The following is a 43,141-nucleotide window of genomic DNA, read 5'->3' as shown; positions in this document are numbered from 1 at the left end:
GTAGGAGCGAGGCTTGCCCGCGATTTCGTTTTTGAGCCCTCAAAATAAACATCAGGAATACGCATTTATCATAAGAATTAAATTACATATTTTTATAATTAACTTATAACTATTCAGACTTTTACACGGCGTATTTATACAAATACTGTTACATCCAGCACCGACCACCCGACCAGGTGGAGGCCCACGGAACTGCATTTTTTCCGGCCGACACCACTCCACGGTCAATTGCGCCACCCGAACCTGAAAAACCGGCCCAAGCCCCCCGCCGTCATGGCTTTCCCAGCATGGCCCCGGCGCAGCCTTGCCCGAAAAAAAACAACGCCAACCTACACACCTGGGGTTCACCATGCAGCACTTCACCGCACACCGCCTGACGCTGGCCGTATCGCTCAGCGCGGGCGTCTCGCTGAACCTGGCCGGGTTGTCGGCCCACGCCGCAGAGGGCGCCGACAAGGCCGCCCTGCCAGTGGTCACCGTCACCGCCGAGCACCATGCCGAGGACCTGCAAAAGGCCCCGCTGGCGATCTCCGCGTTCGATGAAAAAGCCCTGGAAGACAAGCAGATCAAGAGCATTCGCGATCTCTCCGGGCAGGTGCCGAACCTCAGCCTCAGCCGCCAGTCGATCTCCTACAGCGCGCAGACCTACGGCATCCGTGGCATCGGCGAGACCGATCCGATCCAGGAAGCGGCCGTGGCGGTCTACGCCGACGACCTGTACATCCCGCGGGCGATTTCCTCGATGCTCGATTTCAACGACGTCGAACGCGTCGAGGTGCTGCGCGGCCCCCAGGGCACCCTGTACGGACGCAACAGCAGCGCCGGGGCGATCCGCGTGATCACCCGCGACCCGACCCAGGAAACCCGCGGTTTCCTCGAACTCGGCGCCGGCAACTACGACGACCGCAACGGCCGCCTGCTGATCAGCGGGCCGCTGGTGGACAACACCCTGTTCGGCAGCTTTTCGGCGATCCGCCTGAGCCGCGACGGCACCGTCTCCAACCCCACCCGCGGCAAGGACGTGAACAACGTCGATATCCAGTCGTACCGCGGCAAGCTGCGCTACAAGCCGGACGACTCACCCTGGGATGTGCAACTGACCCTGGCCGGCACCTTCGACCGCGGCGACACCACCAGCTACACGCCCTTCGATGCCAACGGCCGCTTCGACAAGTTCAAGAGCTACAGCAGCCTCGATCCGAAAAACCGCCTCGACCAGGGCAGCTCGGTGCTGCGGGCGATCTACGCGATCGACGAGCACCTGAACCTCAAGTCGGTGACCGCCTACTCGGCCTTCCACCAGCCGGTGGACTACGACAACTCGGGCCAGGCGGCGCTGATCCAGAACAACCTGATCCTCTACAAGCAGGACTACGCCACCCAGGAATTCCAGCTCAACGGCGACTACGACGACTTCAGCTTCAGCACCGGCCTGTACCTGTACCGCGAGCAGTTCGACGCCGAGCGCGACAACCTCACCTACTCGGTGGCGCGCAACCGGGTGATCGGCCAGGGCCAGTACAGCACCACCCACACCGAGAGCTACGCGCTCTATGGCCAGGGCAGCTACAAGATCACCCCGCAGCTGTCGCTGATCGCCGGGCTGCGCTTTACCCGCGAGCACAAGAATTTCGAGTACGACAACTACGCGATTACCACCAACCGGCAAATCACCGGTACCAACTTCAGCGCCGATTCGAGCAAGTCCTGGCAGTCCACCAGCCCGAAACTCGGCTTCGAATACGCCTGGACCCCGCACCTGAACCAGTACGCCTACGTGGCCAAGGGCTTCAAGGCCGGTGGCTACGACAACCGCGCGCCGACCCGCGCCGCCGCCGAGCAGGCGTTTTCCCCGGAAGACGTGACCACCTGGGAAACCGGCTTCAAGGGCGACTTCTTCGACCGTCGCCTGCGGGCCAACCTGGCGCTGTTCTACAACGACTACAAGGACCTGCAGACCAATGCCTACGACCCGGCGCTGGGCGTCAGCCTGCGCACCAACGTCGGCCAGGCCCACACCTACGGGGTCGAGCTGGAAACCCTCAGCGCCCTGACCAACGACTTGCAGCTGACCTTCAACCTCGGCTACCTGCAAAGCCAGTACGACGACTTCGAGAATGCCAGCGGCGCCGGGGTCGATGCCAACGGCAAGCAACTGGTGTTCTCGCCGCGCTGGAACACCAGTGTCGGCCTTAATTACACCCTCCCCGCCGGCCTGCCCGGCACCTGGCTGGCCGGCACCGATGCGCAGTTCCAGACCAGGTCCTACGCCAACGCGCTGAACGACGACATCCAGGAAATCCCCCGGCAGACCTTCTGGAATGCCAACACCCGCTACATCTCCGGCGACGGCCACTGGACCACCACCCTGGCGGTGAAAAACCTGCTCGACCGCGCCTACCCGCAGTCGGTCGGCTACGTGCCGTCCAGTGGTGCCCGCTACTACGCCGTCAACGACCCGCGAACCCTCTTGCTGTCCGTGCGCTACGACCTCTGACCCCCTCATCGGCAAACACGCCAAGGAGTACTTTATGGCTTTTACCCGCAGGCAACTGATTTCCCGTATCGCCGCCGTCGGTGGTTATTCCGCCGCCGTCGGCGCCCTCGATGCCCTGGGGCTCGCGCCCAAGGCCGTGGCGGCGGCTTTCGACCCGCTGCAACTGGGCAGCAGCGGCAAAGGCAAGCATGTGGTGGTGGTCGGCGCCGGCATTTCCGGGCTGGTCAGCGCCTATGAACTGCGCAAGGCCGGTTTCAGCGTGACCATCCTCGAGGCCCGCGAGCGGGTCGGCGGACGTAACTGGACCCTGCGCCGCGGCAGCAAGGTGGAGTTCGACGACGGCGTCAGCCAGACCGTGGACTTCGATGAGGGCCAATTCTTCAACGCCGGCCCGGCGCGCATTCCCAGCCATCACCAGACCCTCCTCGGCTACTGCCGCGAGCTGGGTGTCGAGCTGCAAGTGCTGGTCAACAGCAGCCGCAATGCCCTGGCCTTGCCGGACGCCCGGCAGCCGGCGTTCCAGTTGCGCCAGGCGGTCAACGACAGCCGTGGCCAACTGTCCGAACTGCTGGCACGCAGCGTCAGCCGCAAGGCCCTGGACCAGGACCTCAGCGCCGACGACCGCCAGGCACTGCTGAACTTCCTCAAGGTCTATGGCGACCTCAACGCCGACTTCAAATACCAGGGCTCGGTGCGCTCGGGCTACACCCGCCTGCCCGGCGCCGGCGACCAGACCGGCATCACCCGCGCGCCGCTGCAGTTGCAGACCCTGCTCAATCCCAAGCTGTGGGGCGCACTGGTGTTCGATGAAATCCCCGAGTTTTCCTCGACCATGTTCCAGCCGGTGGGCGGCATGGACCGCATCCCCCTGGCGTTCTACGACAAGCTCAAGGACGCGGTGCGCTTCCACGCCGAAGTCAGCGACATCCAGACCTCCGAGCAAGGCAGCCGCATCACCTACAAGGACCGCCAGACCGGCAAGAGCCAGACCCTGAGCGCCGACTACGCCATCGTCACCGTGCCCCTGCCGCTGCTGGCCAGGCTGCCGAACAACTTCAGCACGCCGTTCAAGCAGGCGATCCTCAGCGCCCAGAGTGACCAGGCGAACAAGGTGGCCTGGCAGTCGCCGCGCTTCTGGGAAACCGACTTCAACATCTTTGGCGGGCTGTCCTACCTGGACCATGAAGTCAAAGGCCTGTGGTACCCCAGCGACCGGCTGAACAGCGCCCAGGGCATCCTCGTCGCCGCCTACAACACCAGCGAAGCGGCCCAGGCCTTCAGCCGCAAATCCCTGGCCGAGCAGTTCGCGTCCTCGCGCCAGGCCGTCGAACTGCTGCACCCCGGGCACAGCGCCAAGCTGCAAAAACCGGTGGCCATCAACTGGTCCAAGGTGCCCTTCAGCAAAGGCCCGTGGATCGTCAACGACGAGGTCGGCGAGCAGGCCTACCACATCCTCAACCAGCCCCAGGGCCGCACCTACCTGGCCAGCGACGCCCTGGCCCATGGCGGCGTCGGCATCTGGCAGAACAGCGCCGCCGATTCCGCGCGGCGCATCGTCAGCCTGATCGGCCGCCATGCCGAACGCCAGCAACCGGGTGTGGCTGCCTGATTCCCCCCCATTTTCCCCAAGACAGAAGGACCGACCGATGAAAACCACCACGCTGCTCGCAGGACTGCTCATGACCGCCACCGCCTTCACCAGCCTCAGCCACGCCGATGAGATCAAGCGCATCGCCCTGCCCAACTCCAACTTCCCGATTTCCCTGGCGGTGGCGGTGCCGGCGCAGACCGAGCTGCTGTTCGTCAGCGGCCTGCTCGCCGACCTGCACGACCCGCAAGCGCCGAAGGATTCCTTTGCCGCCTACGGCGACACCGCGACCCAGACCACCTCGATCCTCAACAAGCTCAAGAGCGTGCTGCGCAGCCAGGGCCTCGACCTGGGGGACGTGATCCAGCTGCGGGTGTTCCTGGTGGGCGACCCGGCCAAGGGCGGCAAGCTGGATTTCGCCGGGTTGCAGCAAGGCTATACGCCGTTCTTCGGCAGCGCCGAGCAGCCGCACAAGCCGGCGCGCACCGCGGTGCAGGTGGTCGCCCTGCCACTGCCGGGCGGCCTGGTGGAAATCGAAGCCGTCGCCGCGCGCAAGAAGTGACCCGGACCTAGCCGATATTCAGGAGCCCCCTCTCATGCTCAAGCGCTCAACTGCCCGACGTACTGCAACGGTCTATCGCCCGTTGTTGCTGCCGCTGTCGATTGCCTGCGGCCTGGCTTCATCCAACCTGGGGGCCGCCGAAAGCGCCTCGCCGACCCTCGACACGGTGGTGGTCACGGGCAACCGTGGCGCCACCGAACGCACCGTGACCACCAGCCCGACGCCGATCGACGTGGTCACCGGCGAACAACTGCGGGCGGTGGGCAAACCCAGCCTGCTGGAGGCGCTGAGCAAGTTCATCCCGTCCTTCAACCTGCCCGACCGCGCCGGCTGGGACGCCAGCGGCGTGGTGCGCTCGGCCACCCTGCGCGGGCTTACCGCCTCCCATGTACTGGTGCTGGTCAACGGCAAGCGCCGGCACACCAGCGCCACTTTGAACATCAACGGCATCAACAGCGGCGCGGCGCCCAGCGACCTCGACCTGATCCCGGTGGCGTCCATCGACCATATCGAGGTGCTGCGCGACGGCGCGGCGGCGCAGTACGGCTCGGACGCGATTTCCGGGGTGATCAATATCATCCTCAAGCAGACCACCGGCGGCAGTTCCGATACCACCCTCGGCCAGGGCTACGACGGCAAGCGCGGCACCGCCCAGGAGGCGCTCAACTACGGTTTCCAGGTCGGCGAGGCCGGGGTCCTGAATGTCTCCCTCGACACCCGTTACCAGGAGCGCGACAACAAGGCTGGCAGCAACGGCTACAGCAGCCATTACTACCCGCTGGCCGACGGCTCGCCCGACCCGCGCGAGGCCGGCGCCAGCCACCACACCTACAAGGGCTACGGCCTGCCCCGCAGCCAGCTGGCCGATGTCGGCTACAACCTCGACCTGCCGCTGAACGACGCCGTGACCCTGTATTCGTTCTCCACCCTGGCCACCCGGGAGAACAACGACGGGCAGAACTTCCGCCTGCCCAACGGCCGCAACACCATCACCACCGGCCCCAATGGCTACCCCAACGGCTACAGCCCTTATTGGCTGGTCAACGAAACCGACTTCCAGTCGGCGTTCGGCGCCAAGGGCGGGGACTTCGGCGGCTGGGCCTGGGACCTGAGCAGCACCTACGGGCGCAACTACGCCAAGCAACGCACCTACGACAACCAGAACCCGTCGCTGGGGGAAAACACCCCGAACAAATTCACCTCCGGCATCTACATCGCCGACCAGTTGACCAGCAACCTGGACCTGAAACACAGCTACGAGATCGGCCTGGCCAAGCCGCTGGACGTGGCTTTCGGCTTCGAGCACCGGCGCGAAAGCTACGAGACCCGCGCCGGCTCCGAAGCCTCCTATCTCGATGGCGGCTATGTGTTTCCCGCCGGCCACCCGCGCGCCGGGCAACGCCCCGACCCGGGGGCCCAGGTGACCAATGGCATCAGCCCCGAGGATGAGCAGAAGATCAGCCGCAACAGCGTTGCCAGCTATATCGACCTGGGTTTCTACCCCGTGGAGCAGTGGTATGTCGGCGTCGCCGCGCGCTACGAGCACTACAACGAAGGCGTGGGCGCCACCCGCAGCGGCAAGCTCAGCACCCGCTATGAGTTCAACCCGGTGTTTGCGCTGCGCGGCACCCTCAGCAACGGTTTTCGTGCGCCGTCCCTGGCCAACCAGATCTTCACCGCGCGCTCGACCGGCTTCGACACCATCAATGGCGTCTACCAGTCCTACAACTACGTGATCCTGCCGGTGGACTCGGCCGGCGCCCAGGCGCTGGGCGCGCAGTCCCTGAAGCCGGAGCGCTCGACCAACTTCAGCCTGGGGTTTGCCCTGACCCCCAGCGACGACCTGAGCCTGACCGTGGATGGCTACGTGATCAACCTGCGCGACCGCCTGGTGCTCAGCGAACGCTTCCAGGGCCCCGGCGTCGCCGCCCTGCTCGACAGCATCGGCGTACCCGCCACCGCCGGCGCGCAGTACTTCACCAACGGCGCCAACACCCGCACCTCCGGGGTCGATGTGGTGGGCAATTACCGGCAGAACCTGGCCCGCTACGGCTCGGTGAAATGGACCGCGGCGCTGAACTACAACCACACGCAAATCCTCAGCGTCAGCGACACCCCCGCGCAACTGAGCGCCCTGGGCAGCAACTTCCAGCTGCTGGGACGGCAGTCGCGGGCGCTGCTCACCAAGACCTCGCCCAGCAGCAAGATGATCTTCTCCGCCGATTGGGCGATCCGCGACTTCGACGTCAACCTGCGGCTGACCCGCTACGGCACCTACACCGAGGTCAACAGCTCGAGCAACCCGGACCTGGACCGCGAGTACTCGGCCAAGTGGATCACCGACCTGGACGTGGCCTATGCCTTCGACAAACAACTGACGGTGGCGGTCGGCGCGCAGAACCTGTTCGACAAGTACCCCGACCCTATCGGCGTGAGCAACTCGTCGTTCGGCGACAACTGGGGCAGCTATTCGCCCTTCGGCTTCACCGGCGGTTACTACTACACTCGGGTGCAATATGCCTTCTGAGGTGCCCCGCGGCAGAGGTAATGCCGCGGGCGCCGGGCTTCATCGCGACGCTGGGTTCCTGTGCCAGGCGTCGCCCTTTTTGACTGCGAGCGTAGCTGCCCATGACTGACGTGTTCGCCAAGGTGGCCCTGGGGCCGCTGTTACTCGCCCAGGGCCTTTACACCCGCTGGGTCACACCCAAGTTGCCGGAGGCCGAGGGCCCGCGCCAGGGCGGGCATGCCGACGGCAACGGGCCGGCCCTGCGCCTGTTGATCCTCGGCGACTCCGCGGCGGCGGGTGTCGGCGCCGGCACCCAGGACGAGGCGATTGCCGGCCGGCTGGTGGCCGGGTTGGCCGACGACTTCCAGCTGTCATGGCAACTACGGGCACAATCCGGGCTGGACTCCCGGCAGTTGTTCCAGCTGTTGGACGCTGGCCCGGCCGAGCCCTTCGATGTGGCCCTGGTGTCCATCGGCGTCAACGACGTCACCAGCACCATCGCCGCGGCCGAATGGCAGGCGCGGATCTCGCGCCTGATCGAGCTCTTGAGCGAGCGCTTCGAGGCCAGGCACATCGTTTTCCTGCCCGTGCCGCCCATGCACCTGTTCCCCGCCCTGCCCCAGCCGCTGCGCTGGTACCTGGGCCTCAGGGCCCGGCGCTTCAACAGCCTGCTGGTCGAGCTGCTGGACGGCCTGGAGCACTGCACATTACTGGCCACCCGCTTCCAGCCGGCGGCCAGCCTGATGGCCGGCGACGGCTTCCATCCCTCCCCGGTGCTCTACCAGATCCTTGCGGATGAAGCGGCGCAGGTGATTCGCCAGCGCTGCGGTCGTTAAGCCACTCCCGGTCCTCACACCAGCCCCAGCCCTGGACGCCGGCCAACAAACCCCGGGGTTTCGCGCATGGTGCCGGCCAGCCTGCCCGATATCATTGGCTGGCCGGTTCGCTGCCAGCCTGTCAGCCCTGAACCGGCGCCCTGACGCTCACCTCGATCCCCAACGGACCCGATACCTTATGCCCGCATCCACACTTGCCGGTGGACGGCGTTCGAGCTGCTTTTTGTTTTGCCTGGCGCTGTCCTTGATGGTGCCCCTGATGAACAGCAGTGCTCCGACCCCGCTCTACCCCTTCTACAAAGAGCAGTTCGACCTGAGCGCGCTGGACCTGACGCTGATTTTCGGCGCCTATGGCATCGGCGTGCTGATCGCCCTGGTGGCCATGGCGCGGATCGCCGGCAACGTCAGCGACCTGCGCCGCCTGTTCGTCCCCGCCAGCCTGCTGGTGCTGGTCGGTGCCGCGGCTTTTGCCCACGGCACGTCCCTGGGCCCACTGTGCGCGGCGCGATTGCTGGCCGGCCTCGGCTCGGGGGTGATGACCGCGGCGGTGAATGTGGCGCTGGTGCGTTTCAACCCGGGGCACAACGACAAGTTGCCGGCCCTGGTGGCGACCCTGGCGATGGTCTCGGGCCTGGCCCTGGGGCCGCTGGTCAGCGGCGCGGCGTTGCAGCTGGAGCTGCGTCCCCTGGCATCGCCCTTCTGGCTGATCGCCGCGCTCGGCCTGGCGTCGGCGGTCGCGACCCTGATCCTCTGGCCATCCCGGGCGGCCAGCGATGCGGCGGCGCCCAATCAGGAGAACACTCGCCCGGCCAGCCTCAGGCAAGCCTTGCGTGGCATCGGCCTGCCCTTTCACCTCTGCGCCTGGAGTGTGTTCTTCAGCTGGTCGTTCGCCGCCTGTGTGTTCGTGATCGGCCCGCAGGTGGCGCAGCAGGTGTTTGGCCTGGAGGACCGCGGGGTCTTTGGTTATGTGATCTGCGCCTACCTGCTGATCGCCGGCCTGAGCCAGCTCTACTGCCAGCGCATGGACGCCCGCCAGGCGCTGCTCAGTGGCTGGTTGTGCCAATGCCTGACGCTGGTGATCCTGCTCCTGGCCTGCTACAGCCAGGCCCTGTACCTCGCCCTGCCGGGGTTGGCGATCGGCGGTTATGCCTATGGCGCGCTGTTCGTCGGCAATGCCCGCCTGGTCAATCAGCTGGCGCCCCGGCACAGCCACGGCAAATTGATTGCCTATTTTTACGCCACCGTCTACCTGTTCAACGCCACCCCGGTGCCCTTGGGGCTGTTGGTGGACGCCTGCGGCATCGTCACTGCCAGCAACGTCGCGCTGGGGCTGTTCCTGGTCATTGGCCTGGGCTTGTTCGCCTTGGCTCGCCGTACGCGTTTTGCGGCTCGCTGAGTCGTCCCGGACGCGCTGGCCGGCAGCGGCCCGCGCCCGCATACCGCGAGCCTTCAACGCCTGACCTTCACTACCGCCATCAGCAGCGCCGAAGACAGCACACCGAGGGTCATGAACACATAGGCCGCCCCGGGATTGCCGGTGAGACCGATCAGGTAGCCGACGATCCACGAACCGACGAAGGCGCCCAGCGCGCCGCAGGCGTTGATCAGGCCAATCGCTCCGCCGAACACATTGGCCGGGAGCACTTCCGGGATCAGTGCGAAAAACGGTCCATAGGGCGCGTAGAGCGCGGCGCCGGCGACGGTCAGCAAGGCGAACGACAGCCAGAAGTGCGAAGGCCCCAGCAAGTACGAGCAGAAGAACGCCAGCGCGCCCAACCCGAGCAGCGGCCAGACCAGCGATTGGCGCCGCCCGGAGCGGTCCGATACCCAGGACACCACGAGCATGGCGGCGACGGCAGCCACATAAGGCACCGCGCTCAGCCAGCCGACCGTGACGATATCCGTGGCAGCCGCCTGCTTGATGATGGTCGGCAGCCACATGATGAAACCGTAGACGCCGATGCTCCATAAGGCATGCACGGCACAGAGCTGGATCACCACCGGGCTGGTGAAGGCCTGGCGATAGTTGCGCACCGCCTTGAGGCCCTGCTGTTCCTCGGCAAGGGTGGCGGCCAAGCGGTTTTTTTCCTGCCGGCTCAGCCAGTCGACCTGCTCGGGCTTGTCCCGTGCCAGGCGCCACCAGACAAACGCCCACAACACCGCCGGCGCGCCTTCGATGACAAACATCTCGCGCCAGCCCCAGGCATGAATCAGGTAGCCCGAGACCACCGACATCCACAGCACCGTGATCGGGTTGCCCAGCACCAGGAAGGTATTGGCTCGCGAGCGCTCCTGGCGGGTGAACCAGTTGCTGATGAAGATCAGCATCGCCGGCATCACCGCAGCCTCGACTATGCCCAGCGACACCCTGATCACCATCAGCATCGGGATATTGGTCACCAGGCCGGTGGCCATCGCACACAAGCCCCACAGGATCAGGCTGCAGAACACCAGTTTGCGCACGCTGTAGCGTTGCGCGTAGATGGCGCCGGGCACCTGGAAGAAAAAGTAGCCAAGGAAGAACAAGGCGCCGATCAGTGACGAGGTGCTCTTGCTGATGCCCAGGTCCTGCTCGATGCCCGCCGCGCTGGCGAAGCCATAGTTGGCCCGGTCCAGATACGCCAGGCTGTAGGTGATGAAGATCAGCGGGATCAGGTACAGCCAGCGCTTGGGCGCGAAGGCCGTGGCGGTCGTTGACGGATGTCGCGCCGGGTCGCGGGTATGCGGCGGCAGTGCCGGTTCTTCGAGAGGGCTCATGGGTGTCTCCTGTTTGTTGTTGTTTTTCAGGTCCGGGTACTGGGCTCAAACGACGCTGGTCAGTCCTCCGTCGACAAAGATCGTCTGGCCATTGATGAAGTCCGAGGCCGCCGAGGCGAGGAACACCGCGCTGCCGCACAGCTCCTCGACCCGCCCCCAGCGCCCCGCCGGCGTGCGTTTGCACAGCCATTGGGAAAACGCCTGATCGTCGATCAGCGCCCGGTTCATCTCGGTCGCGAAATAGCCCGGGGCCAGGCCGTTGGCCTGGATGCCATGGCGCGCCCATTCGGCGCACATGCCTTGGGTAAGCATCTTCACCGCGCCCTTGGACGCCGCGTAGGGGGCGATGCTCGGCCGGGCCAGCTGGCTCTGCACCGAGCAGATGTTGATGATCTTGCCGCGGCGCCGGCCGATCATGTGCCGCGCCACGGCCTGGGACACATGGAACACCCCGTCCAGGTTGACCCGCATCAGGGCATGCCAGTCGTCGGCGGCGAAATCCTCCAGCGGTGCGCGGCGCTGGATGCCGGCGTTGTTCACCAGGATGTCGATAGCGCCGACCCGCGTCTCGAAGGTGTCGATGGCCTCGAACAGCCCGGCGCGATCGGTGACGTCGAACACCGCGATCTCCGCGCCGATGCCCTCGTCGCGCAACTGCCGGGCAACGGCCTGTGCCTTGTCCCTATTACGATCGTTGATCACCACCTTGGCGCCGGCGGCGCCCAGGCCCCGAGCCAGTTCCAGGCCAATGCCCTTGCCTGAACCGGTGACCAGGGCCCTTCTCCCATCCAGCTGGAAACTACCGGGATTGAATGACATGCTTTCCTCCGCGAGACGGCCGCTGTTTTTGGAATGGGCCTTGCGGGCACTTCAGCGCAGCTGGCGGGCACTGTCCAATCGTCATTGCTGATCTGGTAATCAATCTTCGTGATTACCATCTCGAAGCGTTTTCAACCCTGGAGTCGGTCGATGGAAATCAAACACCTGCGCTCGTTCGTAACCCTGGCCCAGGAGCTGCATTTCGGCCGCGCGGCGCAACGGCTGGCTATCGTCCAGCCGGCCTTGAGCATGCAGATCAAGCTGCTGGAGGAGGAATTGGGCGTGCGCCTGTTCGAACGCAACCACCACGCCGTGGCGCTGACCGAGGTCGGAGCGATCTTCCTGCCCGAGGCCCGCGCGACCCTGCACCAGGCGGCCCATGCGATGGACGTGGCCAGGGCTTCGGGACGTGGGGAGATCGGCCGGGTGCGCCTGGGCTTCGTGTCTTCGGTACTGCCGGAGTTCCTGCCGGCGCTGATCCGCGCCCTGCATGAGCGTTTCCCGCGCATCGAGCTGGAACTCAAGGACATGCCGGGGCCGGACCAGGCCGCGGCGTTGAAAAACGGCCAGCTGGATTTCGGCCTGATGCGCCTGCCGGCGATCATTCCCGGCATCCAGACCCGGGAGGTGCTGCGGGAGAGTTTCATGGTTGCGCTCCCCGACGATCATCCGTTGGCCTGGAGTGCAACCCTGCAACCGGCGGCGCTGGCGCGACTGCCGGTGTTGATCCTGGCCAGGCGCTACGCCCCGGGCTTTCACGATCAACTGATGCAAGAGCTGAACCGCCAGGGCGCGCAACTGGAAGTCGCCGCGGAACTGGGCGAGTTCACCACCATGCTCGCCCTGGTGTCCGCCGGGCTCGGCATTGGCTTGCTGCCCGCCCACGCCGGGCGCGCGTTACCCGCCAACGTGGTCGCCCGCCCCCTGGAACTCGGGGACTACCAGGCGACCACCGGCCTGGCCTGGGTGGAACTGGATAATGCCCTGAAGAGCACCGTGTTCGGGGTGATCAGCGACGTGTTCCTTGAGGGCCACGGGCAATGATAATCAGCGACAACCCAGGACCGAGGATTTCCTCCTGGCAGCCCCATTCCAGGACTATCGGCATGCTAAAGTCGGCTTAATTTTGCCAATCGTCCAGAAAAGGTGCCCCCATGGATCCGCTTTCCGGTGTCCTTTCGCTGCTGAGAATCCGTAACTACCATTCGGCGGCCTTGAAGCTGGGCGGCGACTGGGCCTTCGACTTTCCCAGCCGGGCCGGCATCAAGTTCACGGCCGTGGTCAAGGGCAGTTGCTGGGTGAAGGTCAGTGGCGAGCCGACGCCGCAACGCCTCCAGCAAGGCGACTGCTTCCTGATGACTCGCGGTGTGCCCTTTACCTTGTCCAGCGACCTGGGGCTGCCGGCCATGGATTCCGAAGGGCTGTTTCAAACCCCGGCCCCGGACGAAATCACCCTCGATTACGGCGGCGACGATGTGCAACTGGTCGGCGGGCGCTTCGATTTCAGCGGCGTCCCCACCCAGTTCCTGCTCAGCGCCCTGCCCTCGCTGGTGCATGTGCAGGGCAACTCGCCCCAGGCGTCGATCCTGCGCTGGGCGCTGGATCGCTTTACCGCCGAGCTGCAACAACAGCGCCCCGGCCGCTCGCTGATGAACGAGCACCTGGCGCACATCATGCTGGTCGAGGTGCTGCGGGCTCACCTGGCGGCCCTGGAACCTAGCAGCCTGGCCAGCGAGGGCATGGGCTGGTTCTTCGGCCTGGCGGACCGCAACCTCAGCGTCGCCCTGAGCGCCCTGCACGCCAACCCGGCGCGACGCTGGACAGTCGAGGAACTGGCGCGGCTGGCGGCCATGTCGCGCTCGGCCTTCGCCCTGCGCTTCAAGCAGATAGTCGGCGCCGCGCCAATGGAATACCTGACCCACTGGCGCATGCTGCTGGCCGGCGATCGCCTGAGAAACTCCGGCGACTCGGTGGCGTCCATCGCCTTTTCCCTGGGCTATGAATCGGAGAGCGCCTTCAGCACCGCCTTCAAGCGAGTCATGTCGCACTCGCCACGCCAGTACCAGCGCGAGCAGGCGGCCGCCGTCGAGGCTTAGGTCGAGGCTGACGTCAAGGCCGCCTTCAAGGCTGCCTTCAAGGCTGCCTTCAAGGTTTAGTGCAGACCGCCGCCGATCACCAGGATCTCGCCGGTGATCCATCCGGCGTCACTGGACGCGAGGAACGCCACCGCGGGGGCGATATCCTCGGGTTTGCCGATACGTCCCAGGGGCGTGATGGCTTCGATCTTCTGGCGGAAGGCGTCTTCGAAGAAGCCGCTGGCATGCACGCCCTCAGTGACCACCAGCCCCGGGTTGACCGAGTTGACGCGGATGTTCTTTGGCCCCAGTTCGTTGGCCAGGGTCCGGGTGATGGCGTCCACCGCGCCTTTGGAGGCGGTGTAGACCGTCGAGTTGGCCGGGGTGAACGAGGTGACGCTGGAGCTGATATTGACGATGCTGCCGCCCTCGGGGTTGAACACGCCGACCGCTTCGCGGGTGCACTGGATCAGGCCCAGGACATTGAGGTTGAACTGGCGGTGGAACTCCTGTTCTTCGATCTCGGCCAGGGCCGCGGTGGAGTAGACGCCGGCGTTGTTCACCAGGATATCGAGATGGCCGTGCTCATGGACGATGGCCTTGAACAGCGCCTTCACTTCCAGGGCATTGCCAACATCCGCCTGGACGGCATGGGCGCGGCCGCCCGCCTGCAGGATCTCTTCGACCACCCGGTCGGCCTCCTCGCGACCGCGGCTGTAGTTGACGATCACCGTGGCGCCGTCCTTGGCCAGTTGCTTGGCAATGGCCGCGCCGATGCCCTTGGACGAGCCGGTGACCAGGGCGATTTTCTTGTGCAGTCTTTTCATTTCGTAGGCTTCTCTTCCAGGTTCAGAAACGCTGACCAGGCCTTGAACAATCGGCCTCTGATCAACGAACCCAGCTTATGAGCCACACCCCGGACGGGTAATAGCTGGTCCTCCAAAATAGCTTCGCCATCGTCCAGAGGTGTGGCGACCCTTTGCCCCACCGCTTCTTCGATGGCCCGCTCATAAGCGGCTAGCCACTCGTCGTGCGCCGTCGAACAAATTTCAACTTTTTAAAAAAATCGACACTCCCAATTAATGCTTGCTGCCATTGCGAGCGACATTCGAGCGACAGCATTGCCGGACCCAGCGCGCAAGGGCGTCTGCCCTTGCCTTTCATGCCTGGCCGCAAGGCCCGGCCCTTCGAGGAGAACCCTGATGAAGATCTCTGAAGTCATGACCCGTAACGTACAGACCGCACGTCCCGAGCAGACGCTGCGGGAAGTCGCCAACATGATGGCCAGCATCGACAGCGGCGCCATCCTGGTGAACAACGAGGACCGGCTGGTCGGCATGATCACCGACCGTGACATCGTCATTCGTGCCGTGGCCAAGGGCCAAAGCTGCGATATGCCGATCAGCAGCGTGATGAGCAGCGACATCCGCTATTGCTTCGACGACCAGGAGGTCGACGAAGTGGCCCGCAACATGGCCGATATCCAGCTGCGGCGCCTGCCGGTGGTCAATCGGCAGAAACGCCTGGTGGGCGTGGTGTCCCTGGGCAATATCGTCAAGGCCCACGATCGCGATGCCAACAGCACCGTGCTCCAGGGCGTGGCCAAGGCCCATTGATATCCTGGCCCCAGACGGCTGTGGCCGAGCGGCCACGGCCGGTATTTACCCGGTGGGCTGGTAGCCGTCGGCCCCGGGTTTTCCCGCGCATTCGTCCTCTGCGCGGTACAGACCGGAAAAATCCGCGTTCAAACCTCTTATGGCCTGGATGAGCCTGTGCCAGCCTGATCGTGCACACCGTCGTGGCAGCCAGTCATTCAGCCGCTTTCCGAGCTGGATGTGGCGCAACGTCGAGGTGTGCGACTTCACCCGTTGGCTGCACCGCTACAACCGGACCCTGCCCGCGGACCAGCGCATCGAGTTTCGCGGGCTCGATGTCTATAGCTTGCGCAATTCCATCGGCGAAGTACTGGCCTACCTCGATAGCACCGACCCGCAGCTGGCGCGTGAAGCGCGCCGGCGTTATGGCTGCCTGACGCCCTGGCAGGACGACCCTGTATGGCATTCCGTCGAGCGCGGCCATGAGGCTTTCTGCGAAGAACACCCCGAGCCAGCGGATCCTCGCGACGAGGAGGAGCAGCGCCATGACCTCGATGACGACACGCCAGACCCTGCGAAAGGCAACGAGCAGGAAGCCGAGGACATCGCCAGGAAAATCGCCGAGATAGAAAGGAAGGTCGCGGACCGCAACTGAGCTCGTCAGCAGCGGCGAGGTCCACTGATCGTGGAGGGGGCGCCGCGCCCGCCATCAGTGCCGCCCCCTCGCCGCCCGCCTGGTTTGTGCTCAGCGCTCCTGGGGCTCTTCGAGCATGCGCTTGGGGTGCATGCCATTGACCATGCCCATGAACGGCGCGTGGATCGAGTACCCCAGCATGCGCTGGATATGTTCACTGCACTGCCGGGCGACGTGGCGCGGGGTCGACAGGATGAAGTTCTCCTGCTGGCGCGCCCAGGGTTCGCAGTACTGCGCCGTCAGCGCCAGGCGTGGCGCGTCGGTGGTGTTGGCGCCGCCGCCATGCCAGAGGGTGCCGAGGAACAACACCACCGAGCCCTTGGGCATGACCACCGGCAGCACGGCGGCCTGTTCGGCGGCGGTGGGCAGGCGCCCGTCCCAGAGATGGCTGCCGGGAATCACCACGGTGGCGCCGTTGTCGCCGGTGAAGTCGTCGAGGGCCATGATCGTCGCCGCGCCATAGGGCGGCCGTGGGCGCGCCATGGGGTAAAAGGCATCGTCGTAATGCAGGTGCTGGGCACACTCGCCCGGCAGGATATTGATCGCCTGCAGTTGGGACAGCAGGTAGTTGGGCGCGAGGAGCCGGTCCAGCAGGCCGAGGATCAGCGGATGCTCCACCAGCGCATCGCAGACCCGGGTTTTCGCAATCACCGCATACAACCGCTGGGTACGCGCGCCCTCGAACGAGTTGCGCCCGGTATGGGAAAAACGGCCGAGCAGGTCCTCGCGCATGCGGCTAACCTGCTGGTCATCGAACAGCCGTTCGAGCACCACGAAACCGTCGCGCTGCAGCTGGCCCATCAGTTCATCGAGCTGCGCGGCGGGCACGGCGGGCTGGGTACCGGCGGTCGATCGATAGGTCCTGGCGCATCCGCTGCTCATGTAGTCGTGCCGCTCGGGCAAGGTTGTGGTTGTCATCGATTGGCTCCTGGGAGTGAGTCGCATCAATCTGCAGGACGCCGGAGTGGCCGCCAATGACGCTTTGTCTCAACTGACATGACCCGCCCCTACCCGCACTGGATCGTCGCCCCGACCATTCCCGCGCGTTTTGTGCGCGAGATGCTGGGGCAGCTGCACCTCGATGCCAGCGCACGCGCGGCGCTGCTGGAGCGCTGCGACTTGCCGATAGAAGCCCTGCGCGACGGCTATCGTGTCGCGCCACTCAACTACCGCGCCTTGAGCCGCCTGAGCGTTGGCCTCGGCGCCGACGAAGCCTTCGGTTTTTTCACCCGCCCGGTGCCCCTGGGCAGCTTCGAGCAATTGCTGCGCCTGCTGGTGCACCTGCCGACCCTGGCCGATGCCTTCGACGAAGCCGCGCGCTTCTACAAACTGTTCGATGGTTCCGCGCCCTGGCGCCTGGAAACCGAAGGCAAGATCGCCCGCCTGCGGCTGACGCCCCGGCCCGGGGCCCAGACCGATTCGGTGCTGTGGCCGCATATGCTGCTGTTGTCGCTCTGGCATACCGGGAGCTGGCTCGCCGGCGAAACCCTGCCGCTGCGGCGGATCGTCCTGCCCCGACAGCTCACCGGCTTCACCGCGCAAACCCGTTTTCTGTTCGGGCGCCAACCCGCCTTTGGCGCGGGCGCATGGCTGGAGCTGCCCGCCGTGAACCTGCAAGCACCGCTGATGCGCCGGCCGGCGGAAGTTGCGCGCTTCGCTCGCCAACTGCTGCCGGCGGTGATCGCCCCCGGCCCGCTGGCCACTTTCGAAGCCCACCTGCGTGCCTTGCTGTGCGCCGCCGAACCCTTTGCCGGGCTGTCGGAAATCCAGGCGGCCAAGGCCCTGGGCATTTCCCGCCAGACCCTGGCCCGCCGCCTGGCCGCCCTGGGCGTGACCTTCCTCGGCGTGCGCGACGAATTGCGCCGCGACCTGGCCTGCACCCTGCTGGCGCGCGGCTCGGTGAGTGTCGCCGAGCTGGCGGAACGCCTCGGCTACTCGGAACCCAGCGCCTTCCAGCGCGCGTTCAAACAATGGACCGGACTGCCGCCGGGGGCTTATCGCGGGGGTCGGCGCTGAGCAAGCAGCTCCTCTCAGTGTATTTTTTCACCGCCACCCCGTTCTCCAACGCCGCGTAAACCGGCATGCTGCGCCACCCTGATCGCCAGGGCAGCAGGCCGCCCACCGGGGAATTTATGCCGGGATGGCGCGGTCTATGCTCGTCAGGGCTGGTGAACAGCAAAAGAGGACATGACAGATGCGGCGAGTGAGACAGAACCGCTGGGGGATGGGGCTGTTGGCCCTGTTGCTGTGTATTGCGCTGCCGGCCTTCGCGGCCCCGGCGCCCGGGCCGCAGAGTGTCGCCCGCAACCAGCTGCCGTTGCTGGCCGAGGGCGCAGATCTCGAGCAGCTCAACGACCGGCTCGAACTGATCCGCCAGAGCGTGTCGGCGAGCGGCAACGACGACCTGCTGTCAGACCTGCGCCAGGCCGCGCTGCAGGTGCAGAAGCAGGCCGACAGCCTGATCGCCCTGCGCGCCACCGACATCGAGCGCCTGGACGACCAGCTCAAGGTCCTGGGCCCGCCGCTGCCCGACGAAGCGCCCAGCCTGACCAGCCAGCGCCAGGTGCTGAGCGCGCAGAAAGACACCCTGCTCGACGAAGAACGCCAGGCCAATCTGCTCAGCCAGTCCGGCCGCGACCTTGCCGCGCAGATCATCAACCTGCGACGCAGCCTGTTCAATTCGCAGATCAGCACCCGCTCGGCGAGCCCGCTCAGCCCGGCCTTCTGGTCCACGCTGATCCGCCCGACCGAGGATGACCTCGGGCGCCTGAACCGTCTTTCCGACGACGTCTGGACCGCGTTCGAGACCGCGCTGGCCCCCGGCAATCGCGGGCTGTTCATCACCACGCTGGTCATCGCGGCGCTGATCTGGGTGGTCGGCCGGCGCCTGCTGGAACGCCTGGCGATCTGGTCGATGATCCGCTGGCTGCCCGAAGGCCGCCTGCGCCGCAGCGCCCTGGCGCTGACGGTCGGGCTGGCGACCATCGTCACCATCAACGCCGCCGCCTCGCTGTTGCGCTGGGGCCTGGTCAACAGCGCGACGCTGAGCGCCGATGTGCTCAACCTGATCGGCCAGTGGCTGACCCTGCTGATTTTCTGCTCCTTTATCGTCGGCCTCGGCCGGGCCATGTTGATGCTGTCGCGCCCGTCCTGGCGCCTGCCGCCGATTCCCGACCAGATCGCCACGGCCCTGGGGCCGTTCCCGCTGATCCTGGCGCTGGCCCTGCTGCTCACCGCCGGCGAGGAACGGATCAACAGCGTGATCGCCAGCAGCCTGGCCCTGACCGTGGCGGTCAACGGCCTGACGGCGCTGGTTACCGCGCTGATCTTTTTCTTCGCCCTGCTGCGCCATCGCCGCACCCGCCGGCGCTTCGAGCTGGAGCGCCCCGACGGCATCGCCGGGCTGCTGCCCTTCGTGGTGGCGGTGTGGGTGGCGGTGATCCTGCTGTCGCTGCTCAGCGGCTACCTGAGCCTGGCGTACTTCCTCACCGTCAAGCTGCTGTGGATCAGCGTGGTGACCACCAGCGCCTACCTGCTGATCGCCTGCTTTGGCGACCTCTGCGAAACCCTGCTGTCGCCCAAGCAGCCCGGCGGCCTGGCGCTGGCGGCGGCCCTGGGCCTGTCGCCGCGCCACCAGGCCCAGGCCACCACCGTGTTGGCCGGCATCGGCCGGACCCTGCTGCTGTTCACCGCGGCGCTGCTGGCCTTCATGCCGTCCGGGTCGAGCCCGGGGGAACTGCTGGAGGGCTTTACCCAGCTGGATGTCAGCGGCAAATCCCTGGGCAACCTCAACATCGTGCCCCAGGACCTGCTGCTGGCGGCGGCGTTCCTGGTCGGCGGCATGTTCGCCGTGCGGGTGCTCAAGCGCTGGCTGAGCGAGCGACTGCTGCCGGAAACCAACATGGACGCCGGCATGCGCGCCTCGCTGGTGACCCTGGTCGGCTACATCGGTTTTGTCCTGCTGGCGATCGTGGTGATGTCGACCCTGCGGATCAACCTGACCAACCTGACCTGGGTGGTCAGCGCCCTGTCGGTGGGTATCGGTTTCGGCCTGCAGGCCATCGTGCAGAACTTCATTTCCGGGCTGATCCTGCTCACCGAGCGGCCGGTCAAGGTCGGCGACTGGGTCAGCCTGGCCGGGGTCGAGGGCGATATCCGGCGGATCAATGTGCGCGCCACGGAAATCCAGATGTCCGACCGCTCCACGGTGATCGTGCCGAACTCGCAGTTCATCTCGCAGAACGTACGCAACGTGACCATGGACAACGCCCTGGGCGTGGTCGGTATCACCCTGACCCTGCCCCTGGAAACCGATGTGCTGCAGGTGCGCGAGCTGTTGTTGCAGGCCTATGCCGAACATGAGGCGATCCTCAAGGCGCCGGCGACCTCGGTGTCGTTCAAGGACCTGACCAGCAACGGCCTGATCATCAGCGTCAGCGGCTACGTCGGTAGCCCGCGCTCGGTGTCCGGCGCCCGCAGCGACCTGCTGTTCACCATCCTCGGGCGCTTGCGCGAAGTGGGCATCGCCCTGTCGTCGCCACAGAACCTGATGCTGATCAGCGACAGCCAGGACAAGGCGACGGGCGAACCACCGGCCGCGAACCCTTGAGTCCTGGGCTATCGTGACTGGATTCTGGCGACTTTTTTCAACCCGAACGACCGCTGTCATCGAGGATCCTGACGACAGCCCTGTTTCACTCCAGGCACGATAAGGAACATTGTGGACGCAAACCCCGACAGCAGCACCGAGGACGTTGCCCTGGAGTCGAAACGACTTCCCGTACTGGCGGTCACCATCGCCTTCCTGATGGTGGTCGCGGTTTCGATCCTCGGCATCTATGGCATCCAGGTCGTCAACAGCAAGGCCCATGAACTGGCGCAAGCCCGGCTGGTCTCCGGCAACCTGGCCTTGTCCATGGCCCAACAGGCGACCGATACCTTCGATGAAGCCAACCTGATCCTCGAAGAGCTGATCGAGCGCATCGACGACCTGTCGCCCCAGGCCCTGGAAAAAACCCAGAAGCTGATGAAAAAGCGCGTGTTCACCACCGAGCAGTTGCACGGCCTGTTCTTCTATGACCGGGAAGGCAACTGGGTGCTCACCTCGTTCGACTACAGGCCGCCAAAGGCGAACAACTCGGACCGCGACTACTTCAAGTTCCACCGCGAGAATGTAACCCTGTCCCCCAGGGTCGGAGCGGCCGTGCGCAGCAAGACCACGGGCGACTGGGTGATCCCGTTCTCGCGCCGGGTCAACGACGCCCAGGGCAACTTCAAGGGCGTGGTGCTGGCGACCATCAAGATGGACTACTTCGACACCTTCTTCGATCGCTTCAACATCGACGACAAGGGCGCGATCTTTCTCGCCCTGCCCCAGGGCACGATCATCGCCAGGCGGCCGTTCGACGAGAAGCTCATCGGTGCGTCCCTGGCCCGGGGCGAAATCTTCTCCGTGCATATACCCCGTGCCCCCGCCGACACGGTGATGGTCAAGTCGATCATCGACGGCGTCGACCGCCTGTTCGGCTACCGGGTGCTGTACAAGTACCCGCTGGTGGTGGCGGCGGCCAATTCCCAGGAGTCCATTCTCAGCAGCTGGCGCGCCGACACCTACAAGCTGACCGCCATGATCGCCGTGGTGCTGGCGATCAACCTGCTGATCGGCATCCTGCTGTTCAAGCAGGTGCGCAAGGGCCTGTTGGTGGAAAAGCACTTGAAGAAAGCCCGCCCGGTGCTGGAGACCCTGGTGTTGCAGGACGGCCTGACCGGCCTGGCCAACCGCCGCCACCTGGAGCGCAACCTGGAACTGGAGTGGCGGCGGGCGGCCCGGCAGCGCTCGTCGATCAGCCTGATCATGCTCGACATCGACCATTTCAAGAGCTTCAACGACCGCTATGGCCATGTGGCGGGCGACCATTGCATCTGCGCCGTCAGCCGGGCCATCAGCCAACACGTACGCCGGCCCTCGGACCTGGCGGTGCGCTACGGCGGCGAAGAGTTCGCGATCCTGCTGCCGGACACCGAACCTGGCGGTGCCTACGTGCTGGCCGAGAGCATCCGCCTGGCGGTACAGGAACTGGCGATCGAGCATGTCGACAACCCCGGCGGCGTCGTCACCATCAGCCTCGGCGTCTACACCTGCGTGCCCGCCTCCTCCGACTTCAAGAGCCTGTTGATGCAGGCCGATTCGGCGCTGTACATGGCCAAGCGCGCGGGACGCAACCAGACCGTACCAACCTCGTGAGGAGCTGCAAGCTACAAGCTGCAAGCTCTAAGCTTGCGGCTTGCAGCTTGTAGCTTGTAGCTGCCTCTCCCCCAGCAAGCGCACGAAGTGGGTCAGGCTGCGCGAGACCGTGCCGCGGCGCCAGATCAGCCAGGTCTGCAGGAAACGGAACGGCTGCGCCAGCTGCCAGATGCTCACCGTGCCGCAGCCCGGCATGCTTTCGAGCATGCTGCGCGGCATCAGCGCCAGGCCGGCGCCGGCACTGACGCAGGCCAGCATGCCGTGGTAGGACTCCATCTCGTGGATCTTGCCGGGTACCGCGGCATCCTCGCTGAACCAGCGCTCGAAGTGATGGCGGTACGAGCAATTGGCGCGAAAGGCGTAGATGCTCTCGCCGTTGACGTCGCGCCCGCGGGTGATGGGCGCATGCCCCAGCGGCGCGATGATGACCATTTCCTCGTCGAACACCGGCACCCCTTCCAGGCTCGGGTGCAGCACCGGGCCATCGACGAAGGCCGCCGTCAGGCGCCCGGACAGCACGCCATCGATCATGGTCCCGGAGGGGCCGGTGGACAGGTCCAGCTCGACCTTGACGTGCTTCTGGTTGTAGGCCGCCAGCAATGCCGGAATCCGCACCGCCGCCGTGCTCTCCAGGGAGCCCAGGGAAAACGGTCCCTGGGGTTCTTCCCCGGCCACCGTCAGCCGCGCTTCCTGCACCAGGTCGAGAATCCGCCGGGCGTAGTCGAGGAAACTCCAGCCGGCCGGCGACAGGCGCAGGCGGCTTTTCTCGCGGATAAACAGCTCCACGCCCAGGTCCTGCTCCAGCTGCTTGATCCGCGTGGTCAGGTTGGAAGGCACCCGGTGGATGAGTTGCGCCGCCGCACTGATGCTGCCTTGCTCGGCCACCGCCTTGAAGATTTCCAGCTGCACCAGATCCATTTCATTCTCCAAGCGTGAAAGATGTGCTCTTTATTATTCAGTTTTCATAAGCCCTGTACCAGCCTAACCTGCAGCCATTCCTCAGCCCACAGGACGCTGCCATGACCACGGTTTCCAGCCAGACCCACGCCCTTTCGATCAACCCCGCCACGGGCGAGCAGATCGCTCATTACCGCTATGAATCCGCCGAGGCGCTGGACGCCGCCCTCGCCCGCGCCGCCACTGCCGCCGCCCAATGGCGCCGCAGCAGCCTGGAACAGCGCTCGACCCTGCTGCTCGCCCTGGCCAAGGCCCTGCGCGACAACGGCGAGAACCTGGCCCGCAGCATCACCCTGGAAATGGGCAAGCCGATTGCCCAGGCCCGCGGCGAGATCGAGAAGTGCGCGCAGCTCTGCGAGTGGTACGCCGCCGAAGGCCCGGCGATGCTCGCCCCCGAGCCGGCCCCGGTGCCGAGCGGCAAGGCGCGCATCGAATACCGGCCGCTGGGCCCGATCCTCGCGGTGATGCCGTGGAACTTCCCGATCTGGCAGGTGCTGCGCGGCGCGGTGCCGGCGCTGATCGCCGGCAACACCTATGTGCTCAAGCATGCGCCGAACGTCATGGGCAGCGCCTACCTGCTGCTGGAAGCCTTCCAGCGCGCCGGTTTCCCGCAAGGCGTGTTCGAGGTGATCAACGTCACCCCGGACGGCGTCTCCCGGGCCATCGCCGACCCCCGGATCGCCGCCGTGACCCTTACCGGCAGCGTGCGCGCCGGCATCGCCATCGGCGCCCAGGCCGGCGCGGCCCTGAAGAAATGCGTGCTCGAACTGGGCGGTTCCGACCCCTTTATCGTGCTCAACGACGCCGACCTGGATGCCGCCGTGCAAGCCGCGGTCATTGGCCGCTACCAGAACACCGGGCAGGTCTGCGCCGCCGCCAAGCGCCTGATCGTCGAGCAAGGGGTGGTCGAAGCCTTTACCGAGAAGTTCGTCGCCGCCACTCGCCAGTTGCAGGTGGGCGATCCGCTGGCCAATGACACCTATATCGGCCCGATGGCGCGTTTCGACCTGCGCGACGAGCTGGACGAGCAGGTGCAGGCCACCTTGAGCGAAGGCGCGACCCTGCTGCTGGGCGGCGCCAAGGCCGAGGGCCCGGGCAACTTCTATCAGCCTACGGTGCTGGCTGGTGTCACCGACCGGATGACCTCGTTCACGCAGGAGCTGTTCGGCCCGGTGGCCTCGATCATTACCGCCCGGGATGCGCAACACGCCCTGGAACTGGCCAACGACAGCGAGTTCGGCCTGGCCTCGACCATCTATACCCAGGACCTGGCCCTGGCCGAGCGCCTGACCGCCGAGCTGGAAACCGGCGGCGTGTTCATCAACGGCTATTGCGCCAGCGATCCACGGGTGACCTTCGGCGGCGTGAAGAAAAGCGGCTTCGGCCGCGAGCTGTCGCACTTCGGCGTCCGCGAATTCTGCAACGCGCAGACGGTGTGGCTGGACCGCAACTGATCCTCCCCCTTCCCACTGTAGGAGCGAGCTTGCTCGCGATGGTCGTGAACGATTCCGCGTGTTGCCTGGATAAACGCGGCGTTCTTACGTCCATCGCGAGCAAGCTCGCTCCTACAGTCGATCTCCTGTTCTGCCTCGGTCTGCGCAACGTCTCAGCGGCGGTCATCGGACAGTGGCGTCGGCTCGTTCGGTGCCGGCAGGTCGGGGTCCATCGGCCGCTCCCTGTCATCGTCACGCCGCTTATCGCGTTCAGCATCGCCGTTGACGTTGGGGTCGATCACCGGGTCGTGCCGGCGGGCGGGTTGCAGTGGGTCGGGTTCAGGCGTACGGGGCTCGCTGGGGTCATGCATCGACGGGTTCATGGTGCACCTCACGGCAGGCCCGGTGAATCCGGGCCTTACTCCGTTAGGCACTGGACCGGACCATCGGGTGCGAGGCAATGGATGAGCGGTCGCCCGGCCTCCTGGCCAGGCATGCGCTCGGCGAAACTTTCGCCGCCGCCCGGGCTCAATCGTAGAGCCAGGTCACGCACCGTGGCCAAGACTGGGAGGCCGTCCGATGACCGAGCACATCGTGCATTTTCACTGCCAGATCGACCAGGGCACCACCGAACGCTTTCGCGACAGTTGCCTGGAAGCCATCGAGCAAGGCGCCACCTCGCTGCTGCTGAATCTGTCCACCACCGGTGGCAGCACCAACTTCGGCTTCACCCTCTACACCTTTCTCAAATCGCTGCCGGTGCCGCTGTGCGCGATCAACGCGGGCAACATCGAGTCGATGGGCATTATCATGTTTCTCGCCGCCAACCGACGCATCACCACGCCGCATTCGCGCTTTCTGATCCACCCGATGAACTGGTACTTCAGCCAGAGTTCGGTGGATCACCAGCGCCTGCGCGAATACCTCTCCAGCCTGGACAACGACCTGGCGCGCTACGTGAAAATCTACGAGCTGGAAACCGCCGACGCGGCGACCCAGCTGGACATCTTCAAATGCCTGTCCGCCGAAGAAAAGGTCATTGCCGCCCATGAGTCGCTGGCCTACGGCATCGCCCACGAGGTGCGCCAGGTGGTGTTCGCCGACGACGTCAAGCACTGGAAAGTCTCGGGCGGCTGACCCGGTTGCCCCGGGCGCCAAGGCCGCGCCGTCGCGGCGCGAGCCACGGTCTCAAGCGGTCTTTTCGTTGTCCTGTTCCGGGTTTCGTTGCCCGGTTCGGTGGCGCCCGGTTCGGGCTCGGGGCGATTGGCCGGGCCCTTGGCGGGCTTTTTCTCATCCGCGGTCGCGGCCCGCCCGGGGTAGCCGGGCAACCCGTGGGCGTCCTGCGGTTCCAGCGGTTCGGGGGCACGCGTGCGATCGTTCTGCGGATCGTCGCGCGGATCAACGGGCTGGCGAGTCATAAGCACCTCCGTATCGCTCCGGGCGATATTGCCCTGTCCTTGTTCGATAGCGCCGCGGGCCGCGGGTGCGAAGCAATGGACGAATGGCCACGGCACCTGCCGTACGGCTCCCCGACGGAACGTCCGGGCCTGGCGGGCGTCTTCAGCTTGAGGGCCCGCTGCTGCGAGCTGGCGAGCGTTCCTGCCTTGTACGTCCGCGCTCATGAGGATCTGTCCATGCCTGTCGTCCCGAGCCCGTTCATGATCGCCGCGCCGCTGGCCGGGCCTGCCCACACTCGAGGCAGCCTCGCTGCGCGCGACCCGAGGCAAGCATGACCTTCATTGCCTGGGTCGCGGTCCTGGGCGCGGTGCTGCTGATCCTCGCGCTGACCTCCTCCTACCTGCGCTGGATGCCCGTGACCACCTCGGTGGTCTGCCTGGCGCTGGGGATCGCCATCGGTCCCGCCGGCCTCGGCCTGCTGCAACTGGACATCCACCAGGCCGCGGGCTGGATGGAACACCTGACCGAAGTGGCGGTGCTGTTCTCACTGTTCGTCAGCGGCCTCAAGCTCAGGCTGCCGCTCAGCAGCCGCAGCTGGCGCATCGCCTTTGGCCTGGCCGGGCCGGTGATGCTGCTGTCGATCGCCGGGGTCGGCCTGCTGCTGCACTACGGTTTGCACATGCCCTGGGGGCCGTCGCTGCTGATCGGCGCGATCCTCGCCCCGACCGACCCGGTGCTGGCGACCCTGGTCCAGGTCAGCGACGCCAAGGACTACGACCGGGTGCGCTTCGGCCTGTCCGGCGAGGCCGGGCTGAACGACGGCGTGGCGTTTCCCTTCGTGATCCTCGGCCTGCTGCTGACCCGCCAGGGCGACGACCCCGGCGCCTGGCTCGGCGACTGGGTGGTGGTCAGCCTGCTCTGGGCGGTGCCCGCGGGGCTGCTCAGCGGCTACTGGATGGGCCGCGGCCTCGGCCACCTGACCCTGCACCAGCGGATCAAGTACGCCGACAGCACGGTCTCGCCGAACGACTACCTGACCTTCGCCCTGATCGCCCTGGCCTACGTGGTGGCGGAACTGATCCAGGGCTACGGCTTTCTCGCGGTGTTCGCCGCCGCCCTGGGTTTGCGCCAGGCCGAGGTGCATTCCAGCGACCATGCCCGGGCGCCGGCCGAACACCTGGTACAGCCGGTGGTCGGCCACCAGCATGTCGATCCGGCGCAGGCGGTGCATGGCGACGTCGAGGCCCTGCAGGAAAGCCAGGTCGCGGCAGGCATCATGCTCGGCGACATGCTGGCCTTCGGCGGCCTGGTGGAACGGGCCATGGAAGTGTTCCTGGTGACCCTGCTCGGCGTGGTGCTGATCGCCCATTGGGACTGGCATGCGCTGACCGTCGGCGCCCTGCTGTTCCTGCTGATCCGCCCGCTGAGCGTATTGCTGATCCCCTGGGGCCGCCTGCTCGACGGTCGCCAGCGCCTGCTGCTGGGCTGGTTCGGCATCCGCGGCATCGGCAGCCTCTATTACCTGTTCTATGCCCTCAACCACGACCTCCACCCGGCGCTGGCCGATGCCAGCGCCAACCTCACCCTGTCGGTGGTGGCCCTGAGCATCCTGGCCCACGGCCTCAGCACCCAACCGATGCTCGCCCGCTACGAGCACCATAAAAAACGCCGGCGAAGCTGACGGGCCATGGGCATGAACGCGCTGGCCGGGTCCGGAATGAATACGTCCCCTCGCGGCCAATCCATTCGTCGTCCCGCAGGAAACTTTTTCAAACTTTCGTTTGCGCTTCGTTTCCCAATCTTGCGAGGTGTCAAATCGCTCACTACCGAGGATTGAAAAAATGGCTACCAGCGGAAAAAACCCACTCATGGGCAACAAGGACACTCAAAAACCCTCCCCCGCCGGCAAGAAATCCGGTGGCCAGGGCTCGGGTGGCAACGTCCCCGCCGATCGGCAAAAAGCCCCTGACGCCGGCAAGAAAGGTGGCGCCCAAGGCTCCGGCGGCGGCACCCGCAAAGCCTGATGCCCATGGCCGGAGCGTTGTCCCTGACACGCTCCGGCTTTTGCACGAACAATCCCTCTCACCGGCCTGTCCGGCCCGCTGATCGTCACGCGCGACACGCTATGCTTGCCACGGCAGAACCCCGTTAAAAAGCCTTGGATGAACAACAGCGGATGAAAATAGGCCTGATCTCCGACACCCACGGTTTGCTCCGTCCCGGCGCGCTGACGGCGCTGCAGGGCTGCGCGCATATCCTGCACGCCGGCGATATCGGCGACCCGCAGATACTCGCTACCCTCGGACACCTGGCGCCGGTGACCGCGGTGTTCGGCAATGTCGACCAACCCCATGCCTGGGCCCACGCCCTGCCCCATCACCTCACCGTGCAGCTCGATGGCGTCGAGCTGCTGCTCTGCCATGTCCTGGCCGACGTGCCGAAGCCCCTGCCGCCGGGCGTGCGGGTGGTGGTCAGCGGCCACTCCCATCAGCCGCGGCTGTTCTGGCAGGACGAAGTGCTGTACATCAACCCGGGCAGCGCCGGGCCGAGGCGCTTCAAGCTGCCGGTCAGCCTGGGGTATCTGACCATCGAGGCCGGTCGGGTCGAAGGCCACCTGATCGAACTGACGGTCTAGCACCCCGGCGCCTGCCGGCCCGAGCATGACCGGCTATCGGAGCATGCCCATCGGCCGGGCTTTGCAGGGTCCACACTTAATCCAGCGATTGGCGGCGTTCATGACGAAAGCCGTGCGAAGCCACTAGGCCGGGCCGCGTTGCGCCCTCGAGCAGAAGATTCCGTACCCGGCCCCGCGCACCCGAGAAGGTGACGCGCAAGGATGGCCGAGGGCGCGCAATGCGCAGGAGAAAAGCGATGACCTTTTATGTCGTGGCTCGCCTCGACCAGCTGCCCGAAGACCGCGGCACCCGGGTCCAGGTCGGCGCCGAGGCCGTGCTGCTGATTCGCACCGGCGATCAGGTCCAGGCCTACCAGGCCGATTGCCCACACGCCGGGGCGCCGCTGGAACAGGGCGCGGTGTATCAGGGGCAACTGATCTGCCCCTGGCACAAGGGCGCCTTTGCCTGCGCCAGCGGGCAAGTCTGCGAGCCGCCGCCCCTGGCGAGCCTCAAGCGCTACAAAGTCGACATCCGCCATGACAACCGGGTCTGGGTTGCCGACCAGCCCATGCCCGAGTCCGCCCCGCCACGGCAGGCCGACTCGCGCCGGCTGCTGGTGATCGGCGCTGGCGCCGCCGGGGCCGCCGCGGTGGCGACCCTGCGGGCCAAGGGCTTCGGCAGGAACCTGACCTGGATCGACAAGGAAGCGCGACCCGCCTATGACCGCACGGCCCTGAGCAAATACGTGCTGGCCGGCGAGATGCCGCCGGAAGAGGTTCCCGCCCTGCTCGAGCCGGAGTTCTATCGCAAGGCCGATATACGGGTGCTCAAGGCCGAGGTCCTGCGCCTCGACCCAGGGCGGCGGCAGATCCTCTTGGCCGACGGCCTGCGCCTGGACTACGACGCGGCGCTCCTGGCCACTGGCGCCGAACCGCGCCTGCCGGCCATCGAAGGGGCCGACCTGCCAGGGGTGTTCATGCTGCGCTCGCGCGAGGATGCCGCGCGCCTCTTGGAACAGGCCCGGCCCGGTAAGCGCGTGGCGATCATCGGCGACGGCTTCATCGGCCTGGAAGTCGCCTCGGCGCTGCGCAAACGCGGGCTGATGGTGTACCTGATCGGCCGCCACCAGGTACCGCTGCAACGCCAGCTGGGAGAACGCATCGGCAGCGCCATACGGGCCCTGCATGAACAGCACGGGGTGATCTACTACGCCGCTTGCGAAGCCCGGGCCCTGGTCGGCGAAGGCCAGGTGCAACAGGTGGTCCTCGACAACGACCAGCGCATTGCCGTCGACCTAGTGCTGTTCGGCACCGGCGTCAGCCCTGCCACGACCTTCGTCGCAGGCCTCGAACGCGCCGAGGACGGCTCGCTCAAGGCCGATGCCGGCCTGGCGGTGGCCGATGGCCTGTGGGCCGCCGGCGACATCGTGAGCTTCCCCTGCGACGGCCGCACGCAGCGCATCGAACACTGGCGCGTGGCCCAGCAACAGGGCCAGCTCGCGGCGTGCAACATGCTCGGCGAACAGCTGAGTTTCAGCGTGGTGCCATTCTTCTGGACCTACTTCTACGACCAGACCTTCGAGGTGCTCGGCCACGCCCGCCGCTGGAACCAGATCGTCTTCGAGGGCGAGCCGGAGCAGTACCGCTTCATCGCCCTGCTGTGCTTCAACGAACAGGTGGAATCGGTGGTCGCCTGCGAGTACCCGCGGGCCATGGCGCTGCTGTCGCAGCGCATGCAACGGCCGCTGTCGCGCAGCGAGGCCCTGGAGCTGATCCAGGGCACGCCGGAATGAAGTGGCTGGCGACAACCGCTCGGCAGCCCCATGGAACCCTGGGTAAAAGGCGACTTTCCAAATCCAGGCAAGGTCTCGATATCTCGGCCAGCGGCCGCGGCACCCTGGGCCAGGACAGCAACAGCGATGAATATCCATGTGCTCGGGTGCTTTGCCGTGGCCGGCCCTATGCAGGATTAAGGAGGACGATGCATCCATGAGCAGGACAGAACGATTCAACCGGGAGCTGGCGAATAACGCCCGGCTGTTTGCCGAAGCCGACCGCCTGGATGTCCAGGCCTATGAGCTGCTTAACACCGACCATGTCGACGACGACCGCCTGGCCCTGTTCAGCCAAGCCAAACAGTTGGCGAACGAAAAATACCTGGAAGCGCGCAACGACTGGCTGCGCATCAAGCAGTTGATGGACAGCGGCGACTGAAGGCACCGGCGCCGGCAGGGAGATCCGGGATTCAGGGTTTGCGGTTGCTGCGCAACCGATCGCAGCCTCGCAGGCTCGGCAGCGGCTACACAGACAACGCGATTCCTGTAGCCGCTGCCGCAGGCTGCGATCGCGCTGGGCGGCATTCCGACGTAGCGCTCGCAAACCGCGCCACGGTGGAGCTGATCAGGCCTCGAGCGGACGCTTGCGCAGTTGTTCCAGCAGGACCTGGAGTGGGTGCTGCAGGCCCTGCCCTTCCTGGCGCTTGACCTGGCTGCGGCAGGAATAACCATCGGCCAGCAGCCGCCCGCCCTGGCCGTGGCGCGCCACCAGCGGCTGCCAGGACTGCTGGTAGATCACCTGCGAAGTCGCCAGGTTGCGGGTCTCGTGGCCGTAGGTCCCGGACATGCCGCAGCAACCGCTGGCCAGCACCTGCAACTTCAACCCCATGCGCGCGAACACCTGTTGCCACAGGCCGATGCTGCCCGGCTCGTTGGTCTTCTCGGTGCAGTGCGCAAGGAACTGATAGGGCTCGGCCTCGGTGTTCGGGCTCGCTTCAGCCGATGCCTCACCAGGTACTGCAGGCAGCACCCGGGCCAGCCATTCCTGCGGCAACAGCACCTCGGGCGCCTGAGCCGCACCCAGGGTCTTGCGGTATTCCTGGCGGTAGACCAGGGTCATCGCCGGGTCGAGGCCGACCAGGGGCACGCCGCTGGCCTGCAGTTTCAGCAGCGACTGCGCGTTGTAGCGCGCGGCCCGGGCAAAGGCGCCGAGGAAACCCTGGACCTGCAAGGGCTTGCCATTGGCGGCGAAAGGCGCGAGGTAGATCTGCACGCCCAGGCGCTCGATCAGCTCCAGCCACTCGGCCGCCAGCGGCGTCTCGAAGAACCGGGTAAAGGCGTCCTGCACCAGGATCACGCTGCGCTGGCGCTGCCCTTCGGACAGCGTCGCCAGTTCTGCGGCGTTGGCCATGCGCACATTGCGCCGGCGGCACACCGCCTGGAAATCCAGGGTGCTGAGCAACGGGCTGTCGACCATGCCCGCCAGGTGCTTGAGGGCACGGCTGACCGGCGCCGCGCTGATCAGCGCGTTGTACAGCCGTGGCAGGCGCGCCAGATAAGGCACGCTGAACTCCAGGGAGCCGATCAGGTAATCCTTCAGCGGGCGCAGGTAGCGGCCGTGGTACAGCTCGAGGAAGCGCGAGCGGAACTCCGGCACATTGACCTTGACCGGGCACTGCCCCGCGCAGGACTTGCACGCCAGGCAACCGGCCATGGCGTCGTACACCTCATGGGAGAAGTCCTCGCGCCCGCCCAGCCGTGCCGCGCTGTTGTAGATGCGCCGGGCCAGGTTGGAAAGCCGCGTGCCACCGCCGTTCAGCACATCCACCCCCTGCTCGCCCTGCAGCCGCAGCCACTCGCGGATCAGCGAGGCGCGGCCCTTGGGCGAATGAATGCGGTTGCGAGTGGCCTTCCACGACGGGCACATGGCGTCGTCCGGGTCGAAGTTGTAGCAGGCGCCGTTGCCGTTGCAATGCAGGGCGCTGTCGTAGCTCTGCCAGACGCGCTCGTCGATGGTGCGATCGAGTTCGCCGCGCAGCACCACTTCGTCGACCCGGGTCAGGCGCGCCTCCGGCACCGAGGCCGGGGTGGCGATCTTGCCGGGGTTGAGCTGGTTGAACGGGTCGAACGCGGCCTTCAGCGCCTGCAACGACGGATAGAGCTCGCCGAAATAGTCCGGCACGTACTGCGAGCGCAGGCCCTTGCCGTGCTCGCCCCACAGCAGGCCACCGTGCTTGTGGGTCAGCGCCGCCACCGCATCGGAGATCGGCCGGATCAAGGCCGCCTGTTCCGGGTCCTTCATGTCGAGGATCGGCCGCACGTGCAGCACGCCAGCGTCGACATGGCCGAACATGCCGTATTGCAAGCCATAACCATCGAGCAGCGCGCGGAATTCGAGGATGTAGTCCGCCAGGTTCTCCGGCGGCACCGCGGTGTCTTCGACAAAGGGCTGTGGCCGCGCTTCGCCCTGGACGTTGCCCAACAGGCCGACCGCGCGCTTGCGCATGGCGTACACCTGGTTGACCGCCTGGGCGCCGATGGCCAGTGTATGGCCGAGGCGCACCACCGAGCTGTCCTGCTGCAGGTGCCGGACAAAGGCGTCGACCCGCTGCTCCAGCTCTTCCTGGTCATCGCCGCTGAACTCGATCAGGTTGATGCCCAGGGTCGGGGTGTCCGCCTGCTCGGGGAAATACCGCGCCACGCCGTGCCAGACAATGTCCTGCATGGCCAGCATCAACACCTTGGAATCCACCGTCTCGATCGACAGCGGTTTCAGCGCCATCAAGGCCTTGGCGTCGCGCAGCGCATCCATGAAGCCGGCGTAGCGCACGTTGACCAGGATCGAGTGCCGGGGAATCGGCAGCACATTCAGCCGCGCCTCGACGATAAAGCCCAGGGAGCCTTCGGAACCGCAGAGCACGCTGTTGAGGTTGAATTGCTCCGGACTCTCGCGCAGGTGCGCCAGGTCATAACCGGTCAGGCAGCGATTGAGCTTGGGAAAGATCGCCTCGATCAGCTCGGCCTGGTGGTCGGCGATGTCCTGGGCGCAGCGGTAGACCTCGCCGATGCGGTCGGTCCGCGCCGCCTCGTCGGTCAATTGCCGGTTGTCGATGGGCGCGCTGTCCAGGCGGCTGCCGCCCAGTAGCACGGTGCTCAGCGCCAGTACGTGGTCGCGGGTCTTGCCATAGGTGCAGCTGCCCTGCCCGCTGGCGTCGGTGTTGATCATGCCGCCGACGGTGGCGCGGTTGGAGGTCGACAGCTCCGGGGCGAAGAACAGGCCATGGGGCTTGAGGGCGGCGTTCAGCTGGTCCTTGACCACCCCGCTCTGCACCCGCACCCAGCGCTCCTCGACGTTGATCTCGAGGATCTGGTTCATGTGCCGCGACAGGTCGACCACGATGCCGTCGGTCAGCGACTGACCGTTGGTGCCGGTGCCGCCGCCACGAGGGGTCAGCACCACCGCGCGGTGTTCCGGGCTCGCCGCCAGCCGGGCCAGCCGCTCGACGTCCGCGACATCCCGGGGAAAGACCGCGGCTTGTGGCAGCCGCTGGTAGATCGAGTTGTCGGTGGCCAGCACCGTGCGCAGGCCCAGGTCACGGGCGATCTCGCCACGAAAACCGTCGGCGGCCAGGGCGTCGAGGAAAGCCTGGTAGTGGGCCAGCGGGTCGCGTTCGGGGGCAAGCAGAGCAATCATCAAAAAGGCTTCCAGGCAGAGAAAAGGCGCAGCGGTGCATGCAAAACACGTATGCTTGCACGCAGCCCGAGGGGCGGCGGCCAGCCGAAAAAGCCTATTTTCCTGAAGCCTTGCCCCGCGGGCAAATGTATTTCATGTGCTTTTTTCATGAGTTTTATGAATGAACCCCAGACGTCTCACTCCGTCGATGTCGGTGCTGGTGGCCTTCGAGGCCGCGGCGCGGCATGGCAGCTTCACCAAGGCCGCCGAAGAACTGGCACTGACCCAGAGCGCCGTCAGCCGCCAGGTCCAGGCCCTGGAGTCGCTGCTGGAAGTGCCGCTGTTCAGCCGTGACGGCCGGCATATCGAGCTGACCGCCGCCGGCGCCCTGTATCACCACGAACTGGCGGCGGCCCTGGCGCGGATCCGCAACGCCACCTTGCAGACCATCGCCCACAAGGCTGGCGGCGGCCCGCTGCACCTGGCGGTGCTGCCGACCTTCGGCTCGAAATGGCTGCTGCCGCGCATGCATGACTTTTACGCCAGCCATCCGGGCACCCTGGTGCATATCCATTCGCGGATCGTCACCAGCGACCTGTCGAAGGACACCGCCGACATGCACGCGATCATCTGCGCCGGCACCGGCCACTGGCCCGGCTACGAGGCCCATCGGCTGCTGTCGGAAAAGCTCACGGTGGTGGCCAGCCCCAAGGCCCTGCCCGAGCACGGCTCGATGTCCGTCGGCGACGTGGCGCAACAGTTGCTGCTGAACGTGGTGTCGCGTCCCGACGCCTGGCCCGAGTGGTTCGAGCAGAACGGCCTGCATCCGCGGGCGATGCGCATGGGCCCGGGGTTCGAGCTGACCGCGCACCTGATCCAGGCGGTGGTCGCCGGCATCGGCATCGGCCTGGTGCCGCGCATCCTGGTGCAGGACGAGATCCACAGCGGCGAGCTAGTGGCGCTGTTCGAGCCGGTGGACAGCGGTCGCAGCTATTACCTGGCCTACCCCAGCCGCTATCAGCACCTGCCATCGTTGCAGGCGTTCAGTCGCTGGCTGCTGTCGATCCCCTTTCCCGACAGCTGACAGTCGCCTCGCTCAGTCGTACTCGGCCTCCTCATGCTCGCCGAGCAGGCGCCGCTGGCGCGCCGAGGCCGCGGCCAGCACCTCGGGGTTGAAACACCAGTGCAGATAGGGCGAAAACTTCTGCGCCACCATGCGCCGGCCATAGTGCACCTGCAGCAGGTAGCGGATGCGTTCGGCGCTGCTGTTCTCGCTGCCGGCATGCCACAGCTCGCTGCGAAACATCAGCGCGTCGCCGGCCTGGCACAGCACGGCCTGGGCCGTTCGGCCATGCCAATGTTCCTCGCCGGCCCGTGGCGGCCGCCCGGCTCGATGACTGCCCGGCACCACGCGGGTCGGGCACAGGTCCTGGTCGATATCGTCGAGGTACAGGTGGCAGGTACAGATCTGCATCGGCAGCTCGAATGCCGGATCGCTGAGCAGGCTGCGGGGCAATTGCATCGCCAGGTAATCCAGGTGCAGCCCCATCCCTTGAAAGCCCGGATGACAGCGCCAGGCGGTCTGGCCGATGAGATGGCAATCGGCGCCCAACGCCGCCTCGGCCAGCTCGATCACCCCCGGCAGATCGAGAAACGGCAGCCACAGCGGGTCGCGGTTGAACACGCATTTGTAGTGTTCGAGCAAGCCGCTGTAGTCCCAGTGCTGGGGCTTGAGGCCGTCGATGGCGTAGCGCAGCAGCTGGATTTGCAACCCGTCGAGCACGCCGGGCAGCAGCACGAACCCCTCGCTGTGCAATGCCCGCAGACGCTCGGCGGTCAGTGCTGGCGGGGGCTGGACGTGGGTCATGGCGGCTAGTCGATGGGGCCGATATTGATCAGCCGATCGCTGCCCAGCCCCGGCACCCTGGCCAGCACCCCGACCGGCGTCGCGGCGGAAAACTCGATCACATACCCCATGCCACTGCCGTCCTCCTCCATGGCCACGACCCAGCGCGCCACTTCGTCGGGGTTCAAGCTCAGCGCCTGCGCCACCCGGCGCTGGCGGCGCTCCTCGAGGGTTTCGTCGAGAAAGTAGTCGTTCATCTGGCGCAACCTCCGGCGGATGGCAACCCAGCCGGGCCTGGCAAGGCCCTCACAACAGCTATTAATCCATTCTCGGCAAAAGTCGAATTCAGCTCGGCGCGCCATGACGAACGGCAGGCTTTATCGCCAATTCCGGACGGCCGGTTTTATCCGCGGCCCACAAGCGAGTTTTCTTTCAAGCGTTTCAGAAAGGGCCTAAAGCGTCGCGCCGGGGTGGCCCCCTAGCATGGGTGGCTGATCCAGACAGCGAAGCCGCCGATGCGTTTACCGACATGCGTTTACTGAAAAGCTCCGCCCCCGAGGCACGGCATGCGCAAAGTGCCCATGACGCCGAAACCCGGGTGCGTATGGCGCTGCAACGCAACAGGTCGAGCATCGAAGGCTTGGAGGAGCTGCTGCGTGAGCACTACACGATCAACAGCGATCGGGAGATTCTTGCCGCCGTCAGAAACGGTGACTGGGTGCTGGTCACCGACAGTTCCGCCGCAACAGCCAGCGGCGGCCTGGTCTGCCCCGCCCCGGAACCGGACCCGGTCTACCTTCGGCCAGACCCCTGGCCCGATCCCGTTCCCCGCACCGACCTGGTCTTCGCCAAGTCCATCAGCAGCGTCCCTTGGGGCACCACCCAGGCCGGCACCGCCAGCGAGCCCGCGGGCAATTTCGGCAAGACCATGCTCATGGCATCCTCGGCGACCGAGGTCGGGCTCGGCAGGGTCGCCGGCGAGCTGCTCCTCAGGAGTTTCGCCTGGTCACTGCAGATGGCCGGCACCGCGGCCAGGACCGTCGGCGGCCCGGCGGGCCAGGTACTGCTCCTGGCCATGACCCCGACCCGGCTCGGCGACGATTCCTTCTACAGCGAAGAACAACTGCGCGAGCTGCGCGCCGCCACCACCCGGGTGCGCTTCCAGTTCCGCCGCGACAGCCAGGGCGTGCTGCAAATCCACGGCATCCACACCAGCGCCCAATCGGGCCAGGACCGCGTCCCGGTGATCAAGGCCCGCTGGAACGCCGACAAAAACGCCATGCAGGCCCACCTCGGCACACTCACCATCACCTGGACACCGCACAACGGCCCGGTCATCACCGCCCCGACAGCCTACCCGAGCGTGACCGACGAACTGGCCCGTCTCATGGTCCACCCCATCGCCGAAGGCGGCGACAGCCAACTCCAGGGCGCGCCCCTCGACGAGTTCAAGGTCGAAGACTGCATCATCACCTTCCCGGCAGACAGCGGCATTCGCTCGTTGTACCTGGTCTTCGCCAAGCCCATGGTCAACCCGTTGGAGGTTGGACCGGCGAATGATCTGAGCAGTAGAAGTGCGAAGGATGGGTTGGATATTGATCACATACCGTCGCAAGCGGCGTTGAGAGTTTTCTTGAAAGCAAATAATCCTCGTATAACCGAGGGACAGCTAAACGCCGCCCTGCGAAAGGCTCCAAGCATTGCAATTCCACGCAAAGTGCACCAAAAGTACAGCGAGACATATGGCGGCAGAAACACAAAGCTCCAGCAGTCCAAGGATGCCGCCGACCTGCGTGAGGCGGTGGACACTAATCTAGATACCCTCAAGCCCTTCTTGCTAGAAGAAGGCCTCACCGACGAGCAGATCGAAAAGGCGCGAACCGACCTGCATAACCTCCATCAGGAACAAGGCTGGTATTGAAATGAACGCCGCAATGATTGATGACCTGGTTAAAAGCCTTGGCCGCACCTATCCCCAAATGATTGCCTCCGGGATGTATCTTCTCGGCGAACCTCCAAAAGGTATGTTCGAGGATGTCGATACCATGGCCATGTGGCCTGAGGCAGGTATTGAGCTTGAGTTCTGGGCCAGCACTCAGCGCTTTGAGGCTTTGTATATCTCCCTGCAGAAGAGCTTCCCCGAGGAGTCAATCTACAAAGGAAGCCTGCCCTACCAACTCATGCCGAGGATGAGCCAAGCTTGGGTTAGATCCCGGTTTGGTTCGCCATTGGAATCAGGCGCACCTTATAGAATCCCGGTACTAGGCATGACAGGTGGCTGGGATGTTTATCGCCTCCCCGGCGTTCCGAAAAGTACTCAAGTAGCGTTCAAGTACAACGTTGAGATGGACGTGGAGATGGTGGTGTTCGAGTTGAACGAAAAATCACGCGCTTAGTTCTACTCGAACAGCACGGCTATAGATATGAACGCCGCCATGATTGATGAACTGGTTAAAAATCTTGGACGTACTTGCCCCGAAATGATTGCCTCAGGAATGTATCTCCCAGGAGGACCACCAAAGGGCATCTTTGATGACAGCGACAGGGTGACAGTGTCGCCGGAGCCAGGGATCGAATTGGGTTTCTGGGCCAGCACTCAACGTTTTGAAAACCTGTTCATTACCTTTCTTGAGGGTTTTGAAGGAGAGCCCATATACCGAGGGAGTCTTCCCTACCAGCTCAAAACGAAGATGAATCAGGCATGGATTAAATCTCAATATGGCGAGCCGCTGGAGTCAGGAGCGCCTTATAGAGTGCCTATCTCCGGCATGACAGGCGGCTGGGATAGCTATCGTTTACCAGGCATGTCCAAGAGCATCCATGTGTTGTTCAAGTACACCGTTGAAATGGAAGTGGAAGGCATCGTTTTCAGGCTGAACGAGAGATCACATGCGTAGTTTTGCAGGAGGTACCGTGAACGAGGAAATGAACGCCGTCATGATCGATAAGCTGGTTAAGAACCTTGGCCGCACCTACCCCGAAATGATTGCCTCCGGAATGTATCTTCCTGGAGGTCCGCCAACAGGTATCTTCGACGACAGCGATACCTTATCGATGGCCCCTGAATCGGGTCTCGAGATGGGGTTCTGGGCCAGCAATCTACGGTTTGAGACTCTCTTTATCAGCTTGCTCGAAAGCTTCGAGGGAGCATCCACCTACGGGGGAGGACTGCCCTACAAACTTGAAACTCGAATGAGCCAACAGTGGGTACGATCCCGTTTCGGAGAGCCTTTTGCATCACGAGCCCCCTTCAAAATGCCCATTAGAGGTATGACAGGTGGGTCTGATACCTATCGTATTTCGAGCATGCCTAAAGAGACCCAGGTGGTTTTCAAATACAACGCCGAAATGGAGGTTGAAGATGTAGTGTTCGAACTGAACGAAAGATCACGCTCTTAGTTCTGCTGGGGCAATGCTGGTATTTGGTATGAACGCCGCATCGCCTTCGGGAAGGTTTTCCAGTTGATCAGGATGCGAAATTACAAACCAATAGGAAGATGGCATGACAGTAGATAAAGCCTGTCCGGTGGTGCTACGGAGCAGTGAAACCCTAGAAATTCTGGCGTTTGAGCATCCGTTGGCAGGTGTGCAATTGGTCAAGGGTAGCGTGGAGCCCGGAGAGTCGACCGAGACGGCCGCTGCTCGAGAGCTGTTCGAAGAAGCCGGGGTTCAAGGCAAGGTGGTACGAGATTTGGGGGTGTGGCGCTCGCCTATAACCGGACAGATGTGGGCATTCCATGAGTGTCATGTCGCGCAGGACCTCCCTGATACCTGGGTTCATCACACTGAGGATGACGGCGGGCGTGAGTTCAGGTTTTTCTGGCATCCATTAATGAGTGACCCCTCTGAAGCCTGGCATCAGATTTACAAAGATGCTTTGGGGTTTATAAGACGTAGTCTCGCAAAAGCACCCATGGAGAATTGACAGCCAATCGCCTCTTTACGGCACGTCCATTTATGCGGCAACAATCCGGCAATCTCACTCACCCGCCCCCTCCCCTCAATCCCCGCGAATATAGTGCTCCAACTGCCGAATCAGATCCGCTTGTTCGACAATCGCTTCCTTCACCAGATCGCCAATCGACAGCAAGCCGATCAGTTGCTCGCCTTCCAGCACCGGCAGGTGGCGCAGGTGGCTGTCGGTCATCACGGCCATGCAGCGTTCGATGCTGTGCTGGCTGTCGGCGGTAATCACCGGGGCGCTCATGATGGCGCGGACTGGGGTGCCTACCGATGAGCGGCCTTGCAGTACTACCTTGCGGGCGTAGTCGCGTTCGCTGATGACGCCGACCACCTGGCCGGCTTCTATCACCGGCAGTGCGCCGACATTTTTCTGCGCCATCATTTGCAGTGCTTCGAGCACCATCTGGTCCGGGCCGATGCTGTGCACCTGGCGGTGTTCCACGGCCTTCAACTTCAGCAACTGAGCAGCGGTTTTCATGGGCGTCTCCGATACTTGGGCAACAGGGGTTCCGGCCCCGCGCCGGGTGGCGCGGAGTCAGGCATGGATCTGGATTGGCTAAGGCGTGCGGCTTAGCGCACGCCGATTTCCACCACGTCGCCGCGCAGCCGCGCCGGCCATGTGCGCAGGCGTTGCTCCGGGTATTCCAGGCAGGTGCCGTCGGCCAGGCGGAAGTGCTGCTTGTACAAGGGCGAGGCGATCACCAGTTCATCCTTGATGCAGCCCACCAGGCCGCGGCCGATCACGTTGGCGCCGGACTGCGGGTCATGGTTGTCGATGGCGTAGAGGGTCTGTTGCGTGGCGTCCGGCAGGTAGATCAGCGCCACCTGGGCACCGTCGTGCCAGACCACCACGCCGCTGTGGCTGACCAGGTCCTGGCGGCTGCACACCGCCTGCCACTGCACGCCGGGCTGTTCGGCGAATCCGCTTTCGATAGGTTGCAGGCTTGGCGACAGGCTCATCAGAGCACCTCCTCGGTGACAGGGATCAGGTTGAGTTCGGCGGCCATGATCGGCCGGCGCTGGCCGCGTTCCTGGACAAAGTGAATGTCCGGGTCGGGGCGCTGGTCGTTGACGAAGGTGCGGAAGCGCTTGAGTTTTTCCGGGTCTTTGAGGGCGTTGGCCCATTCGCATTCGTAGCGGTCCACCACCAGTTGCATCTGCGCTTCCAGTTCGGCGCCCAGCCCCAGGCTGTCGTCGATGATCACCGCCTTGAGGTAATCCAGGCCGCCCTCCAGGCTCTCGCGCCAGACCGAGGTGCGTTGCAGGCGGTCGGCGGTGCGGATGTAGAACATCAGGAAGCGGTCGATGTAGCGGATCAGCGTCTGGTCGTCGAGGTCGGTGGCGAACAGTTCGGCGTGGCGCGGACGCATGCCGCCGTTGCCGCAGACGTACAGGTTCCAGCCCTTCTCGGTGGCGATCACGCCGACGTCCTTGCTCTGCGCCTCGGCGCATTCGCGGGTGCAGCCGGACACCGCGAACTTCAGTTTGTGCGGCGAGCGCAGGCCCTTGTAGCGGTCCTCGATCTCCAGGGCCATGCGCACGCTGTCCTGCACGCCGTAACGGCACCAGGTACTGCCCACGCAGGACTTCACGGTGCGGGTCGACTTGCCGTAGGCATGCCCGGTCTCGAAACCGGCGGCGATCAGCTCGGCCCAGATATCCGGCAGCTGGTGCAGCTGGGCGCCGAACAGGTCGATGCGCTGGCCGCCGGTGATCTTGGTGTAGAGGTCATATTTCTTCGCCACCTGGCCGATCACGATCAGCTTGTCGGCGGTGATTTCACCACCGGCGATTCGCGGCACCACCGAGTAGGTGCCGTTCTTCTGCATATTGGCCATGAAGGTGTCGTTGGTGTCCTGCAGCGGCACCAGGGAGCGGTCCATGATCGGCTGGTTCCAGCACGAGGCGAGGATCGAGCCCACCGCCGGCTTGCAGATATCGCAGCCGACATGGCCACGGCCATGCTTGGCGAACATCTCGTCGAAGCTGAGGATGCCCTCGACCCGCACCAGCGCGTACAGCTCCTGGCGGGTGTAGGCGAAGTGTTCGCACAGGCTTTTGTCGACACTGACGCCGCGGGCGATCAGCTCGTGCTCGAACACCTGCTTGAGCAGGCCGGCGCAACCGCCGCAACCGGTGCAGGCCTTGGTCTGCGCCTTGAGCTGGCCGAGCTCGGAACAGCCACCGTCGATGGCCGAGCAGATCGCGCCCTTGGTCACGTTGTGGCAGGAACAGACCGTGGCCGACTCGGGCAAGGCGCCCGGGCCGAGGGTCGGCGCGCCGGCGCTGGACGGCAGGATCAGGCCTGCCGGTTCGGCGGGCAAGGCGATGCCGTTCTGCATGTATTGCAGCAAGGTGTCGTAGTAGCTGTTGTCGCCCACCAGCACCGCGCCGAGCACCTGCTTGCCGCTGGCATCCACCACCAGGCGTCGGTAGCTGGCCGTGGCTTCGTCGATGAACTGGTAGCTGCGCGCCCCCGGGGTCAGGCCCTGGGCGTCGCCGATGGAACCGACATCCACCCCCAGCAGCTTGAGCTTGGTCGACATGTCCGCGCCCATGAAGGGTTCGCCAGGCTCGCCGCACAGCTGCGCGGCGACGCTGCGGGCCATCTGGTAACCCGGGGCCACCAGGCCGAAGATGCTGCCGTTCCAGCTGGCGCACTCGCCGATCGCGTAGATATGCGGGTCGCCGCTCAGGCACTGGTTGTCCACCACCACGCCGCCGCGCGGGCCGATCTCCAGGGCGCAATCGCGGGCCAGGGCGTCCTGGGCGCGAATGCCCGCGGAGAACACAATCAGGTCGGTTTCGAGGAAGTCGTCGCCGGCGAAGTTCATCCGGTAGCGGTACTGCTCGCCGGCGCTGATCGACTGGGTGCCCTTGCCCAGATGCACGCCGACGCCCAGGGCTTCGATCCGCGCCTTCAACGCGCGACCGCCCTGCTCGTCCAGCTGCACCGGCATCAGCCGCGGCGCGAACTCCACCACATGGGCTTCCAGGCCCAGGCTCTTCAAGGCGTTGGCCGCCTCCAGGCCGAGCAGCCCGCCGCCCACCACCACGCCGCGCCGGGCATTGGCGGCCGCGGCGCGGATGCCGTCGAGGTCTTCCAGGGTGCGATAGACCAGGCGCGAGTCGCCCTCGGCGCCCTCGATCGGCGGCACGAAGGGATAGGAACCGGTGGCCAGCACCAGCTTGTCGTAGTGCACCGGGCCGGCGGCGGTGACCACCTGGCGATTGGCGCGGTCGATGCGCAGCACCGCCACCCCCAGGTGCAGGGTCAGACCCGGGGTCTGGTACAGCGCAGCGTCGCCC

37 protein-coding genes and 1 pseudogene (1 of these 38 cut by a window edge) are annotated in these 43,141 nt (G+C 65.3%); 26 read left to right on the top strand and 12 right to left on the bottom strand.

Annotated features, from left to right (window positions below):
- Nucleotides 1–349: 349 nt before the first annotated feature.
- From PVZ78_RS24910 to PVZ78_RS24885, 6 genes are all read left to right on the top strand, one after another.
- Complete coding sequence (locus PVZ78_RS24910; RefSeq protein WP_273829432.1) at nt 350–2,497, top strand: TonB-dependent receptor; 2,148 nt, start codon at nt 350–352, stop codon at nt 2,495–2,497.
- Between the two features lie 34 nt (nt 2,498–2,531).
- Complete coding sequence (locus tag PVZ78_RS24905) at nt 2,532–4,106, top strand: flavin monoamine oxidase family protein (RefSeq protein ID WP_273829431.1); 1,575 nt, start codon at nt 2,532–2,534, stop codon at nt 4,104–4,106.
- 37 nt (nt 4,107–4,143) lie between these two features.
- The gene (locus tag PVZ78_RS24900) at nt 4,144–4,647 is read left to right on the top strand and encodes a RidA family protein (RefSeq protein WP_009049095.1); all 504 of its coding nucleotides are present in this window, start codon (nt 4,144–4,146) and stop codon (nt 4,645–4,647) included.
- A gap of 34 nt (nt 4,648–4,681) precedes the next feature.
- Nucleotides 4,682–7,174, top strand: coding sequence for a TonB-dependent receptor plug domain-containing protein (locus PVZ78_RS24895; protein WP_273829430.1), 2,493 nt, complete (start codon nt 4,682–4,684; stop codon nt 7,172–7,174).
- 101 nt (nt 7,175–7,275) lie between these two features.
- Nucleotides 7,276–7,989, top strand: coding sequence for an SGNH/GDSL hydrolase family protein (locus PVZ78_RS24890; protein ID WP_273829429.1), 714 nt, complete (start codon nt 7,276–7,278; stop codon nt 7,987–7,989).
- A gap of 178 nt (nt 7,990–8,167) precedes the next feature.
- Complete coding sequence (locus PVZ78_RS24885; protein WP_273829428.1) at nt 8,168–9,385, top strand: MFS transporter; 1,218 nt, start codon at nt 8,168–8,170, stop codon at nt 9,383–9,385.
- 53 nt (nt 9,386–9,438) lie between these two features.
- Here the strand turns inward: PVZ78_RS24885 and PVZ78_RS24880 are convergent, their stop codons facing one another.
- Together PVZ78_RS24880 and PVZ78_RS24875 are read right to left on the bottom strand one after the other, a co-directional pair.
- A complete protein-coding gene (locus PVZ78_RS24880; protein ID WP_273829427.1) occupies nt 9,439–10,746 on the bottom strand; it encodes an MFS transporter in 1,308 nt (435 codons plus the stop codon).
- Between the two features lie 45 nt (nt 10,747–10,791).
- Nucleotides 10,792–11,565, bottom strand: a complete 774-nt coding sequence (locus PVZ78_RS24875) for an SDR family NAD(P)-dependent oxidoreductase (protein WP_041983726.1) — start codon at nt 11,563–11,565, stop codon at nt 10,792–10,794.
- Nucleotides 11,566–11,715: 150 nt separating this feature from the next.
- Here PVZ78_RS24875 and PVZ78_RS24870 point away from each other — a divergent pair, with 150 nt between their 5' ends.
- Both PVZ78_RS24870 and PVZ78_RS24865 read left to right on the top strand, forming a co-directional pair.
- Nucleotides 11,716–12,609, top strand: coding sequence for a LysR family transcriptional regulator (locus PVZ78_RS24870; RefSeq protein ID WP_028684029.1), 894 nt, complete (start codon nt 11,716–11,718; stop codon nt 12,607–12,609).
- Between the two features lie 110 nt (nt 12,610–12,719).
- On the top strand, nt 12,720–13,661 hold the full coding sequence (locus PVZ78_RS24865) for an AraC family transcriptional regulator (RefSeq protein ID WP_038632558.1): 942 nt from the start codon (nt 12,720–12,722) through the stop codon (nt 13,659–13,661).
- 56 nt (nt 13,662–13,717) lie between these two features.
- Here PVZ78_RS24865 and PVZ78_RS24860 read toward each other — a convergent pair whose 3' ends face one another.
- A complete protein-coding gene (locus PVZ78_RS24860; RefSeq protein ID WP_016705224.1) occupies nt 13,718–14,467 on the bottom strand; it encodes an SDR family NAD(P)-dependent oxidoreductase in 750 nt (249 codons plus the stop codon).
- 375 nt (nt 14,468–14,842) lie between these two features.
- On the opposite strand from PVZ78_RS24860, the gene PVZ78_RS24855 reads away from it, so the two are divergent.
- Both PVZ78_RS24855 and PVZ78_RS24850 read left to right on the top strand, forming a co-directional pair.
- Complete coding sequence (locus PVZ78_RS24855; protein WP_009049104.1) at nt 14,843–15,256, top strand: CBS domain-containing protein; 414 nt, start codon at nt 14,843–14,845, stop codon at nt 15,254–15,256.
- A gap of 184 nt (nt 15,257–15,440) precedes the next feature.
- Nucleotides 15,441–15,890: pseudogene (locus PVZ78_RS24850) on the top strand (erythromycin esterase family protein); the annotation flags it as partial.
- Nucleotides 15,891–15,980: 90 nt separating this feature from the next.
- Here PVZ78_RS24850 and PVZ78_RS24845 read toward each other — a convergent pair.
- The gene (locus PVZ78_RS24845; protein WP_028684031.1) at nt 15,981–16,847 is read right to left on the bottom strand and encodes a phytanoyl-CoA dioxygenase family protein; all 867 of its coding nucleotides are present in this window, start codon (nt 16,845–16,847) and stop codon (nt 15,981–15,983) included.
- A gap of 78 nt (nt 16,848–16,925) precedes the next feature.
- Here PVZ78_RS24845 and PVZ78_RS24840 point away from each other — a divergent pair, with 78 nt between their 5' ends.
- The 3 genes from PVZ78_RS24840 (at nt 16,926) to PVZ78_RS24830 (ending at nt 22,173) form a co-directional block, all read left to right on the top strand.
- Nucleotides 16,926–17,945, top strand: coding sequence for a helix-turn-helix domain-containing protein (locus PVZ78_RS24840; RefSeq protein ID WP_009049107.1), 1,020 nt, complete (start codon nt 16,926–16,928; stop codon nt 17,943–17,945).
- A gap of 178 nt (nt 17,946–18,123) precedes the next feature.
- Nucleotides 18,124–20,538, top strand: coding sequence for a DUF3772 domain-containing protein (locus PVZ78_RS24835; protein ID WP_009049108.1), 2,415 nt, complete (start codon nt 18,124–18,126; stop codon nt 20,536–20,538).
- A gap of 111 nt (nt 20,539–20,649) precedes the next feature.
- Nucleotides 20,650–22,173, top strand: a complete 1,524-nt coding sequence (locus PVZ78_RS24830; RefSeq protein ID WP_273829426.1) for a sensor domain-containing diguanylate cyclase — start codon at nt 20,650–20,652, stop codon at nt 22,171–22,173.
- 27 nt (nt 22,174–22,200) lie between these two features.
- On the opposite strand, the gene ptrR is transcribed toward PVZ78_RS24830, so the two are convergent.
- The gene (gene ptrR, locus PVZ78_RS24825; RefSeq protein ID WP_028684034.1) at nt 22,201–23,091 is read right to left on the bottom strand and encodes a putrescine utilization regulator PtrR; all 891 of its coding nucleotides are present in this window, start codon (nt 23,089–23,091) and stop codon (nt 22,201–22,203) included.
- A 101-nt stretch (nt 23,092–23,192) separates the two neighbouring features.
- Between ptrR and PVZ78_RS24820 the strand changes: the two genes are divergently transcribed.
- Nucleotides 23,193–24,584 (top strand): aldehyde dehydrogenase family protein, encoded by a 1,392-nt coding sequence (locus PVZ78_RS24820; protein ID WP_101284140.1) that lies wholly within the window; start codon nt 23,193–23,195, stop codon nt 24,582–24,584.
- A gap of 152 nt (nt 24,585–24,736) precedes the next feature.
- Here PVZ78_RS24820 and PVZ78_RS24815 read toward each other — a convergent pair whose 3' ends face one another.
- On the bottom strand, nt 24,737–24,946 hold the full coding sequence (locus PVZ78_RS24815) for a hypothetical protein (RefSeq protein ID WP_273829425.1): 210 nt from the start codon (nt 24,944–24,946) through the stop codon (nt 24,737–24,739).
- Between the two features lie 196 nt (nt 24,947–25,142).
- On the opposite strand from PVZ78_RS24815, the gene PVZ78_RS24810 reads away from it, so the two are divergent.
- The 6 genes from PVZ78_RS24810 to PVZ78_RS24785 all read left to right on the top strand — a co-directional run bounded on the left by PVZ78_RS24810 (nt 25,143) and on the right by PVZ78_RS24785 (nt 30,789).
- Nucleotides 25,143–25,700: an ATP-dependent Clp protease proteolytic subunit gene (locus PVZ78_RS24810; protein WP_028684037.1), complete on the top strand. Its 558-nt coding sequence runs from the start codon at nt 25,143–25,145 to the stop codon at nt 25,698–25,700.
- 592 nt (nt 25,701–26,292) lie between these two features.
- A complete protein-coding gene (locus PVZ78_RS24805) occupies nt 26,293–27,642 on the top strand; it encodes a cation:proton antiporter (protein ID WP_016705207.1) in 1,350 nt (449 codons plus the stop codon).
- Nucleotides 27,643–27,802: 160 nt separating this feature from the next.
- Nucleotides 27,803–27,985 carry a hypothetical protein gene (locus tag PVZ78_RS24800; protein WP_028684040.1) on the top strand — a complete coding sequence of 61 codons (183 nt, stop codon included), beginning with the start codon at nt 27,803–27,805 and terminating at the stop codon, nt 27,983–27,985.
- A 152-nt stretch (nt 27,986–28,137) separates the two neighbouring features.
- Nucleotides 28,138–28,596, top strand: a complete 459-nt coding sequence (locus PVZ78_RS24795) for a metallophosphoesterase family protein (protein ID WP_016705206.1) — start codon at nt 28,138–28,140, stop codon at nt 28,594–28,596.
- Nucleotides 28,597–28,832: 236 nt separating this feature from the next.
- Nucleotides 28,833–30,368 (top strand): FAD-dependent oxidoreductase, encoded by a 1,536-nt coding sequence (locus PVZ78_RS24790; protein ID WP_273829424.1) that lies wholly within the window; start codon nt 28,833–28,835, stop codon nt 30,366–30,368.
- 196 nt (nt 30,369–30,564) lie between these two features.
- On the top strand, nt 30,565–30,789 hold the full coding sequence (locus PVZ78_RS24785; RefSeq protein ID WP_028684042.1) for a hypothetical protein: 225 nt from the start codon (nt 30,565–30,567) through the stop codon (nt 30,787–30,789).
- A 186-nt stretch (nt 30,790–30,975) separates the two neighbouring features.
- Here the strand turns inward: PVZ78_RS24785 and ydiJ are convergent, their stop codons facing one another.
- Nucleotides 30,976–34,044: a D-2-hydroxyglutarate dehydrogenase YdiJ gene (gene ydiJ, locus PVZ78_RS24780; RefSeq protein ID WP_273829423.1), complete on the bottom strand. Its 3,069-nt coding sequence runs from the start codon at nt 34,042–34,044 to the stop codon at nt 30,976–30,978.
- A gap of 160 nt (nt 34,045–34,204) precedes the next feature.
- Here ydiJ and PVZ78_RS24775 point away from each other — a divergent pair, with 160 nt between their 5' ends.
- A complete protein-coding gene (locus PVZ78_RS24775) occupies nt 34,205–35,107 on the top strand; it encodes a LysR substrate-binding domain-containing protein (RefSeq protein WP_038632574.1) in 903 nt (300 codons plus the stop codon).
- Nucleotides 35,108–35,119: 12 nt separating this feature from the next.
- Here the strand turns inward: PVZ78_RS24775 and PVZ78_RS24770 are convergent, their stop codons facing one another.
- Together PVZ78_RS24770 and PVZ78_RS24765 are read right to left on the bottom strand one after the other, a co-directional pair.
- The gene (locus PVZ78_RS24770) at nt 35,120–35,890 is read right to left on the bottom strand and encodes a phytanoyl-CoA dioxygenase family protein (protein ID WP_273829422.1); all 771 of its coding nucleotides are present in this window, start codon (nt 35,888–35,890) and stop codon (nt 35,120–35,122) included.
- Nucleotides 35,891–35,895: 5 nt separating this feature from the next.
- Nucleotides 35,896–36,126, bottom strand: coding sequence for a hypothetical protein (locus tag PVZ78_RS24765; RefSeq protein ID WP_016705200.1), 231 nt, complete (start codon nt 36,124–36,126; stop codon nt 35,896–35,898).
- 230 nt (nt 36,127–36,356) lie between these two features.
- On the opposite strand from PVZ78_RS24765, the gene PVZ78_RS24760 reads away from it, so the two are divergent.
- The 5 genes from PVZ78_RS24760 to PVZ78_RS24740 all read left to right on the top strand — a co-directional run bounded on the left by PVZ78_RS24760 (nt 36,357) and on the right by PVZ78_RS24740 (nt 39,794).
- Nucleotides 36,357–37,790, top strand: coding sequence for an S-type pyocin domain-containing protein (locus tag PVZ78_RS24760; protein ID WP_273829421.1), 1,434 nt, complete (start codon nt 36,357–36,359; stop codon nt 37,788–37,790).
- Nucleotides 37,791–37,803: 13 nt separating this feature from the next.
- Nucleotides 37,804–38,265 (top strand): DUF6392 family protein, encoded by a 462-nt coding sequence (locus tag PVZ78_RS24755; RefSeq protein ID WP_236643548.1) that lies wholly within the window; start codon nt 37,804–37,806, stop codon nt 38,263–38,265.
- Between the two features lie 39 nt (nt 38,266–38,304).
- The gene (locus tag PVZ78_RS24750) at nt 38,305–38,766 is read left to right on the top strand and encodes a DUF6392 family protein (protein ID WP_051423573.1); all 462 of its coding nucleotides are present in this window, start codon (nt 38,305–38,307) and stop codon (nt 38,764–38,766) included.
- Nucleotides 38,767–38,794: 28 nt separating this feature from the next.
- Nucleotides 38,795–39,268, top strand: coding sequence for a DUF6392 family protein (locus PVZ78_RS24745; RefSeq protein WP_273829435.1), 474 nt, complete (start codon nt 38,795–38,797; stop codon nt 39,266–39,268).
- A gap of 103 nt (nt 39,269–39,371) precedes the next feature.
- A complete protein-coding gene (locus PVZ78_RS24740) occupies nt 39,372–39,794 on the top strand; it encodes an NUDIX hydrolase (protein ID WP_273829420.1) in 423 nt (140 codons plus the stop codon).
- A 75-nt stretch (nt 39,795–39,869) separates the two neighbouring features.
- Here PVZ78_RS24740 and PVZ78_RS24735 read toward each other — a convergent pair whose 3' ends face one another.
- From PVZ78_RS24735 to nirB, 3 genes are all read right to left on the bottom strand, one after another.
- Nucleotides 39,870–40,310 (bottom strand): CBS domain-containing protein, encoded by a 441-nt coding sequence (locus PVZ78_RS24735; protein ID WP_041983698.1) that lies wholly within the window; start codon nt 40,308–40,310, stop codon nt 39,870–39,872.
- Nucleotides 40,311–40,402: 92 nt separating this feature from the next.
- Nucleotides 40,403–40,792 carry a nitrite reductase small subunit NirD gene (nirD, locus tag PVZ78_RS24730; protein WP_124324422.1) on the bottom strand — a complete coding sequence of 130 codons (390 nt, stop codon included), beginning with the start codon at nt 40,790–40,792 and terminating at the stop codon, nt 40,403–40,405.
- On the bottom strand, nt 40,792–43,141 hold the 3' portion of the coding sequence (gene nirB, locus PVZ78_RS24725; protein ID WP_273829419.1) for a nitrite reductase large subunit NirB. Its footprint extends 212 nt past the window's final position; only the last 2,350 of its 2,562 coding nucleotides appear in the window; its start codon lies beyond the right edge, outside the window — the gene reads right to left on this strand; the stop codon is at nt 40,792–40,794. The genes nirD and nirB overlap by 1 nt, the downstream gene beginning before the upstream one ends.

Source organism: Pseudomonas sp. SBT1-2 (assembly GCF_028640875.1).
Taxonomy (GTDB): domain Bacteria; phylum Pseudomonadota; class Gammaproteobacteria; order Pseudomonadales; family Pseudomonadaceae; genus Aquipseudomonas; species Aquipseudomonas chlororaphis_I.
This window is presented reverse-complemented; position numbering and strand designations above follow the sequence as displayed.

What these genes read in the sequence shown, in the direction of transcription:
- PVZ78_RS24910 (WP_273829432.1), top strand. Translation starts at nt 350, where the DNA reads ATGCAGCACTTCACCGCACACCGCCTGACGCTGGCCGTATCGCTCAGC.
- PVZ78_RS24905 (WP_273829431.1), top strand. Translation starts at nt 2,532, where the DNA reads ATGGCTTTTACCCGCAGGCAACTGATTTCCCGTATCGCCGCCGTCGGT.
- PVZ78_RS24900 (WP_009049095.1), top strand. Translation starts at nt 4,144, where the DNA reads ATGAAAACCACCACGCTGCTCGCAGGACTGCTCATGACCGCCACCGCC.
- PVZ78_RS24895 (WP_273829430.1), top strand. Translation starts at nt 4,682, where the DNA reads ATGCTCAAGCGCTCAACTGCCCGACGTACTGCAACGGTCTATCGCCCG.
- PVZ78_RS24890 (WP_273829429.1), top strand. Translation starts at nt 7,276, where the DNA reads ATGACTGACGTGTTCGCCAAGGTGGCCCTGGGGCCGCTGTTACTCGCC.
- PVZ78_RS24885 (WP_273829428.1), top strand. Translation starts at nt 8,168, where the DNA reads ATGCCCGCATCCACACTTGCCGGTGGACGGCGTTCGAGCTGCTTTTTG.
- PVZ78_RS24880 (WP_273829427.1), bottom strand. Translation starts at nt 10,746, where the DNA reads ATGAGCCCTCTCGAAGAACCGGCACTGCCGCCGCATACCCGCGACCCG.
- PVZ78_RS24875 (WP_041983726.1), bottom strand. Translation starts at nt 11,565, where the DNA reads ATGTCATTCAATCCCGGTAGTTTCCAGCTGGATGGGAGAAGGGCCCTG.
- PVZ78_RS24870 (WP_028684029.1), top strand. Translation starts at nt 11,716, where the DNA reads ATGGAAATCAAACACCTGCGCTCGTTCGTAACCCTGGCCCAGGAGCTG.
- PVZ78_RS24865 (WP_038632558.1), top strand. Translation starts at nt 12,720, where the DNA reads ATGGATCCGCTTTCCGGTGTCCTTTCGCTGCTGAGAATCCGTAACTAC.
- PVZ78_RS24860 (WP_016705224.1), bottom strand. Translation starts at nt 14,467, where the DNA reads ATGAAAAGACTGCACAAGAAAATCGCCCTGGTCACCGGCTCGTCCAAG.
- PVZ78_RS24855 (WP_009049104.1), top strand. Translation starts at nt 14,843, where the DNA reads ATGAAGATCTCTGAAGTCATGACCCGTAACGTACAGACCGCACGTCCC.
- PVZ78_RS24845 (WP_028684031.1), bottom strand. Translation starts at nt 16,847, where the DNA reads ATGACAACCACAACCTTGCCCGAGCGGCACGACTACATGAGCAGCGGA.
- PVZ78_RS24840 (WP_009049107.1), top strand. Translation starts at nt 16,926, where the DNA reads ATGACCCGCCCCTACCCGCACTGGATCGTCGCCCCGACCATTCCCGCG.
- PVZ78_RS24835 (WP_009049108.1), top strand. Translation starts at nt 18,124, where the DNA reads ATGCGGCGAGTGAGACAGAACCGCTGGGGGATGGGGCTGTTGGCCCTG.
- ptrR (WP_028684034.1), bottom strand. Translation starts at nt 23,091, where the DNA reads ATGGATCTGGTGCAGCTGGAAATCTTCAAGGCGGTGGCCGAGCAAGGC.
- PVZ78_RS24820 (WP_101284140.1), top strand. Translation starts at nt 23,193, where the DNA reads ATGACCACGGTTTCCAGCCAGACCCACGCCCTTTCGATCAACCCCGCC.
- PVZ78_RS24815 (WP_273829425.1), bottom strand. Translation starts at nt 24,946, where the DNA reads ATGAACCCGTCGATGCATGACCCCAGCGAGCCCCGTACGCCTGAACCC.
- PVZ78_RS24810 (WP_028684037.1), top strand. Translation starts at nt 25,143, where the DNA reads ATGACCGAGCACATCGTGCATTTTCACTGCCAGATCGACCAGGGCACC.
- PVZ78_RS24805 (WP_016705207.1), top strand. Translation starts at nt 26,293, where the DNA reads ATGACCTTCATTGCCTGGGTCGCGGTCCTGGGCGCGGTGCTGCTGATC.
- PVZ78_RS24800 (WP_028684040.1), top strand. Translation starts at nt 27,803, where the DNA reads ATGGCTACCAGCGGAAAAAACCCACTCATGGGCAACAAGGACACTCAA.
- PVZ78_RS24795 (WP_016705206.1), top strand. Translation starts at nt 28,138, where the DNA reads ATGAAAATAGGCCTGATCTCCGACACCCACGGTTTGCTCCGTCCCGGC.
- PVZ78_RS24790 (WP_273829424.1), top strand. Translation starts at nt 28,833, where the DNA reads ATGACCTTTTATGTCGTGGCTCGCCTCGACCAGCTGCCCGAAGACCGC.
- PVZ78_RS24785 (WP_028684042.1), top strand. Translation starts at nt 30,565, where the DNA reads ATGAGCAGGACAGAACGATTCAACCGGGAGCTGGCGAATAACGCCCGG.
- ydiJ (WP_273829423.1), bottom strand. Translation starts at nt 34,044, where the DNA reads ATGATTGCTCTGCTTGCCCCCGAACGCGACCCGCTGGCCCACTACCAG.
- PVZ78_RS24775 (WP_038632574.1), top strand. Translation starts at nt 34,205, where the DNA reads ATGAACCCCAGACGTCTCACTCCGTCGATGTCGGTGCTGGTGGCCTTC.
- PVZ78_RS24770 (WP_273829422.1), bottom strand. Translation starts at nt 35,890, where the DNA reads ATGACCCACGTCCAGCCCCCGCCAGCACTGACCGCCGAGCGTCTGCGG.
- PVZ78_RS24765 (WP_016705200.1), bottom strand. Translation starts at nt 36,126, where the DNA reads ATGAACGACTACTTTCTCGACGAAACCCTCGAGGAGCGCCGCCAGCGC.
- PVZ78_RS24755 (WP_236643548.1), top strand. Translation starts at nt 37,804, where the DNA reads ATGATTGATGACCTGGTTAAAAGCCTTGGCCGCACCTATCCCCAAATG.
- PVZ78_RS24750 (WP_051423573.1), top strand. Translation starts at nt 38,305, where the DNA reads ATGATTGATGAACTGGTTAAAAATCTTGGACGTACTTGCCCCGAAATG.
- PVZ78_RS24745 (WP_273829435.1), top strand. Translation starts at nt 38,795, where the DNA reads ATGAACGCCGTCATGATCGATAAGCTGGTTAAGAACCTTGGCCGCACC.
- PVZ78_RS24740 (WP_273829420.1), top strand. Translation starts at nt 39,372, where the DNA reads ATGACAGTAGATAAAGCCTGTCCGGTGGTGCTACGGAGCAGTGAAACC.
- PVZ78_RS24735 (WP_041983698.1), bottom strand. Translation starts at nt 40,310, where the DNA reads ATGAAAACCGCTGCTCAGTTGCTGAAGTTGAAGGCCGTGGAACACCGC.
- nirD (WP_124324422.1), bottom strand. Translation starts at nt 40,792, where the DNA reads ATGAGCCTGTCGCCAAGCCTGCAACCTATCGAAAGCGGATTCGCCGAA.